49 protein-coding genes and 2 pseudogenes (2 of these 51 cut by a window edge) are annotated in these 57671 nt (G+C 64.6%); 24 read left to right on the forward strand and 27 right to left on the reverse strand.

Annotated features, from left to right (window positions below; genetic code table 11):
* The 9 genes from gph to KB879_RS11865 all read right to left on the reverse strand — a co-directional run.
* On the reverse strand, positions 1–347 hold the 5' portion of the coding sequence (gene gph / locus KB879_RS11825; protein WP_153954010.1) for a phosphoglycolate phosphatase. The gene continues 349 nt to the left of window position 1, outside the view; only the first 347 of its 696 coding nucleotides appear in the window; the start codon lies at positions 345–347; its stop codon lies off the left edge, out of view.
* Positions 347–2356 (reverse strand): transketolase, encoded by a 2010-nt coding sequence (gene tkt / locus KB879_RS11830; protein ID WP_013953004.1) that lies wholly within the window; start codon positions 2354–2356, stop codon positions 347–349. The genes gph and tkt overlap by 1 nt, the downstream gene beginning before the upstream one ends.
* A 40-nt stretch (positions 2357–2396) precedes the next feature.
* Positions 2397–3275, reverse strand: a complete 879-nt coding sequence (locus tag KB879_RS11835) for a phosphoribulokinase (RefSeq protein WP_035826731.1) — start codon at positions 3273–3275, stop codon at positions 2397–2399.
* Positions 3276–3286: 11 nt separating this feature from the next.
* Positions 3287–4381, reverse strand: a complete 1095-nt coding sequence (locus KB879_RS11840) for a class 1 fructose-bisphosphatase (protein ID WP_013953006.1) — start codon at positions 4379–4381, stop codon at positions 3287–3289.
* Positions 4382–4438: 57 nt separating this feature from the next.
* Positions 4439–5164 (reverse strand): ribulose-phosphate 3-epimerase, encoded by a 726-nt coding sequence (gene rpe / locus KB879_RS11845; RefSeq protein WP_211981392.1) that lies wholly within the window; start codon positions 5162–5164, stop codon positions 4439–4441.
* A gap of 1 nt (position 5165) precedes the next feature.
* A complete protein-coding gene (locus KB879_RS11850) occupies positions 5166–5930 on the reverse strand; it encodes an HAD family hydrolase (protein WP_153954008.1) in 765 nt (254 codons plus the stop codon).
* A 3-nt stretch (positions 5931–5933) separates the two neighbouring features.
* Positions 5934–6887, reverse strand: a complete 954-nt coding sequence (gene cbbX, locus KB879_RS11855; RefSeq protein WP_153954007.1) for a CbbX protein — start codon at positions 6885–6887, stop codon at positions 5934–5936.
* 152 nt (positions 6888–7039) lie between these two features.
* A complete protein-coding gene (locus KB879_RS11860) occupies positions 7040–7459 on the reverse strand; it encodes a ribulose bisphosphate carboxylase small subunit (protein ID WP_010809290.1) in 420 nt (139 codons plus the stop codon).
* 57 nt (positions 7460–7516) lie between these two features.
* The gene (locus tag KB879_RS11865; protein ID WP_035826739.1) at positions 7517–8977 is read right to left on the reverse strand and encodes a form I ribulose bisphosphate carboxylase large subunit; all 1461 of its coding nucleotides are present in this window, start codon (positions 8975–8977) and stop codon (positions 7517–7519) included.
* 166 nt (positions 8978–9143) lie between these two features.
* On the opposite strand from KB879_RS11865, the gene KB879_RS11870 reads away from it, so the two are divergent.
* The 6 genes and pseudogenes from KB879_RS11870 (at position 9144) to KB879_RS11890 (ending at position 14368) form a co-directional block, all read left to right on the forward strand.
* On the forward strand, positions 9144–10094 hold the full coding sequence (locus KB879_RS11870) for a LysR family transcriptional regulator (RefSeq protein WP_013953011.1): 951 nt from the start codon (positions 9144–9146) through the stop codon (positions 10092–10094).
* 218 nt (positions 10095–10312) lie between these two features.
* A complete protein-coding gene (locus KB879_RS11875; protein WP_211981395.1) occupies positions 10313–10534 on the forward strand; it encodes a DUF1484 family protein in 222 nt (73 codons plus the stop codon).
* A gap of 455 nt (positions 10535–10989) precedes the next feature.
* Positions 10990–11295 carry a hypothetical protein gene (locus tag KB879_RS11880; protein WP_018314260.1) on the forward strand — a complete coding sequence of 102 codons (306 nt, stop codon included), beginning with the start codon at positions 10990–10992 and terminating at the stop codon, positions 11293–11295.
* 438 nt (positions 11296–11733) lie between these two features.
* Complete coding sequence (locus KB879_RS11885) at positions 11734–13086, forward strand: dicarboxylate/amino acid:cation symporter (RefSeq protein ID WP_013953013.1); 1353 nt, start codon at positions 11734–11736, stop codon at positions 13084–13086.
* A gap of 201 nt (positions 13087–13287) precedes the next feature.
* Positions 13288–13470: pseudogene (locus tag KB879_RS39335) on the forward strand (aminotransferase class I/II-fold pyridoxal phosphate-dependent enzyme); the annotation flags it as partial.
* A gap of 613 nt (positions 13471–14083) precedes the next feature.
* A complete protein-coding gene (locus KB879_RS11890) occupies positions 14084–14368 on the forward strand; it encodes a septal ring lytic transglycosylase RlpA family protein (RefSeq protein WP_080569590.1) in 285 nt (94 codons plus the stop codon).
* 454 nt (positions 14369–14822) lie between these two features.
* Here KB879_RS11890 and KB879_RS11895 read toward each other — a convergent pair whose 3' ends face one another.
* A complete protein-coding gene (locus KB879_RS11895; RefSeq protein ID WP_153954006.1) occupies positions 14823–15995 on the reverse strand; it encodes an iron-containing alcohol dehydrogenase in 1173 nt (390 codons plus the stop codon).
* Between the two features lie 618 nt (positions 15996–16613).
* Between KB879_RS11895 and KB879_RS40375 the strand changes: the two genes are divergently transcribed.
* Positions 16614–16877 (forward strand): hypothetical protein, encoded by a 264-nt coding sequence (locus KB879_RS40375; protein ID WP_371827412.1) that lies wholly within the window; start codon positions 16614–16616, stop codon positions 16875–16877.
* A gap of 201 nt (positions 16878–17078) precedes the next feature.
* Positions 17079–17279 carry a hypothetical protein gene (locus KB879_RS11905; protein WP_211981398.1) on the forward strand — a complete coding sequence of 67 codons (201 nt, stop codon included), beginning with the start codon at positions 17079–17081 and terminating at the stop codon, positions 17277–17279.
* A 295-nt stretch (positions 17280–17574) separates the two neighbouring features.
* On the opposite strand, the gene KB879_RS11910 is transcribed toward KB879_RS11905, so the two are convergent.
* Positions 17575–18417 (reverse strand): universal stress protein, encoded by an 843-nt coding sequence (locus KB879_RS11910; RefSeq protein ID WP_211981400.1) that lies wholly within the window; start codon positions 18415–18417, stop codon positions 17575–17577.
* A 32-nt stretch (positions 18418–18449) separates the two neighbouring features.
* On the reverse strand, positions 18450–19286 hold the full coding sequence (locus tag KB879_RS11915) for a universal stress protein (protein WP_211981404.1): 837 nt from the start codon (positions 19284–19286) through the stop codon (positions 18450–18452).
* 306 nt (positions 19287–19592) lie between these two features.
* Here KB879_RS11915 and KB879_RS11920 point away from each other — a divergent pair, with 306 nt between their 5' ends.
* The 3 genes from KB879_RS11920 to KB879_RS11930 are packed head-to-tail and all read left to right on the forward strand — an operon-like array spanning position 19593 to position 22444.
* Complete coding sequence (locus KB879_RS11920) at positions 19593–20048, forward strand: universal stress protein (RefSeq protein ID WP_211981407.1); 456 nt, start codon at positions 19593–19595, stop codon at positions 20046–20048.
* Between the two features lie 40 nt (positions 20049–20088).
* Positions 20089–21102: a zinc-dependent alcohol dehydrogenase family protein gene (locus tag KB879_RS11925; protein WP_211981410.1), complete on the forward strand. Its 1014-nt coding sequence runs from the start codon at positions 20089–20091 to the stop codon at positions 21100–21102.
* A 19-nt stretch (positions 21103–21121) separates the two neighbouring features.
* Entirely contained in the window at positions 21122–22444 is a 1323-nt protein-coding gene (locus KB879_RS11930; protein ID WP_013953021.1) for a phosphoribosyltransferase family protein, read from the forward strand.
* Between the two features lie 463 nt (positions 22445–22907).
* On the opposite strand, the gene KB879_RS11935 is transcribed toward KB879_RS11930, so the two are convergent.
* The 8 genes and pseudogenes from KB879_RS11935 to KB879_RS11965 all read right to left on the reverse strand — a co-directional run bounded on the left by KB879_RS11935 (position 22908) and on the right by KB879_RS11965 (position 29097).
* Positions 22908–23084, reverse strand: coding sequence for a hypothetical protein (locus KB879_RS11935; protein ID WP_194946799.1), 177 nt, complete (start codon positions 23082–23084; stop codon positions 22908–22910).
* 31 nt (positions 23085–23115) lie between these two features.
* On the reverse strand, positions 23116–23922 hold the full coding sequence (locus KB879_RS11940; protein WP_013953023.1) for a hypothetical protein: 807 nt from the start codon (positions 23920–23922) through the stop codon (positions 23116–23118).
* A gap of 34 nt (positions 23923–23956) precedes the next feature.
* Positions 23957–24241, reverse strand: a complete 285-nt coding sequence (locus KB879_RS11945) for a DUF3303 domain-containing protein (RefSeq protein WP_153954002.1) — start codon at positions 24239–24241, stop codon at positions 23957–23959.
* Positions 24242–24426: 185 nt separating this feature from the next.
* Complete coding sequence (locus KB879_RS11950; protein WP_153954001.1) at positions 24427–24774, reverse strand: MTH938/NDUFAF3 family protein; 348 nt, start codon at positions 24772–24774, stop codon at positions 24427–24429.
* A 101-nt stretch (positions 24775–24875) separates the two neighbouring features.
* Complete coding sequence (locus KB879_RS11955; RefSeq protein ID WP_013953026.1) at positions 24876–25169, reverse strand: hypothetical protein; 294 nt, start codon at positions 25167–25169, stop codon at positions 24876–24878.
* Positions 25170–25733: 564 nt separating this feature from the next.
* Positions 25734–26855: a substrate-binding protein gene (locus KB879_RS11960; RefSeq protein WP_153953999.1), complete on the reverse strand. Its 1122-nt coding sequence runs from the start codon at positions 26853–26855 to the stop codon at positions 25734–25736.
* Positions 26856–27330: 475 nt separating this feature from the next.
* Positions 27331–27501, reverse strand: a pseudogene (locus KB879_RS39340) (IS110 family transposase); the annotation flags it as partial.
* Between the two features lie 573 nt (positions 27502–28074).
* Complete coding sequence (locus tag KB879_RS11965) at positions 28075–29097, reverse strand: AraC family transcriptional regulator (protein ID WP_153953998.1); 1023 nt, start codon at positions 29095–29097, stop codon at positions 28075–28077.
* 200 nt (positions 29098–29297) lie between these two features.
* On the opposite strand from KB879_RS11965, the gene KB879_RS11970 reads away from it, so the two are divergent.
* The 3 genes from KB879_RS11970 (at position 29298) to KB879_RS11980 (ending at position 31980) form a co-directional block, all read left to right on the forward strand.
* On the forward strand, positions 29298–30356 hold the full coding sequence (locus tag KB879_RS11970) for a 3-keto-5-aminohexanoate cleavage protein (protein ID WP_211981411.1): 1059 nt from the start codon (positions 29298–29300) through the stop codon (positions 30354–30356).
* A gap of 209 nt (positions 30357–30565) precedes the next feature.
* Complete coding sequence (locus KB879_RS11975) at positions 30566–31564, forward strand: tripartite tricarboxylate transporter substrate binding protein (RefSeq protein WP_211981412.1); 999 nt, start codon at positions 30566–30568, stop codon at positions 31562–31564.
* A gap of 5 nt (positions 31565–31569) precedes the next feature.
* Positions 31570–31980, forward strand: a complete 411-nt coding sequence (locus tag KB879_RS11980; protein ID WP_114130878.1) for a carboxymuconolactone decarboxylase family protein — start codon at positions 31570–31572, stop codon at positions 31978–31980.
* Positions 31981–32197: 217 nt separating this feature from the next.
* On the opposite strand, the gene KB879_RS11985 is transcribed toward KB879_RS11980, so the two are convergent.
* The 3 genes from KB879_RS11985 to KB879_RS11995 form a co-directional block, all read right to left on the reverse strand.
* The gene (locus tag KB879_RS11985) at positions 32198–33175 is read right to left on the reverse strand and encodes a tripartite tricarboxylate transporter substrate binding protein (RefSeq protein WP_153954077.1); all 978 of its coding nucleotides are present in this window, start codon (positions 33173–33175) and stop codon (positions 32198–32200) included.
* A gap of 120 nt (positions 33176–33295) precedes the next feature.
* Positions 33296–34543: a CaiB/BaiF CoA-transferase family protein gene (locus KB879_RS11990; protein ID WP_013953035.1), complete on the reverse strand. Its 1248-nt coding sequence runs from the start codon at positions 34541–34543 to the stop codon at positions 33296–33298.
* 741 nt (positions 34544–35284) lie between these two features.
* Positions 35285–35599 (reverse strand): high-potential iron-sulfur protein, encoded by a 315-nt coding sequence (locus KB879_RS11995; protein ID WP_211981414.1) that lies wholly within the window; start codon positions 35597–35599, stop codon positions 35285–35287.
* Positions 35600–35995: 396 nt separating this feature from the next.
* Here KB879_RS11995 and KB879_RS12000 point away from each other — a divergent pair, with 396 nt between their 5' ends.
* The 10 genes from KB879_RS12000 to galU all read left to right on the forward strand — a co-directional run bounded on the left by KB879_RS12000 (position 35996) and on the right by galU (position 53141).
* On the forward strand, positions 35996–37438 hold the full coding sequence (locus tag KB879_RS12000; protein WP_211981417.1) for a sialidase family protein: 1443 nt from the start codon (positions 35996–35998) through the stop codon (positions 37436–37438).
* 618 nt (positions 37439–38056) lie between these two features.
* Positions 38057–38512, forward strand: a complete 456-nt coding sequence (bcsD, locus tag KB879_RS12005) for a cellulose biosynthesis protein BcsD (RefSeq protein WP_013953037.1) — start codon at positions 38057–38059, stop codon at positions 38510–38512.
* Positions 38513–38580: 68 nt separating this feature from the next.
* Positions 38581–39192, forward strand: coding sequence for a cellulose biosynthesis protein BcsP (gene bcsP / locus KB879_RS12010; RefSeq protein WP_211981418.1), 612 nt, complete (start codon positions 38581–38583; stop codon positions 39190–39192).
* Positions 39189–39962 carry a cellulose biosynthesis protein BcsQ gene (gene bcsQ / locus KB879_RS12015; protein WP_211981421.1) on the forward strand — a complete coding sequence of 258 codons (774 nt, stop codon included), beginning with the start codon at positions 39189–39191 and terminating at the stop codon, positions 39960–39962. Before bcsP ends, bcsQ begins: the two co-directional genes overlap by 4 nt.
* Before the next feature lie 14 nt (positions 39963–39976).
* On the forward strand, positions 39977–42154 hold the full coding sequence (gene bcsA / locus KB879_RS12020; RefSeq protein WP_371827413.1) for a UDP-forming cellulose synthase catalytic subunit: 2178 nt from the start codon (positions 39977–39979) through the stop codon (positions 42152–42154).
* 79 nt (positions 42155–42233) lie between these two features.
* The gene (gene bcsB, locus KB879_RS12025) at positions 42234–44564 is read left to right on the forward strand and encodes a cellulose biosynthesis cyclic di-GMP-binding regulatory protein BcsB (protein WP_211981423.1); all 2331 of its coding nucleotides are present in this window, start codon (positions 42234–42236) and stop codon (positions 44562–44564) included.
* Complete coding sequence (gene bcsZ / locus KB879_RS12030) at positions 44561–45802, forward strand: cellulose synthase complex periplasmic endoglucanase BcsZ (RefSeq protein WP_211981431.1); 1242 nt, start codon at positions 44561–44563, stop codon at positions 45800–45802. The genes bcsB and bcsZ overlap by 4 nt, the downstream gene beginning before the upstream one ends.
* Positions 45775–50163 carry a cellulose biosynthesis protein BcsC gene (locus KB879_RS12035; protein ID WP_211981440.1) on the forward strand — a complete coding sequence of 1463 codons (4389 nt, stop codon included), beginning with the start codon at positions 45775–45777 and terminating at the stop codon, positions 50161–50163. Before bcsZ ends, KB879_RS12035 begins: the two co-directional genes overlap by 28 nt.
* A 768-nt stretch (positions 50164–50931) precedes the next feature.
* Positions 50932–51522, forward strand: a complete 591-nt coding sequence (locus tag KB879_RS12040; protein ID WP_211981443.1) for a phosphatase PAP2 family protein — start codon at positions 50932–50934, stop codon at positions 51520–51522.
* A 722-nt stretch (positions 51523–52244) separates the two neighbouring features.
* Positions 52245–53141: a UTP--glucose-1-phosphate uridylyltransferase GalU gene (gene galU, locus KB879_RS12045; protein WP_211981445.1), complete on the forward strand. Its 897-nt coding sequence runs from the start codon at positions 52245–52247 to the stop codon at positions 53139–53141.
* A 142-nt stretch (positions 53142–53283) separates the two neighbouring features.
* On the opposite strand, the gene KB879_RS12050 is transcribed toward galU, so the two are convergent.
* The 4 genes from KB879_RS12050 to KB879_RS12065 form a co-directional block, all read right to left on the reverse strand.
* Positions 53284–53535: a hypothetical protein gene (locus tag KB879_RS12050; RefSeq protein WP_211981447.1), complete on the reverse strand. Its 252-nt coding sequence runs from the start codon at positions 53533–53535 to the stop codon at positions 53284–53286.
* A 115-nt stretch (positions 53536–53650) separates the two neighbouring features.
* Positions 53651–54772 (reverse strand): hypothetical protein, encoded by a 1122-nt coding sequence (locus tag KB879_RS12055; protein ID WP_211981449.1) that lies wholly within the window; start codon positions 54770–54772, stop codon positions 53651–53653.
* Positions 54773–54939: 167 nt separating this feature from the next.
* Entirely contained in the window at positions 54940–56637 is a 1698-nt protein-coding gene (locus tag KB879_RS12060; RefSeq protein WP_211981452.1) for a hypothetical protein, read from the reverse strand.
* A gap of 294 nt (positions 56638–56931) precedes the next feature.
* Positions 56932–57671 carry the 3' portion of a transcriptional regulator gene (locus tag KB879_RS12065; protein ID WP_211982182.1) on the reverse strand. The gene runs 61 nt beyond the window's last position, so only the last 740 of its 801 coding nucleotides appear in the window; the start codon falls outside the window, past its right edge; the stop codon is at positions 56932–56934.

Here is a 57671-nt window from a genome sequence, read left to right on the forward strand (position 1 = left end):
ACGCAGGCAAGCCGGTAGCCCTGCCGCCTGAGCGCCTCCAGGCCTGCCTCCACGCCCGGGAACACCGATCCGAGGCGGCCGTTGGTCTCGGCATAGTGGCGGTGGAACATCGTCACGGCATCGGCAGCCTCAACCTGCGCCGCGAGCCCGGCGGTCTCGAGCACGCGCCGCACCAGGTTGGGCACCCCGCGGCCGATAAAGCCGGCCACGGTGTCGAACGGCAATGCCGGGCTGCCGAGGTCGGCCAGCATGCGGTTGGCGGCCTCGACAATGTCGGGCGCGCTGTCGACCAGCGTGCCGTCCAGGTCGATCAGCACCGCGGTGCAGGGCATGGATGTGGTAGCCATCACGCCTCCTCCAGCAGCACGCGCGCGGCCGCGGCGACATGCGTCGGGGTCAGGCCGAAGTGCTGGTACAGCGCCTCGGCCGGCGCAGATTCGCCGAAGCTGTCGATGCCCAGCGCCAGGCCCTGCTCGCCCACCACGCCGCGCCAGAACCAGGTGCCGCCCGCCTCCACGCTGACGCGCGGCAATCCCGGCGGCAGCACGGTGTCCCGGTACGCCACGTCCTGCGCGTAGAACAGCTCCACGCAGGGCATGGACACCACGCGTGCGGCGATGCCGGCATCGGCCAGGTCCAGTGCCGCGCGCATGGCGATTTCCACCTCGGAGCCGGTGGCGATCAGCACCACGCGCGGCGCCGGCACATCGCGCAGCACATAGCCGCCTCGCGCAATCTCCGCGCGCTGGGCCGCATTGCGCTCGAACGGCATCAGCGCCTGCCGCGACAGCACCAGGCAGCTCGGGCCATCCTCGCGCCGCAGCGCGGCCAGCCACGCATACGCGGTCTCGGCGCCGTCGCAGGGACGCCAGACCTGGTTGTTGGGGATCAACCGCAGGCTGGCGGCGTGTTCCACCGGCTGGTGGGTGGGACCGTCCTCGCCCAGCCCGATCGAGTCATGGGTCAGCACGTGGACCACGCGCAGGCGCATCAGCGCCGCCATGCGGATGGCATTGCGCGAATAGTCCGAGAAGGTCATGAAGGTGCCGCCGTAGGGGATCAGCCCCCCATGCAGCGCAATGCCGTTCATGGCGGCGGCCATGCCGAACTCACGCACGCCATAGCTCACGTAGTTGCCATGCCCGGCATGGTTGACCCAGACCGATGCCTTGACATTGGTCAGGTTGGAGCCGGTCAGGTCGGCCGAGCCGCCCAGCAGCTCGGGCAAGGCGGGCGTGAGCGCCTCCAGGCACAGCTGCGATGCCTTGCGCGTGGCGATCTTGCCTTGCAGCGGCGACGGCGCGTCCAGCAACGCCAGCAGCTCGGCATCGAAGCCTTGCGGCAGGCGGCCCTTGACGCGGCGCACGAACTCCTCGGCCAGTTCGGGGTGCGCGGCGCAATAGCTGACGAAGCGCGCCTCCCATTCGGCCTCGCGCGCGGCGCCTTGCGCGCGTGCGTCCCAGGCGTCGGCGACATCCGCCGGCACCGTGAAGGGCTCGGCTTCCCAGCCCAGCGCGGTGCGCATGGCGGCGATCTCCGGCGCGCCCAGCGGGGCGCCATGCACATCGTGGCCGCCGGCCTTGGCGGGCGCGCCCTTGCCGATCACGGTGCGGCAGCAGATCAGCGTGGGCCGGTCGCGCTCGGCCTTGGCCTCGTGCAGCGCAGCGTCGATGGCCTGCACATCGTGCCCGTCGACGGCAATCACATGCCAGCCGTAGGCGGCAAAGCGCTTCGGGGTGTCGTCGGCAAACCAGCCGGCCACCTCGCCGTCGATGGAGATGCCGTTGTCGTCGTACAGGCAGATCAGCTTGCCCAGCCTGAGCGTTCCCGCCAGCGAGCAGGCCTCGTGGCTGAGGCCTTCCATCAGGCAGCCATCGCCAAGGAAGACGTAGGTGTGATGGTCGACGATGTCGAAGCCGGGCCGGTTGAAGGTGGCGGCCAGCAGCTTCTCCGCCAGCGCCATGCCGACGGCATTGGCCAGGCCCTGCCCCAGCGGCCCGGTGGTGGTTTCCACGCCCGGCGTCACGCCAAGCTCCGGATGGCCGGGCGTGGCCGCGTGCAGCTGGCGGAACTGGCGCAGCTGCGACATCGGCAGGTCATAGCCGGTCAGGTGCAGCAGTGCGTACTGCAGCATGGATGCATGGCCGTTGGACAGCACGAAGCGGTCACGGTCGGGCCAGGCCGGGTTGGCCGGGTTGTGGCGCAGGTGGCGCCGCCACAGCACTTCGGCCATCTCGGCCATGCCCATGGGAGCGCCGGGGTGGCCGGACTTGGCCTGCTCCACCGCGTCGGCGGCCAGGAAGCGCAGCGCATTGGCACAGCGCGCTGCGGAATCGATGCGTTCTGGGGCGTTCATTCAGAAGATCCTCGCGAGTCGGCGTTTCACGGTCGGGTCCTTACAGCGCGGCGCGCTTGCGGCGCTCCATCATGCGCAGCACGAAGGGCGTGAAGATCAGCTGCATGGCCAGTTCCATCTTGCCGCCGGGCACCACGATGGTGTTGGCGCGCGACATGAAGGAGTCGTGGATCATGCTAAGCAGGTACTGGAAGTCGATCCCCTTCGGATTGGCAAAGCGGATCACCACCATGCTTTCATCGGGCGCGGGGATTTCGCGCGAGATAAAGGGGTTGGACGTATCCACGCACGGCACGCGCTGGAAGTTCACATGCGTGCGCGAGAACTGCGGGCAGATGTAGTTCACGTAGTCCGGCATGCGGCGCAGGATGGTGTCGGTCACGGCCTCGGTCGAATAGCCGCGCTGCTTCTTGTCGCGCCAGAGCTTCTGGATCCATTCCAGGTTGATGACCGGCACCACGCCGATCAGCAGGTTGGGATACTGCGCGACATTGACCGAGTCGGTGACCACGCCGCCGTGCAGGCCTTCGTAGAACAGCAGGTCGGTATCGGCCGGCAACGGCTCCCACTGGGTGAAGGTGCCGGGTTCCTGCCCGAACGGCGCGGCCTCCTCCGGGCTATGCAGGTAGTGCCGGTGCATGCCCGTGCCGGTTTCGGCATAGGAGCGGAACAGGTTCTCCAGCTCGCCGAACAGGTTGTTCTCCTCGCCGAAGTGGCTGAAGTTCATATTGCCGGTGCGCTCGGCCTCGGCCATCTTGACCTTCATCTCGGCGCGGTCGTAGCGGTGGAAGCTGTCGCCTTCGATCACCACTGACTTCACGCCCTCGCGGCGGAAAATGTTCTCGAAGGTACGGGTCACCGACGTGGTACCGGCGCCCGAGGAGCCGGTGATGGCGATAATGGGATAACGTTCTGACATGGCCAGGCACCTCAGGCAGACGCGCGGAACAGGCTGCGCTCGTTGAACAGGGGACTCGGAAGGTCGGGATCGGTCTGGTCGGTGTGGTAGCCCTCGATCCGTTCCACTTCATTGCGCGAGCCGAAGATCACGCCGATGCGCTGGTGCAGCGCGCCCGGCGCCACCGACATCAGCGTCTGGCGGCCCGTGCTGGCGCGCCCGCCGGCCTGCTCCATCAGGAAGGCGATCGGGTTGGCCTCATACAGCAGGCGCAGGCGGCCCGGCTTGGCGGGATCCTTGGAGTCGCGCGGGTACATGAAGACGCCGCCACGCATCAGAATGCGGTGCGCCTCGGCCACCATCGACGCGATCCAGCGCATATTGAAATCCTTGCCGCGCGGCCCGCTCTTGCCGGCCATGCACTCGGCGATATAGCGCTGCACCGGCGCTTCCCAGAAGCGGCTGTTCGACGCGTTGATGGCGAATTCCTGAGTATCGGCCGGCACCCGCAGGTTGGGGTGCGTCAGGAAAAATTCGCCCAGGTTGGGATCGAGCGTGAAGCCGTTGACGCCATTGCCGACGGTCAGCACCAGCATGGTGGTAGGACCGTAGAGCGCATAGCCGGCCGCCACCTGGGCGCTGCCGGCCTGCAGGAAATCCTGCTCCGTCACGGCACTTGCACCCTCCGGGGCGCGCAGCACCGAGAAGATGCTGCCCACCGAGACATTGACGTCGATGTTGGATGAGCCGTCGAGCGGATCGAACACCAGCAGGTACTTGCCACGCGGGTAATGTTCCGGGATCTGGTAAGGCGCCTCCATCTCCTCCGACGCCATGCCGGCCAGGTACCCGCCCCACTCGTTGACGCGCAGGAAGGTGGTATTGCTCAGCACGTCCAGCTTCTGCTGGATTTCGCCCTGCACGTTGACGGCCCCTGCTTCTCCAGCTTGATTGCTGGCCTTGCCGTGCAAGCCCCCCAGCGCGCCGAAGGCAACCGCGCGCGCAATTTCCTTGCAGGCCATGGCGACGTTGAGAATCAGGCCGTTGAAGCCGCCGCTGGCATCCGGATAGCGGCGGCGTTCCTCGATCAGGAACTGCGTCAGGGTCATCCTTTGGACTTCAGGCATGACAGGTCTCCTATAGATTGGCTATGTGTTCTTGAGTAGTGCCGGTGCGGGTGGCCGCTATGTGATCGTGGCGGCCTCGCGCAAGCGGCGCAGGATGCTCCAGTAGCCGCCGTCGGCATCGGGCGCGCCGAACACGGCGCTGCCGGCCACGAAGGTGTCGGCGCCCGCGCGGGCGATCCCGGCAATGTTGTCGGCCTTGACGCCGCCGTCGATCTCCAGCCAGACCGGCCGCCCGCCGGCGTCCACCTGCCGGTCGATGCGCGCGCGTGCCTGGCGCACCTTGTCCAGCACGCCCGGAATGAAGGCCTGGCCGCCGAAGCCCGGGTTCACGCTCATCAGCAGCACCAGGTCGAGCTTGTCCAGCGTATGGTCGAGCCAGCCCAGCGGCGTGGCCGGGTTGAGCACCAGGCCGGCCTTGCAGCCGTGGTCGCGGATCAGGCCGATGGTGCGGTCGACATGGCGGCTCGCCTCCGGGTGGAAGCTGATGATGTTGGCGCCGGCCTTGGCAAACAGCGGGATCAGCGCGTCGACCGGTTCCACCATCAGGTGCACGTCGATGGGGATGGAAACCAGCGGCCGGATCGCCTCGCACACCAGCGGGCCGATGGTCAGGTTGGGCACATAGTGGTTGTCCATCACATCGAAGTGCACCAGGTCTGCACCGCCGGCCTCGATCGCACACACCTCTTCGCCCAGGCGCGCGAAATCGGCCGACAGGATGGAGGGCGCCAGGCGGATGGCACGCTGGCTGCCATGGCCGGTGTTGGTTTCAGTGGCATGCATGTCAGGTCGCCTCGATCAGGGTGCCGTGGTGCCAGGCGCGCAACGCGGCAAGGTCGGCCCAGCGGTGCGCCGCGCCGGGCACGTGCTGGGGCATGGGTTCGCCGGGGTCGCCAAGATGCGGCAGCACCAGCAGCGCGCCCTCGAAGGAGTCCTGCCCGCTGAACGCGGTGGGCGTGACCACAGTGGGGATACCGGCGGCCCGGGCAGCGCGCAGGCCGTTCTCCGAGTCCTCGATCGCCAGGCAGTCACCGCCTTGCAGGCCGAGCCGCTCCAGCACGGCCAGGTAGACATCGGGCGCCGGCTTCTTGATGGCCGTGGTGCCGGCGTCGCCGATGGCGGCAAAGCGACGGCGCCAGTCCGCGCCAAGCGGCGCCTGCAGCAGCGCGTCGAGGTTGGCCGGCGTGGTGGTGGTGGCAATCGCGAGCGGGAGCCCTGCCTCGCCGGCCTCGGCGATCAGGCGGGCGATGCCCGGGCGCAGCGGCAGGCCGCCCGCCCCGACGCGCTCGGCATAGTGGCGGGTCTTGATGGCGTGCACGGCGTCGATGGTTTCCTTCACCTTGCAGCCACGGGCCTCTTCCGGGTCGACCATGCGCCAGTAATGCATCAGGCGTTCCTTGCCGCCGGCCACCTTGAGCAGGCGCGTGTAGAGCGGCGCGTCCCAGTGCCAGTCCAGGCCGACCTCGGCGAAGGCGGCATTGAAGGCCTGCAGGTGCGCGCTCTCGGTATCGGCCAGCGTGCCGTCGACATCGAAAATCAGGGCTTGCATGGCTTACTCCTTGGCCGGGGCCTGTGCGTCCGGCCCAGCCTTCGAAAACACGCGGCTGGCCAGCAAGTCAGACGCCGTGATGGTGGTCAGGGTACGGTCGTCGACAACCGTGCCGGCATCGTCCAGCAGGCGCGAGGCATGGCGCAGCCGCGCGCGGTCCAGCGCATTGCGCACGCTGCGGGCATTGGCAAAATGCGGCTGCGCCATGCGCCGGGCCAGGTAGTCGGCAAACACGGCCCGGCTCTGGTCGTCGAAGCGGTATTGCATCTCGGCCAGCATCAGGTCGGCGATCTGGCGCAGCTCGTCAAGCTGGTAATCAGGGAAATCGACATGGTGGGCAACGCGCGAGGACATGCCCGGGTTGGACTCGAAGAAGCGGTCCATGCGGTCCTTGTAGCCGGCCAGGATCACCACCAGGTCGTCGCGGTTGTTCTCCATCACCTGCAGCAGGATCTCGATGGCCTCCTGGCCGTAGTCGCGCTCGTTCTCCGGGCGGTAGAGGTAGTAGGCCTCGTCGATGAAGAGCACCCCGCCCATGGCCTTCTTCAGGATCTCCTTGGTCTTGGGTGCGGTGTGGCCGATGTACTGGCCGACCAGGTCGTCGCGGGTCACCGCCACCAGGTGGCCACGGCGCACGTAGCCCAGCTGGTGCAGGATCTGCGCCATGCGCATGGCCACGGTGGTCTTGCCGGTGCCGGGATTGCCGGTGAAGCACATATGCAGGCTGGGCGCACCGGCGCTGAAGCCGCGCGCGGCGCGCAGCTTGTCCACCAGCAGCAAGGCGGCGATATCGCGGATGCGCGCTTTCACCGGCTTCAGTCCGATCAGCTCGCGGTCAAGCTGGGCCAGCAGCTCGGTGATGCCCGAGCTGGCCAGCGACTCGGCCAGGGATCCGGGCAACGATGCGGCCGGAGCGGCTGGCGGCTGCAGCGGTGCGGTCGTTTCAGGTGCGGACATGGCAGGCTCCGTGAGGATCATTCGAGCATCCGGCTCGAAGATTCGAGGCGCAGCTCCCCCCGGTGCGCGGCCTTGCGGCAGCGCAACCGTGGGATTGCACAGTCAGGAAAAGCGCCGGCGGCAGCGCCGCGCGGCGGTTCAGCCGGCGCCGCTCAGTAGCGGCTGCCCTCGGGGCGTGCCTGCACGGCGTAGCTCTCGATCGAGTAGCGCATGGTGCGGCCGGGCTCTTCCTGGCGCACCAGGCGGAAGCCGGGCTCGTCCGCAGGACGGTTGACGATGAACGACATCACCACCGACTCTACCGTATGCGTCGAATCGAAAGCCGTGACGCGGATGTAGTGGTTGGGGAAGGTGCTGCGCGCGTTGTTGATCTCCAGCAGGATGCCGGCGGCATCGCGCAGGTCGAACATCGGCAGGCCGAACATCTCCCAGTAGGTATTGCGCGGATGCGGGTCGTCGGTGTACTCGATGCCGACCGCCCAGCCCTGGTTCAGGCAGTATTCAAGCTGGCTGGTGATCTGCGCGTCGGTGAGGTCGGGCAGGAAAGAGAAAGTGCCTTGAGTAATACGCATGATGTCCTCTCGTTCTTTGGGTTCGCTCGTCGTGCTTTGGTGGCGTCTCGCCAAGGCTCAGGCCACCGACGCGGTGGGCGCGAAGTCCGAGGTGTCGGTCGGCGTGTAGTTGAAGCTGATGTCGCCCCAGGTATCGAGCGCAGCCCGCAGCGGTCCGCACCAGCGCGCGGCATCGCGCAGGATCTCCGGCCCTTCGTTGAGGATGTCGCGACCTTCGTTGCGCGCCAGCACCATGGCTTCCAGCGCAACGCGGTTGGCGGTGGCGCCGGCCTGGATGCCCTGCGGGTGGCCGATGGTGCCGCCGCCGAACTGCAGCACCACATCGTCGCCAAAGAGGTGGATCAGCTGGTGCATCTGGCCGGCATGGATGCCGCCGGAGGCCACCGGCATCACCTTGCGCAGCGAAGCCCAGTCCTGGTCGAAGAACAGCCCGCGCGACAGGTCGGTGTGGGTGTAGGCATCACGGCAAACGTTGTAGTAGCCCTGCACGGTCAGCGGGTCGCCTTCCAGTTTGCCCACCGCGGTGCCGGTGTGCATGTGGTCGACGCCTGCCAGGCGCAGCCATTTGGCAATCACGCGGAACGACACGCCGTGGTTCTTCTGCCGGGTGTAGGTGCCATGGCCCGCCCGGTGCAGGTGCAGGATCATGTCGTTCTGGCGGCACCAGTTGCTCATGGACTGGATACAGGTCCAGCCGACGATCAGGTCGATCATGATGATGACCGAGCCCAGCGACTTGGCGAACTCGGCACGGCGGTACATCTCTTCCATGGTGCCGGCGGTCACGTTGAGATAGCTGCCTTTGACCTCGCCGGTGGCGGCCGAGGCCTTGTTGACCGCGTCCATCACGAACAGGAAGCGGTCGCGCCAGTGCATGAAGGGCTGCGAGTTGATGTTCTCGTCATCCTTCATGAAGTCCAGCCCGCCCTTCAGGCCCTCATACACCACGCGGCCGTAGTTGCGGCCCGACAGGCCCAGCTTGGGCTTGGTGGTGGCGCCCAGCAGCGGGCGGCCGAACTTGTCCAGGCGCTCGCGCTCGACGATGATGCCGGTGGACGGGCCGGCGAAGGTCTTCACATAGGCCACCGGGAAGCGCATGTCTTCCAGGCGCGCCGCCTTGATCGGCTTGAAGCTGAAGACGTTGCCGATGATCGACGCGGTCAGGTTGGCGATCGAGCCTTCCTCGAACAGCGACAGGTCATAGGCCACGTAGCAGAAGAACTGCTCGGGGTTGTTGGGCACCGGATCGACCCGGTAGGCCTTGGCGCGGTACATGTCGCAGGCGGTCAGGCGGTCGGTCCACACCACCGTCCAGGTGGCGGTGGAGGATTCGCCCGCCACCGCGGCAGCGGCCTCGACCGGATCCACACCATCCTGCGGCGTGATGCGGAACAGCGCCAGCAAGTCGGTATCCTTGGGCTCGTAGTCGCCGTCCCAGTACCCCATTTCCTTGTACTTCATGACGCCGGCGTCGTAGCGCTTGCGCGGCTTGGCTTGGACCGATTCAGGTGCGTTCATGCTTGTCTCCTTGCTTGGTTGAGCGTCGTGGCTACTGCGTTGATGCAAAGATATAAGCCCACCCACATAAGGTAAATTCAGATATTCTTAGTGCCTGTATAAGCTATCCCTTAAGTGCGACCAAAGCTGCACATCACGGGAACATCCAAAGCCGCCCCCACCGCCCATGTCCTTCCTGCGCGCCCTCACTCTTCGCCAGTTGCAGATCTTCGTCACCGTGGCCAGGCACGCCAGCTTCGTGCGCGCGGCCGAGGAGCTGCACCTGACCCAGCCAGCGGTCTCGATGCAGGTCAAGCAGCTTGAATCCGTGGTCGGCATGGCGCTGTTCGAGCGGGTCAAGGGGCAGCTCACCCTGACCGAGCCCGGCGACCGCCTGCTGCACCATGCGTCCCGGATCCTCGGCGAGGTCAAGGACGCCGAGGAAGGCTTGCAGGCGGTCAAGGACGTCGAGCAGGGTTCGATCACGATCGGGCTGATCAGCACGTCGAAGTACTTCGCGCCCAAGCTGCTGGCCGGCTTTACCGCGCTGCACCCGGGCGTGGACCTGCGCATCGCCGAAGGCAACCGCGAGACGCTGCTGCGGCTATTGCAGGACAACGCCATCGACCTCGCGCTGATGGGCCGCCCGCCGCGCGAACTGGATGCGGTGTCGGAACCCATCGCCGCGCACCCGCACGTGCTGGTGGCCTCGCCGCGGCACCCGTTACACGACGCAAAGGGGTTCGACCTGCAGGAACTGCGTCACGAGACCTTCCTGCTGCGCGAACCGGGTTCCGGCACCCGTACCGTGGCCGAGTACATGTTCCGGGACCACCTGTTCACGCCGGCCAAGGTGATCACCCTGGGCAGCAACGAGACCATCAAGCAGGCCGTGATGGCCGGCATGGGCATCAGCCTGTTGTCGCTGCACACGCTATCGCTGGAGCTGCGCACCGGCGAGATCGCGCTGCTGGACGTGACCGGCACGCCGATCGAGCGCATCTGGCATGTCGCGCATATGTCCAGCAAGCGTTTGTCACCGGCCAGCGAGAGCTGCCGCGCCTATCTGCTGGAGCACACGGCGGAGTTCTTGGGGAAGGAGTATGGCGGGCTGATGCCGGGGCGGCGCGTGGCCTGAGGTTCTCCGGTCCCGCCCGGAACCCGCTGGGCAGCGGCAGCTGGTGAAGGCCTTCCGATGACAAAGGCTAGAGAATTGCGATTCCTCTGATCGCCATGAACGTTCTCGATGGGAACACTAGAGGCATCACCGAAACAACGGTGATCGGGCGTAGCAACCTGAAGCTCGCTAACGGTGGCCGCATCATGCGGCCAAGTTCACGCGTTCAGGAGCTCGCAATGCAAAAACGAACCACATCGAAACATGAAACCGTGCTGGCCGCCAATCCAGCAGACTGCCTCGAATCGCTCGAGCACATCAGCGCCAGCCTTAGTTGCGTCCTGTCCCTGCTGGAAGTGGAAAGCGAGCGTTCCGAGGCATGCCACGGCATTCATTGCCTGGTGGTCATGATCAAGCTGCGGCTTGATCAGACTGCTGCGGAGCATTTCCCTCCGGACTGAGGCGAATGTCCGGCGCGGCCGCTACGAGGGCAGTCTTGATGGCGGTTGGTCATACTGGAGAATGAAGGATAACCGCAGCTTCGGCTGCGGTTATTCACTTTGGACGCCTGACACAACGTTGGGCTGGCTGGGCCGTTGCTTGTCGGCCATCTGCGGTCATAGACCCATGCATTCGCACGGACATTCGAACGTCGGCTGCGGGCTTTCTCGCTTTCGCGGTGTGTAGCCGTCTCGTGAAGCCATCACGCCCGGCCTCGCCCGCGAGCGGGATGGCCGACAACTAGCATTCTCAGCGGCCGGTGCTATCTTTTAGTATCGGCGCCCCGGCCAGCCACGGCGTCGGTTTGCCCACCCGCCGTGATCGACGGGCCCCTGAGCGACGACGTTAGGCGGCACGAGCGCCTGAGGCAAAAGTCTGGCCACGGCGCAGCAACGATGAAAGAGGAAGGTGAATTATGAAGATGCTACTCACAGTCGAAATCCCTCATGAGCCCTTCAACTCCCTCGTCAGAGGCGGGAAGGCGGGCGAGATAATTGGGCGTATCCTAGAAGCGATCAAACCGGAAGCGGTGTACTTTACTGAGCAAGACGGAATGCGCTGCGGGGTCTTCCTGATCAACGTCGAAAATCCATCCGACGTTCCTGCTTTTGCGGAGCCCTTCTTTCTCAACTTCCAGGCCAACTGCAAGTTCCGCATTGTGATGAGCCAGGAGGATCTGCAAAAGGCTGGTCTGGAGGAACTAGGGAAGAAGTGGGCGTGATGAGCGGTCGGCGAGATCGGTAACGAATAGCCCCCAGACGGCCCCACACTCATTTCCGTTAATGGTATCTAACATTTCCGTCACCACGGAGGCCATGCAAGCGGCACGCCGCTCGCATGGCGCCGGTTACGTCCAGTGTTGATGTTGTAGAAAATACTTGAAGTCGCATCGACGAGACCGTCCGGTTTCAGCCGGTGTGAGTGACGGCAGCGGGTCGGCAGCAGTTCCGCGCTCTGCAAAGCGGACACTCCCTGCACACCGACAGCTTTGGCCGAACACCCGCCAGCCAACGTGACCGACTGGATGGCCGTAGTACCTTGGAAGCTGCCATTGAAGTAGCCTGGACACAGCGGCCGCAGTGGGCCGGCAAGCGACGACCGGCTGCCGGACCCGGCCGGGCGTCCGGATGCCGACCGTGAACCAGCAATGGAGACGATGATGGACAAAGACGATCACCCGAAGCCGTTCTACAGATCCCTCTACTTCCAGGTCATCACCGCCATTGTCATCGGCGTCATCCTCGGCCATTTCTGGCCGCATGCCGGCGAGGCGATGAAGCCGTTGGGTGATGGCTTCATCAAGCTGATCAAGATGATCATCGCGCCGATCATCTTCTGCACGGTCGTGGTGGGCATCGCCGGCATGGAGGACATGAAGAAGGTTGGCAAGACCGGCGGGCTGGCGCTGCTGTACTTTGAGGTCGTGAGCAGCATTGCGCTGTTGGTTGGCCTGTTGATCATCAATATCGTCAAGCCCGGCGCCGGCATGAACGTCGACGTATCCACCCTCGACACGAAGGGCATCGCCGCCTATACCGAGCCCGGCAAGATGCAAGGCACGGTCGATTTCCTGCTGCACGTGATCCCGAACACGGTGGTGGATGCCTTTGCCAAGGGTGAGATCCTCCAGGTGCTGCTGTTCGCGGTGATGTTTGGTTTCGCGCTGCACAGGTTCGGCGGCCGCGGCACGTTGGTGTTCGACTTTATCGAGAAGTTCTCGCACGTGCTGTTCACCATCGTCGGCTACATCATGAAGGTCGCGCCGATTGGCGCCTTCGGCGCCATGGCCTTCACCATCGGCAAGTACGGCGTGAGCTCGCTGCTGCAGCTTGGCCAGCTGATGGCGACCTTCTACGCCACCTGCCTGCTTTTCATCTTCGTCGTGCTGGGCACCATCGCGCGGCTGCATGGCTTCTCGATCTGGAAGTTCATCAAGTACATCAAGGAGGAACTGCTGATCGTGCTGGGCACGTCGTCGTCGGAATCCGTGTTGCCTCGGATGATGGCCAAGCTGGAGAACCTGGGCGCCCGCAAGTCCGTCGTCGGACTGGTGATCCCGACTGGCTACTCCTTCAATCTGGATGGCACCTCCATCTACCTGACCATGGCGGCGGTGTTCATCGCCCAGGCGACCAACACCGACATGACCCTGATGCAGCAACTCACCCTGCTCGCCGTGCTGCTACTGACCTCCAAGGGCGCCGCCGGTGTCACCGGGAGTGGCTTCATCGTGCTGGCGGCCACGCTTTCGGCGGTGGGGCATGTTCCTGTGGCGGGGCTGGCCCTGATCCTCGGCATTGACCGCTTCATGTCGGAGGCTCGCGCCCTGACCAACCTGATCGGCAACGGCGTGGCCACAGTGGTGGTGGCAAAATGGACCGGCGACCTCGATGTCGAGCGGATGCACCGCAGGCTTGATGACGAGTCGGACATTGAGGCCGACGAGCCGGAAGTGGTGCTCGACCAGGTCGCGACCCATATGCCGGCCGCCGACACCACGGTAACCCAGTGAGCGGCACCGCGCAAGCACACATCACCACCGCGGGCTGTGGCAACTATGGCTCCCGGGCACTACGGAAGGCTTCGACCGCGGCAGGCGCACCGGCTTACGTTGCGCCATGAAGCCCGACCTTCCCTGATGGACAGACCGAGGCGTGGCCGGTCGTCAACCAGATCGAACGCCTCTACAATCACCAGCGCAGGCACGATTTCGAAATGGCTGCTTGAGTCGATTCAGCCTCACGAACTGCTGTTCCGCCTGGCCGAGGAGGCGGGCGTGGTACTGCTGCCTGGCAAGGGATTCGGTACGCGCCCCCCGTCGGGGCGGGTCTCGCTGGCCAACCTCAATGAAGAAGACTATGTGAAGATTGGTCGCTGCGTGCGCAACGAGTATCTCGAACCTGTCGCTGGAGCTGCGCACCGGCGAGATCGCGCTGCTGGACGTAACCGGCGCGCCGATCGAGCGCATCTGGAATGTCGCGCATATGTCCAGCAAGCGTTTGCCACCGGCCAGCGAGAGCTGCCGCGCCTATCTGCTGGAGCACACGGCGGAGTTCTTGGGGAAGGAGTATGGCGGGCTGATGCCGGGCGGCGGGTGGCCTGAGGTTCTCCCGTCCCGTGGCGCTGACTGCCTTCAGGCTTTCCACAATGCGGGAATAGAGTGGTCAACTCAACGGCGTCGCGTCAAATGCTCCGGGAAAAATGCGAAGCCTTTGGACCACATTCGACCGATAGTCCAGAAACCAGCCTGTCGTTGGGTCGGACCTTCAGGGGCGTCGCTTGTCACCTAAAATATTGTCAAGGTGTTACGTAACCCGGTCACGCCGCCAACGTGAACTTTTGGAGACCGCTAGAACCACGTCTCAATAACTGACTGGTGGTCTATGGTGCTATCACTTCGCTATTTGGGATTCTTGGGAATCTGCGCTTTGTTCACTGCTTGCGGACAGATTCCGTCCAAGCATTCTGCGTGCAGAGCTGATTCCTGTCGCCCTCGGCACGAGCACGAGATGTTGCAATCCGGCGAGGCGTCATGGTATTCGGCAACGCTCCAGGGGCATCTGACCGCAAACGGAGAACGCTACGATGGCGGCGCCTTGACTGCCGCCCATCGAACGTTACCGCTCGGCAGCTATGTGCGCGTCAGATCGTTGGCTACCGGAAAGTCTGTTGTCGTTCGCATCAACGATCGCGGACCATACGTCAAAGGCCGGATTATCGATCTCTCTTACGCTGCGGCGGCGGCCTTGGGTTTGCCAGACGCGCGGTCGATGCACGTGCAGATTGAACGTTGATCGATTGCGGCTGCGGTTTTGACCGTTCTGCGCCACCGCGGATTTACGCACCTTGTGCCACTTAGCGTCTTTGTCGCCGTGATCGCGACCGCGGAGATTTCCTCTTGATAGGGCGGCACGGAAAGAACCTCCAAACAGCGGACCTTCGCGGCGGGACGCCACGACACCAGGCAATGTTATGTGGTGAAGGGCGTAAGGCCGCCCGCCTAGCCCGCGACTGTTTCATCGGCAATGGCCGAACTCCGTCCCCCAAGCGCATCGACGAGCGGCCGTTGTACCTTGAAAGCCGCCATAGATGTCACGCTGGGTCGACAGGCCGCAATGGGTCGGTCGGAGAAGGCCGCAGCCTAGCTGTAGGCGGCCGGCCGAGTCCGGCCACAAAGGGACCTTCGCAATGCTCCCTAAATGTCCGCAGTCTGCCCGCCCCACCCCTTCGCAGCAGGGGGCATACGCATTACATCGCCGCAGCGAAGATTGCCATGACTTGCGCCAGCGTGGCCTTGCGCGGATTCGTCAGCATGCAAGCATCCTTTTGCGCATTGCTTGCCATCACTTCATGGTCGTCCGCCTTGACGCCCAGGCCCGCCAGACCCGCCGGAATGCCAATCGACGCGGAAAGGGTCCGGATCGCCGAGACGGCAGCTTTGGCGGCGTCATGCGCGCTCAAGCCCCCAATGTTCTCGCCTAGCAGTTCGGCGATTCTCGCGTAGCGCTCCGGCGCGGCAATGAGGTTGAATTCCGACACGTGCGGCAGCAGGATCGCGTTGCACACGCCGTGGGGCAAATTGTAGAAGCCGCCGAGTTGATGGGCCATCGCGTGCACGTAACCGAGTGATGCGTTGTTGAAGGCCATGCCGGCAAGGTATTGGGCGTAGCACATGGCCGCGCGTGCTTCCATCGAGTCCCCGTTCGCGACAGCTTTGGGCAGCCATTCGGCGATCAGCGCGATCGCCTTCTCCGCACAGGCATCGGTAATTGGCGTGGCGGCGGTGGAAACGTATGCCTCGATGGCGTGAGTCAACGCGTCCATGCCGGTCGCCGCCGTCAAGGCGGGCGGCATCGCGACCATCAGGCTCGGATCGTCGATGGCGATTAATGGCGTGCAACGCCAGTCGACGATTGCCATCTTCACATGATTGCTCGAATTAGTGATGATGCAAAAGCGTGTCATTTCCGCAGCAGTGCCAGCGGTCGTGTTGATCGAAATCAGCGGCGTCATTGGCACCGTTGATTTGTCGATGCCTTCGTAGTCGCGGATATGTCCGCCTCCGGCGGTAACGAGGCCGATGCCTTTCGCGCAGTCGTGCGATGAGCCGCCGCCGAGCGAAACGATGAAGTCGCATTCTTCCCGCTCGAACAACTTGACGCCGTCGTGAACGTTAACGTCGGTGGGATTGGGCTCGGCACCCGGAAAGATGACGGCCTGGAGCCCGGCTTCGCGAATGTGCCCCGCGACGACTTCGGAGAGCCCCATCTTGTGCAAGCCTGCATCCGTGACGATGAGAGCCTTCCTGGCCCCGAGTGATCTGGCGCGAGCGCCCGTTTCGCGCGCGCAGCCCGGACCGAAGAGGGTCACGCAGGGAATGAAGAAGCTGTCGACGCGATTAGCGATGTTCAGGTGGGTCATGTCGTCTCCAAGGTTGTAATGAATATGAGGTCTCCTGTCCTCGCAAGCCTTGACGCACGAACCGTACCTGTGTCTGGCGAGGTCTTTTTCAGACGCTGTCCATCAGATGCACCTCGTGGAGTGTTGTAATTTGAATCGATGTGTTCAGTTTTGGAGCGACTGGGCGTATCCGACAACGGCTGGATCGGCCGAACTTCAGTCGTTCTCAGAGCAGTGTGCGAATGACCGTGAGGGGTCGGGAAGAGACAACTGGCTTGCGACTGGCAGAGGCCAGGCGCTCGGCCCTCGATTCAGGTCACCGACAGCAATGCCGCATCAAGAAGATCGGTCCCGAATTGTCAATCGCACAGAGCCGATTGCCCTCTGGCCTCTTCCCGAAGACGTACGTCGCACGTCTGCTCGATGCGACGGCAACACCCGCTGCATCGAGCGAGTTGAGCACCGCGTCTCCAGTGCCGCAGAAGCTTGGGATTAACGGACTCACGATAAAAGGCCGCGTTTCGAGCGATATACGTCTGGTGTGGAACCCATTTGTCGGCCGAATGCACGTTGAAAGGCGTCGACTGACTGAAAGCCGCTTTCCCGTGCGATCTTCTCCTGCGGCCAATAATCGTCGCGATCTGCTCCGGCGCGCTGGTCGTCGGCAAGGCCGGCTTGCTCGATGGTCGCCGGTTCGCGGGACACTGGTATGACAGGAACAAGCTACGGGAACGGCATCCCAGCGCCACCCATGTTCCCAATCGCCGCTACATTGCCGACCGCGGCGTCGTGTCGACCACGGGCGTAACCGCGTCGGTGCCCGTCAGCGTGGCAATCGTCGAAGCGATTGCCGGGCCAGCTCGTGCGGCTGCGGTGGCGCAATCGATCGGCTTACGCACATAGGGGACCACGCATGACAGTGCCCCATTCCGGATCGACGCCAGTCGAGTCCTGGCGCTGGTCGTCAATAGCGTCGCATTCTGGCGGCGCGAGACCATCGCCATTCCGGTAAGCGATGGCGTCGATGACATCCAGCTCGCGCTGACGGCGGATGCCTGGTCTCGCACCTACCGATCACATGCCCTGGCCGAAGCGAGCCGCGCAGTGAAGATGCGCAGCGGCCTGACGCTGGTGCCGACATCCCCTTTGTCCGGCAATGGCACATACCGGGTTTCCCTGCCGGCGGACAGGCTGCCCGTCATGCAACTGCATGAGACACTTGCCGATATTGGCAGGCGCTATGGCGTCGCCACGCGCGAACTGGTCAAACTGGAGCTGGAGTACGGCACCCAAGATGGGTTCTGATTCCTCTCGCGCGCTCACTGCCGTGCTATCCGACGCGTCCCAAAGCCCCCTGAGGGCATAACCTGACCGCGCCGAACCGGATTTTCCCCTATTGCTGCCGCGCCTATCTGCCGGAGCACACGGCGGAGTTTTTGGGGAGGGAATATGGCGGGCTGATGCCGGGGCGACGCGTGGCTTGAGGTCCAGGAGGGTTGGCCGGGATTCGAAAATGCTTTGCCACATTCCGGTCGGAACCCTCCGGGCGGCGGCGAGGCCGCTCGCGCGCCGCCAGTGCCCGATCGGCGGTGGTCACACCTCAGTGCGACATGAAGACTGGCAAGTCTGACTGGCGCAGCAGGGCGCGGGTGGTGCCACCCAGCACAAGCTCTCTCAGCCGGGAGCGGCCATAGCCGCCGGCGACCAGTAGGTCGGCCTGAACCTTGGCCGCAAGTTGTGGCAGCACGTGGTCGGGATCGCCCTCCCCGACCAGCAGACTGGCGCGGATGCCATGGCTGAGCAGCCATGCTGTCAGCCGATCCGCGCTGTCTCGATAGGCCGCTTTCTCACCGGCAGTGCTGTGCTTGCCAGCGCTGACCACCAGGACGGTAACGGCGCTGGCATGCACAAGCCACGGCAGTGCGTCCGCGACCGCCCGCGCGGCCTCCCGGCCGCCGTTCCATGCGATGGCAACATGGCCACCAATTCTCGGGACGGATGCGCCCGGCACCAGCAGGATGGGCCGGCCTGCATTGAGCATCGCATACTCAGCGGCCCCGGCCAGCAAAGCCGGCACTTCGGCCTGCGCCGAGGGCGATGCGGGCAGGATGAGGTCGGCGAAGCGGCCCTCGTCGGCAAGCGCCCAGCCGGACTCGGCGTCGACAACGATGTGCCGGGTGGGAATGGCCGGTGACACTTGCCTGGTCAGCGTGTCGAGTGCGTTCTTGTGAGCGGCAGCCAGTTTGTGCAAATGGCTCGCGGCAAGCACAGCGTATTGCCCGGCTTCTTCGCCCGCCCCACGAAACGGCTCCAGGTGCGTTCCTGTTGCCGTCAGGCCGACCACGCTGCCGCCGGACCTTCCGGCAAGCCGTGCCGCCGTTTCAATGCGCGCGGACCGTGCAGCATCTTCGCTGAGGTCGACAAGGATGGTTCTGAAGTCCATGAGGTGATTCCACTCTTTGGTTTAAGTTCGCATCATCGTGAAAACAGCACCGGTGCCGTCATCGAGTCAAGCAGCGTATGCGTGACACCGCCCAGCACCAGTTCCCGCATGCGACCGTGTCCGTAGGCACCCATCACGATCAGGTCGGCATCGAAATCCGCCGCGCGCGAAAGGATGAGTTCGCCGATGGTCAGGTCAGCCCCACCGGGACCGTGTTCGATTTCCACGGCGACGCCGTGGCGTTCCAGCACGCGTGCGGCGTGGCCGACCGGGGTGGCGTCTGCTCTTGCCTCCTTGGCCGCAGTCTGTGCGCAAAGAATGCGCGCCTGCGCGCCGGCCATCAGCGGCACGGCGTCGTGAAGCGCCCGCGCCGCCTCGCGGCTGCCATTCCACGCCACGATAACGCGCGTACCCAGCGTTGGAAACGTGCCCGTGCACGGCACCACGAGCGTCGGTCGGCCGGTCTCCAGCAGCAGCGATTCCAGCAGTTGTCGGGCCACCGGACCTTCGGTATTGCCGGGGTCGTACTGGCCGGCAACGACCAGGCCGGCCTCGCGGGCCTCGCGCAGCACTGATGCCACGGCCCCCAGCTCCGCAGCGCGCCACTCCGCGCGCACTGGCATGGCCTGGGTTGCAGCCAGAAACTGCGCCCGGACGTCTTCCCTGACCTGCTTGCGCCGGGCCAGGTCGTCCGCAACATATTGCTGCGCGCCGTCCATGAGGTAGAACCAGGCAGGATCGGGAATGAAACCGGCGTACATGCCGATCAGCCGGCACTCGCTGGCCGCCGCAACGCGCCCCGCCACTTCAAGCCGCTGCCGTGCCTGCGGATTGCTGTCCAGATGAACCAGGATGCTGTCGTAAGCCATGATCGCCCTCTCGCTCGACTACAGACCAGTCTAGGCAGCAAGGCCGACCGGCGCTTGACCCGGATCAACGGGCCTGCCCTGCGGCGAAATCGCTCACGCATCGCCCTGATGTGCGGTGGAGGCTACTGCGGGCAAACGTATGCGGAGACGTCAAGCCGTCCGGCCATCACTTCTGTTTGCGGTCAATTACTCGCCGCGCCTGCCTCTTCGGGTTGACATATATCAAGCGCGTATCGAGGCCGGCGCCTACGCTGAATGCAGCGAATCGCAACATTGAGCACACCCTTGCCCCTCAGGAGACCCATCATGTACCAGCGCATCCTGCTCGCTGTCGACGGCAGCCGTTCTTCCGACCTTGCACTGAGCCAGGCCACCATCATCGCCAAGGCAACCGGGGCCGAGGTCAAGGCGTTGTTCGTGGTAGACGACAGCGATGTGTTCTTCGAGGCTAGTTACTTCAACCCCAAGGAACTGATCGACAACATCACCGCGCACGGCCGCAAGGCGCTGGATGCCGCCTCGGCCAGGCTCAGCGAAGCAGGCGTGCGCAACTCGGTGAAACTGGATGAAAAGCCGGTTGCGCCCGGCCGGATCTCGCTGACCATTGTCACCGAGGCCGATGCGTGGAATGCCGACCTGATCGTGCTTGGCACCCACGGCCGCCGCGGCGTCCGGCGCCTGCTGATGGGCAGCGTGTCGGAAGGCGTGCTTGCCAAGACCAGCAAGCCCGTGCTCCTGGTCCGCAGCGAAGTCGAAGGTTAGGCGCGTCACGGCGCCACGGGCGGCGTAGGAGTGCCAGGCCATGCCCCGCCAAACCATGCGTGCGATGGTCTTCGAGGGCGCGGGCCTGCCGCTGCGCCTTCACAACTTGCCGGTTCCCGACCCGGGGCCTGGCGAAGTTCGCATTGCCGTGGGGGCTTGCGGGGTGTGCCGGACCGACCTGCATATCGCCGACGGCGACCTGCGCCATCCCAAGCCGGTGCTCATCCCAGGGCATGAAATCGTCGGACAGGTGGATTCGTGCGGCGCCGGCGTCACCGCCTTCAAGCCGGGCGACCGCGTGGGTGTGCCCTGGCTCGGACATACCTGTGGCCGTTGTCACTACTGCCTGCGTCATCACGAGAATCTTTGCGACGCGCCGCTGTTCACTGGCTATACCCGCGATGGCGGCTATGCGGAGTACGTTATTGCCGACAGCGGCTATTGCTTCCAGATTCCGCCTGGCTACGATGACGAACACGCCGCACCACTACTCTGCGCCGGCCTGATCGGCTACCGGACGCTGCGCATGGCGGGCGCAGCCAGCCATGCACACCGCATCGGCATCTACGGCTTCGGCGCCGCCGCCCACCTGGTGACGCAGATCGCGGTGGCGCAAGGCCGCGAAGTCTACGCCTTCACCCGCGCGGGCGACGCAGGCGCGCAGCAACTCGCATACCAGTCCGGCGCGTGCTGGGCCGGCTCGAGCGACCTCCAGTCGCCCGTGCCGCTGGACGCCGCGCTGATTTTCGCCCCGGTGGGCGCGCTGGTTCCCAAGGCGCTGCGCGCTGTGGACAAGGGTGGCATCGTGGTCTGTGGCGGAATTCATATGAGCGATATCCCAAGCATGCCTTACCAGCTGCTTTGGGAAGAAAGGCGCCTGTGTTCCGTAGCCAACCTCACGCGTGCCGACGGCATCGCCCTGATGGATATCGCCGCCCGGACTCCGCTGCATACGCACACCACCGCGTATCCGTTGGAGCAGGCCAACGAAGCGCTGGCCGACCTGCGCGAGGGCCGGCTTACCGGCGCCGCCGTCCTGAAACTCCGTCAATAGATTCCTGGCAGATAGATCGATGAGCCGTTACCAGACACGTTTTCAGGCGCGTGAGCATGCGGGCTCGGAACTGGCCTGGGCGTTGCGCGCGTATCGGGGAACCGGTGCCCTGGTCCTGGCGATTCCGCGCGGCGGCGTGCCGGTCGGGCGCGTTGTGGCCGACGCACTGGGCGCTGACTTCGACCTGGTGATGGCGCGCAGGATCGCTCCTGGCGTAGCACTGGACGACTCTGGCGCGACATGGTGCACGGACGCAATGAACGCAAATGGCGGCGCCAGCAGCCAGCGTGATGCCCAGTTCGACCAGCTTCGCAGGCAGCGCGCCGTGTATACGCCGGTTCGCAAGCTGGCGGATCCGGGCGGTCGCGTGGTGATCGTCGTGGATGACGGCCTGGTGAGCGGCGCAACGATGTATGCGGCCCTCGCAAGCCTGCGCAAGCGGCACCCTGCCCGGCTCATATGCGCGCTCCCGATCGCCACCGCAGCCGGCCTGGACCGGGTCCGCGCGTTGGCCGACGAAGTCATCTGCCTGGATACACCGGACCGCATCGAAAACCTCGCGCACTTCTATCATGAGTTCCAGCTGGTCAGCGACGACCGCGTCCGGCAGTTGACTGGTATACCGCCAGCGCAACCCCAGACCCGCGCCCGGCCAAGTGCGGTGGCGGGCGTGCCGTCGTTGAGCAAGGCGATGCTGATTCCGTATCAGACGACTCGGCTCCGGGCCATGCTCGAATCGGCGCCGAACCCGATCGGCGTCGCGGTGATGGTGCATGCCGGTGGCGCGCAACGCCGCGCAGCCCGCAGCCATTACCTGGCACGCAAGCTACGCGCGAAAGGATTCGCCACCTTGCTCGTAGACCTGCAGCCTGACAGCCGCGTCGACGACGCACCGGAATCGGACGTCGATGAGCTGGTGGCAAGACTGGACCAGACCTTGAGCTTCCTGCGTACTGGGACGCCCTGCGCAAGCTTGCCTGTGGGCCTGCTCAGTACCGGCACCGCAGCGGCGGCAGCCCTGCGCTCGGCCGCCTGCAGCGCGACGCAACTCAGCGCTGTAGCCTGTGTTGCGGGGCGGCTGGATCTCGCGGGAAGCGCAACCCTGCAGCAGCTCGAAATCCCTGCCTTGCTGATATGTGCCAGCGGCAATCCGAAAGACATTCAGATCAACAATCTTGCATTCGAACAGATGCATTGTCCGCGGCAACTGAGGCTCATCCCGACCAGCGGCCGCGGATTTGAAGACCCCAGGGCCCTGGAAGACATCGCGGCACTCACGATAGGCTGGTTCGAGCGGCACCTTGCGGCCCCATCTCCTCTCGGCCTGGGTTACGGCGGATGACAATACCTGGCGGGTTACGCTCCGCAGCAGTCTTATCAAGCTGCAGCTTGCATTTCCCCTCGGACTGAGCCGGATGTCTGGCGCGGCCGCTACGAGCGGTAGTCTTGGTGGCGGTTCGTCATACTGGAGAATGAGGAATAACCGCAGCTTCGGCTGCGGTTATTCACTTTGGACGCCTGACACAACGTTGGGCTGGCTGGACCGTCGCTTGCCGGCTGGGGATTCAACCGGTCGACATCGAGGGGTAGTTGGTCGACGATTCAAGACACTACCAGCACCGCTGCCCGTCAATGCCGATCGAGTGTCCTGGCTTGCGCGGAGGCAGCGAATACGCTTCGGCGGACATCAGGTCGGCAGGGTAGAGTTGGAGGAACGACCGCGTTTCATCCGCCCTCGCGCCGGACAGGCCAATTCACGTCAAGCCACCTTCTGAAGCTCGACGCCATACAAGGGTTGCAGGTGCCTACTTGCCGCCGACGCCGACCTTGCCGCGCCCGACCTTTCGATGCGGCACACAGGGGCGCAGCCTCTTCCTGGAGCCAGCCGTCAACGTGACGTGCTCCGCAGGGTAGCGGGTCGTCCTGTGCGGCGCGGCCTGATAGGCGGAATGGCCTGGATTGATGCGCTTGATAGCTGACATGACTGACACCTCCTCGTCTTGTTAGCGGCACTTAGCCCGGATTACCGCCCTGCGGTGGAGACGTAGCAGCGCCCTGCTCGAGGAATCGACGCCCGCCTCGCAGCTCACGGCCGGCTTGCCGCAGCGGAAGCGATGAGACCGCATGGCTTAGCGACTGATAGCTCTGGTGCAGCATCGATTGGATGATTGCCCAGTCCGCGTCCGTCATGTCGCCCGCTTCTGCGCGAGCATCGCGAAGCAGCATCGCTTGCGCGCGCAGCCGCCCGTGTTCGCGCGTGGCATTCGCGGGCACCATATACAGCGAGGCCGCCGCTTCCGCGCAAGTGTTGGTCAACGCATCGGGCCCATAACGATCATGCTCCCGATGCACGATCCACCATTCCAGTTCCAGCCTGGTGGTTCGGGCGATGTCGAAGTTGCGGTCCCCCGTGTAGTGGATCAGGGTGAAATAGGACTGCAGCGCGGGCATCGCCTTTTCGTAGTCGCTGCGCTGCTTCCCCTCTTTGAAGGTGAAGGCGGCGGAGGCGCCATAATAGGCGCCGACGTACGACCTCAGCCACGGAAACCGATACTGCGTGCGCAGGGTCTGCGCCAGTTCAAGGAAGAGCGAGACGGGTCGGCGATCGTAGTACGAGCGCCACATCCTCGTTTCCAGCGTGCCGGTCGCGATCGGATCGAAGCGGCTCAGGTCGCGGTGCCATGGCCAGAAGAGATCGGCTGCGGCATAGCCGATTAGTAACAAAAGCGCGACCAGGATCGTCCGTCTCGAACGTCCTGGCCGGGCAGCAGTCGGATAGCGCCTCAGGCCGCGAAGGGGGGCGTGCCGGGTTGTGTGCATGTCGAATCGCGTTGCTACGCAACAAGCGCCTGGTCTATTTCTTGGCTACCCGCCCGAGGACGGCGGCCAGCTCGGCATCTTCCAGGACCGGCATGATCTCCAGCTCCATCAGATCGCTCCACTGATAGGCGAACTCGGTGAGCTTGGCCGCATCGTCGGTTTCGAGCAGATCGAAGCCCGACCCGAGAGAGGCGCTGGTCCACCTGCCCAGCAACTGGATGCCCTCCGGCGGTAGCCCGCCGGTTCGCAGAAAGCGATCGATCGCTTCGGCGCGCTGCTCCTTATCCGGAGCCCAATGGAAGGTCATCATGAATTTCATGGCGGCATCTCCTGATGGTGGTGTCTCACCTCCTCCTACTTCTATATACGTTCCGACGCGCCATGCGGATGCGATCGAGCGCGCGCGTCTCCGCGCGTGGCGAAATGGGGGAGTTTGTGACCTGTCGGGATGCCCGGAACGGACGCCGCCCGACGCCTGTCACCCGACGCGGACGGCTGGCGGCGCTAGCAGGTGAGGTGCAGGATCGCGTTGGCGCCTTTGGGGTTCGACGCGAGCGTCTTGATGGCGTCGGCTGTCGGCTGGATGACCAGCTCGACATGGCGCCGTTTTGCCTCGCGCTTCACCTCGTCCATCACCGGCAACGCGCCGGTTCCGGTGCCGACCACGAGTTTGCTGCAGTTCCAGGGGATGTCTTCCTGGATCGACAGCGGCGTGTGGCCGAAAGCTTCGCGGAATGGCTTGGAGGGGCCCTTCCGGCGTTTGTGGACCTTGCCGTGGTCGATGACTACGTCGTGGTTGTATGTGACGCCGTCGATACTGATGGTGCCGAAGGAGAATGATTCAAACCGCATTTAGAGCTCCTCTGCGATTTGGGTGCGCGTTTGCTGTGCGCGGTGGCTGGCCTTTGCGTGCGCCCGCTGTGGTCGTCAGACGGGCTGGCGAGGTGGTGCGGTCATCCGGCACGTTGCGCGGGGTGCTGCAGGCTGGCCTTCAGTTCCTCGCGTTCGGTGAAGGTCGGGTTGGCCTGCCAGCCGACTAGTTCGTCGTGCCAGCTCTCCCACACGTTCTCGTCGAACTCGAAGTCCTCATCCAGCCGCCCGCCGTCGCGCAAATAAGCGCCGATCACCTGCGTGCCATCCCAGTAGGCAACGGCCACGTCGGAGAAATCGGCAGTGGTTCCGATCGGCATGTCGCGGAGCAACATTGCCAGGTTTGCCTTGAACGCTCGGAATTCTTGGGAGGTCATGGCGGGCTCCGGTGCGGAGGCGGAAGATGATGGAAGGTTGCACCTGATCTTTCGGCGCGTCAATTTGGAGCGTTGACCGGCACACTTTGGGCCGCCGTGAAAGTCGACAAGAGCCGACCGGCCCACAACTGGCGGAGGTCGCTTGCCGGCCAGTTTGAGCCACTCGAAGGCTCCCATCGGATGACCGCATCGGCCGATGATCCGCCGTTGGCCGGCACGGCGGCGGACCGCTCTTCCCGGCTGAGGAACTGCCGTTCCCTGAGGCAGCTTCGAACGGCCGACCTCGGAAAACTAAGGGAAGAAGCTCAATGCCTGCTTAAAGGCGGAGACACCTCAGGACAGAAGCAAGTCCGCAATACTTCAAAATGCAAACAGTAACGCTCGGCATCAGCGACGGCGCCTTAGCGCCGTCCGCAGCATGGCGTTGTCAGGTGCTGGTGCGTCCTGTTTCATGGCGCAGGCCGGCTGAAATGCAAGACTTTCGCGTTCATCCGGATGGGGCAGATACAGCCGTTACGCGTCACACTGGATGCACAGCGCGCAAAGCCGTGGAATCCTGGTCGCTTACTTCATTCCTTGCATACACTCCTTCGGATCCATGGGCCCCAGGTTCTTGACGATTTCGAATTTCATGCCCTTCACCTGGGCGATATACATGTTCAGCCGGACGTGATGCTGACTGGGCACCATTTCAGCCGGCCCCCCTGGCCCCTGTGCGATCTTCGCGTGGTCCAGTGCTTTGATCACATCATCCTGGTTTAGCGAGCCGGCTTCTTTTACCGCAGCCTCCCAGAGTTTCAGACCACGGTACAAGCCGGTGGCTGCGCTGCCAGCGGTGAATTTGGCTTCGCCTGGATAGAGCTTGTCATACTTCGCCAACAGTTCCTTGCTAAAAGGATCGCTGACGTTCTGGTAGTAGTCGAGGCAACTATATAGGCCCTCCACTTGTTCCGGCGGAAAGAAGCCAAGGAAGTTCTCCTCGAAGTACGTGCACACGAGGTGGCCGCCGCGCTTCATGAAGCCGGACTGATGGAGTTGTTCGAGGAACGACCCCAGGCCGGGCGGAACTATCGTGTTGAATACCACCTCGGCTCCGCTGGAGATAATTTTTTCGATTGTCGCTTTATAGTCGGTATGGTCGAGCGGAAAGTACTCCTCGCCGACGATCGAGCCGCCATGGGCGGTTGCAACCTCACGTAGCTTCCTGTTCATCGTGTGCGGCCAGATGTAATTAGCCGATGGACAGTAGAACTTCTTTGCTCCGGTTTTCTGCATCAGCCATGGAATCGTAGATTCAACCTGCTGAGCAGGCACTGGGCCGGTGCAAAAGATCAGCGGGTGGCATTCCTCTCCCTCGTATTGTTCCGGATAGATGTAGAGCTTCTTGCCCTGCGAGACAGCAGGACCCTTGATGGCTTGCCTCATGGAGCTGTAAATGCCGCCGAAAACAACGTCGACCTGATCTTGCTGGACGAGCTTCCGCGCCTTGGCTTCCCCAACGCTATCGGTCGTTGCACTGTCCTCGAGGTACAGCTCGATCTTCCGTCCCAACAAGCCCCCCCTTGCGTTGATCTCATTGATCACCATTTTGGCCACATTTGCATTGGCGATGCCCAAGAACGAGAGGGGACCTGTAATGTCGGTGATGACGCCCACCTTGATGGATCCACTTGTTGATTCACTCATCGGTTCTTCTCCCTCAAACGGCCACGTTAAGCAGCGGAAGGCACGGCCGCCGGCTTGCCCGGTAGCTGGGCGATATTGTCAAGACTAGTTCATTGGGGCATTTCTTCTGTCCACTACCTCATTAGCGATGCCCCGTTCAAGTTAAGAGTTAAGACGGCCAATGGCAGCCACAGGTTGTGGGGCAAGCGGCACATGATCGAAGTGCAATTGGCTACTTAGGCCGATGAAGCGACGATCGCCAACCTTGAGAGCCGCTAGCCATCCTTCACCGGCCGTCCGGCGAGCGGAGGCTGGATGGCGGCACATCGGCCAACTCAACCCTTCCGCACTGAGCAGTCGAATGACTCAGTCACGCCCTGAGGTGGTCAGTCAAGTTTTTTTCAGAGCAAAGTTGGTTTCCCGCACGAGCCTTTAAGCCGGCAATCCTGTCCGTCTTCGTACCTGGGCGAACTTCGTCACCGCCGACCGAAACGGATTACCTTGGAAGCGCTAGGTTCCCGAGGAGTGGCGAACCGCGCTTCCTCAAGGCGTTGAGGTAGCTGCTCTCGTCGTACCGAGCTCCTGTCTGCCAACAACGGTAGAGGATCCGTATCCACTTGAACGCCAATGCGCGAACCGCAGCCTGGTACGAGCTGCCCTTCGCTCGATACAGTCAAACTCGCGCCTGCCCTCACCGGCCGGCTGCAGGCAGATGTCATGTTTAGTGTCGGCCCAATCGATGCCGACGAAGGCCTTGAATTGCTGATTCAACAGAGGTGCCATGTGAACCTCCACAAGTGATAGATTACTTGGCAGGGACATGCATGCTTGCGTTCAGCGAAGGCAATATAGTGAGCCGGTGCGACGGCGAGCCCTGAGTATTCGTTTGAGCGCAAGCGCACCTGTGGACTCGGAGCTAACTGAGCAATCGTCCTGGCGTTTGGGTCGGGATATTCGTAGCCCACAGGTGCATGTCCCGCCTTCACTGGCAGCTTCGCTGCCAGTCCCAAGGTATCGATGAAAGCGGGACGGACTATCTATAAAGGGTCGGGAAGCGCCGGTCGGCACCCTACCCTCACTTGACCCAGATCGGCGACGAATCGACCGGTCAGTGGCGGCTACCTCGAAGGAGACCGCCCAAATCGGGGGCTGATTAAGCGGCAGGCGGCGGGGTTCTCCTCCGGAGACCGCGGCTAACTTCGTCGTTGCCCCCGCTTTGGCACGCTGTCTCCAACAACGGCTATTTGTCGCACCTTCCCCTGTCTGCTGGTTTAGTGTTGCGCCACCGCGTCGGCGTCATCCCGAACTGCGCCGTGAACCAACGGACAAACGAGCCATAAGAGGAGTATCCGAGCGACTCGGCAATGCGGCCCAGCGAGAGGCTTCCGTTGTCCATATAGTGGATGACAAGATCGCGCCGTACGCTATTGACCATGTCGGAGAAGACCGCTCCGGTGCTTTCGAGCTGGCGCTGCAGCGTGCGCACGTTCATTCCCACGCCTTGAGCAACTTGCTCGATGGTAGCGCGCCCTATCGGAAGCATCAGATAGATCGCCTTGCGCACCTTGAGCACAACTGACGGCTCGTTAGCCCCCGGCAACCCTTCAAGCAAGCGTTGGGCATGGCGTGCCATGACGGGGTCGGCAATGGGGTTGGGAATCTCCAGGTCGGCAGCTCGGCAAACCAGACCGTTGAACGAGCTTGCGAACTCCAGCTTCCCCCCGAAGATGCGGCGGTGCAGCCGCAGATCAGGTGGGGCGTCATGGGTGAAATTGACGCTAAGAGGGTGCCAGGAGGTGCCCAGAAGCGTGCTACACATGCGTGACAGTGTGCCCAGTGCCAGCTCAACTGACTGTATGGATGGGCCGGCGTCATCCGCGACGACGTCCTCCCGGACGAAAACCTTCTTGCCGACCTCCTCGATCCGGATGACCAGGAACTCATTCATCAGGTGCCGAAACTGAATCAACGTTCCGACAGCGTCGCGCAGGGTCCTTTGATGCGTGAGCAAAACGCTGACGACACCGAGGTCAGACAGTTGCCACAGGTCGGCCATACGCAGCCCGAATGTCGGACATTGTGTGATCCGCGCAGACTCTTCAAGCAAGGTAACGGCACCACTCCCGGAAATCCAGTGGTCCGGGTCCGCAAGCATCTCTCTGCTCAACCTCAATTTCCGTAGCAACGGCTGCGGTTCCAGGCCCAATTGCTGCGCAACCTTGAAGTAGTTCCTGAGCACGCCAGTACGAATCAATGTGGCCATCGTTTCTCCGTTACTCGGGAAGTAACCCAGATCCGTCCGTTCAGGGGAAACCCGGGTATTCCGAATATTCTGTCATGAAATGAGACATGAATGTCATGAAATGAGAGAAAGCGACCGCCCCGGGATTACTAGACTAATCCCGGTTCGAGCTCAACAGTTCGTTGCGGCGCCGATAGCTACCCCCCATTAAGGAGAACGAAATGCAATTTCTGGATGATTCGCTGCACCCGGAGAATATGGACAAGGTCGTGATCACGGTGGCCCCCTACGGTCCGGAGTGGATGCCGGAAGATTTTCCCGAAGACATCCCTGTGACCATGGAAGCGCAAATCCAGAAGGCAGTCGATTGCTATGAGGCCGGCGCCAGCGTGCTGCACCTGCATGTGCGCGAACCGGATGGCAAGGGCTCCAAGCGCCTGTCCATGTTCAACGAACTGATCGCCGGCCTGCGCAAGGCGGTGCCGGACATGATCATTCAGGTCGGCGGCTCGATTTCGTTTGCACCGGAAGACGATGGCCAGGCTGCCAAGTGGCTGTCGGACGACACCCGACACGCACTGGCCGAACTGGACCCGAAACCGGACCAGGTGACGGTAGCGCTCAACACCATCCAGATGAATATCATGGAGTTGATCTATCCGGAATTCTACGAAGGCACGTCCCTCGCCAATCCGGCTACGTACGATGCCTACCGTGAAATGATCGTTCCGGCAGGCCCGACCTGGGCGGAAGAACACTTGCGCCGCCTGCAGAATGCCGGCATCCAGCCGCACTTTCAGTTGGTTGGCATGCACGCGCTCGAAACGCTGGACCGCATGGTGCGCAAGGGGGTCTACAAGGGCCCGCTGAATCTGACCTGCATCGGCATCGGTGGCGGCCACCATGGACCGCATCCGTACAACCTGTTCGACTTCATCCAACGTGCACCGGATGGCTGCACCGTTACCGCAGAGTCGTTGTTCAAGAACGTACTTCCGTGGAACACGATGGCGTTGGCGATGGGTATGCATGTGCGCTGCGGCATTGAGGACACCCTCATCGATCAGCATGGCAAGCGCTTCACCTCGGTGCAGCAGGTGCAGCAGCTCGTGCGAATCGCCAAGGAGTTGGGCCGCGAGATCGCCGATGGCAAGGAAGCGCGGGAAATCTACCGTATTGGCACCTGGTACGACGATGTCGATGAAACCCTGGCCGCCAACGGCATGACCCCGAACCGCAAGCCTGGTGTCAAGAACGTGCCGCTGCGCCGCGCAGCCTGAGTCGACTACGGCACAGACGAGAAGTCGGTCCAGTTGATATGCACTCCAGCCTGAATTGCGACAACTGGATCGATCTGCTTTGTCTTGTTCGCTCCTGCTGACGTCAGTCATGAGGAGCAAGTCTGAGCGCCCCTGCTCATGCCAGACACACCTGTCATTCGCACAACCACCGCATACGACGCCGTAACAACACATACGCAAAGGGCCAAATGACCTCGAACATCATCCGGCTTGTACGCCGTACCTGCCTTGCAACACTGTTGTCCGCCCTGCCCCTCTCCAGCGCACTGGCGGAAGGGGATTGGCCCAATCGCCCCATCCGCATCCTCGTTCCAGCTCCGGCGGGGGGCGCATCCGACATGATCGCACGTACGATTGCGGAGAGCATGCGCCAGAACCTCAGACAATCCGTGGTGGTTGAAAACAAGCCCGGCGCGGGCGGCATCATTGCCACGGACGCAATGCTCGGCGCGCCACGCGATGGCTACACATTCGTGCTGTCTCCCAACTCACTAGTGACGGAGAACCCGTACAGCTACAAATTCCGCTTCGATCCCTTCAAGGATGTGGTACCGGTCGCTGAAGTGGCCAGCGTGCCGCTGGTGCTGGTTGCCGACCCTCGTCTGCCGGTCACCAATCTCAGCGAGATGGTGGCCTACGTGAAGGCACATCCGGGAAAGGTCTCCTACGCGTCCTACAGCTCGGGTACGATTTCTCACATCAAAGGCATGCAGTTCAACAAGGCGGCCGGGCTGGACATGGAGCACGTCGGCTACAAGGGCTCGCCCCCTGCGCTCACCGACCTGATGGGCGGCCAGATTCAGTTCATGTTTGACGGCATGGGCACCGCGCTTGCGCTCGTGAAACCCGGCAAGGTCCGGGCGCTGGCGGTGACATCGGCCGAGCGTTCGCCGTTCCTGCCCGATGTGCCGACAATGGCGGAAGCGGGCTATCCAAATCTCAGCCAGATCATGGGCACCAGCGTCTGGTCCACGCCAGACGTGCCGGCTGCCATCCGCAGCAGGCTGCAGAGGGAGCTACTCAAGGCCGTCTCATCCCCTTCGGTGAAGAGCCAGCTTGCGGCACTTGGAATGAACCCAGGGAGTCTCACGCAGACGACGGCCGATTTGGAGAAGACGCTCAAGCGGGAGAACGAGCGGACGGGTCAGGCACTACGTGCCATCAACTACAAGCCCTCCTTGAACTGACCGCCATGCACGACGACAAGTACACCGGTACAAGCACCCTGCCAGCCACGCCCATCAGCGACAGCTTGCGCGCGAGCGGCTATTGGAATCCGGAGTGGAACAGCTTCACCGAGCTAGACCCCATCTGGACCGAGAAATTCCTCGACATGGCCATGCATCCTATGACCAAGGGGCTGATAGAGCCAAAGGTCTGGGAGTTCATCTCCATAGCCGTCGATGTATCCTGCACGCACATGTACGGTCCTGGTACGCGGCGCCATATCCGCCGGGCGCTCGAGCTCGGCGCCACCAAGGAAGAGATCGCCGCTGTCCTTCAAGGCGTCAGTGTTCTAGGCTTGCACGCGAACAGCATGGGTGCGCCGATGCTGCTCGAAGAAGTCGCGCGCTTTGACGCGCATTCTCAAAGCAAGAAGTGAATCTCTTCCATCCAAGGCAAAGCATGCCAGTCAGCCTCATGTGCTGACTGGCATGCTTTCGGGTCTTCAGCGTTTTCCGGGAAAGGGTCTCATCTCGTTTTCAGCAACAACACCAGTCAAGGCGGCAGGCGCCATGTCAGGCTGTAATAAACACAGCAGTCCGCCCTCGCCAACTGGCACCGGGCACGCCATTGCAGCGTGCCCGGCTTGCAGACGCTTACTCGACCGCGATGCCTTTGTCGCGGATCACCTTGCCCCACTTGGCATAGTCCTGCTGGATGCGCTGGGCCATCTGTGCCGGCGCCTGGTAGTTGGCAATGGCACCGGCCTTCAGCAATTTGTCCTGGACATCCTTGTCGGCCAGGATCTTGCCGACCTCGCCCGAAACGCGGTCCACCACCTCTTTGGGCGTTCCCGGCGGCGCCAGCAGGCCGCCCCAGGAAACGGCGTCGTAGCCCTTGAAGCCTTGCTCGGCAATGGTCTTGACGTCGGGCAGCATGCTCACGCGCTGCGGCGAGCCGACCGCGATGGCGCGCAGCTTGCCCGCCTGGATGTGCGGCAGCGCGGCGACGAGGTCGGCGTACATGATCGGGACCTGGCCACCGAGGGTGTCGCTGATCGCGGGCACGCCGCCCTTGTAGGGCACGTGCTGCATCTCGAAGCCGCCCATCTGCTTGAGCAGTTCCATGCTCAGGTGGCCGAAGCTGCCCGCGCCGGAGCTGGTGTAGTTGAGCTTGCCCGGCTGTGCCTTGGCCTGTGCGATCAGCTTGGGCAGGTCCGTCACGCTGGGCAGCAGCGTCGGGTTGACCACCACCACGATCGGCAGGTCATAGACGGTGGCGACGGGCGTGAAGTCCCTGGTCGTGTCGTAGCCCGCCTTCTTGTACAGGTGCGGCGCCAGCAGCGTGGGCGTGGCCAGCATCATCAGCGTGTAGCCGTCGGGCGCGCTCTTGGCCACCTGGGCGGCAGCGATGGAACCCGATGCACCGGCGCGGTTCTCCACCACCACCGGCTGCTTGAGGCGCTCGGCCAGCTTCTGGCCGACGATACGCGACGCCGTATCCGTGGGCCCGCCCGGCGGGAACGGCACGACGAGCTTGATCGGCTTGTTCGGCCAGGATTGCGCGAAAGCGCTGCCGACCAGCAGCGGCACCGCGGCCAGGGCCAGGATGGCACGACGCCGGGAGTGGACCATACGGGTGAAATTTCGAGTACGCACGATTGTTGTTCCAGTTGAATCAGTGCAAGGGAACCCAAGCCCCCTTGCCGGGCAGGGCTGCGCGGACGTTCATGTGCGTCCGCGCGGCACGAATGCTCAGGCCTGCTGTGGTGTCTCGGGCAGCGTCAGCACGCCGCGGGCCTGCAGTGCCTGCAGCTGGTCATCGCTCATCTGCAGCAGGTTCTGCAGAACTGCCCGCGTGCCCTCGCCCAGCGTCGGGGGCGCGTTGCGGATCGGCAGGCGCTGGCCATCCAGGCGGTAAGGGGGCGCGAACACGTGCGTGCTGCCTGCCACGGGATGGGGCATCTCGCGCAGCAGGCCGCCCTCGCGGGTCCGCTCGCTGGTCAATGCCTCATGCAGTCCCGCCACCTTACCGCAAGGAATGCCGCAGGCCGTCATGCGCTCCAGCAGCAGGTCGCGCGCAAAGCCGCGGATCAGGCCCGTGATCATGGGGGTCAAGGTCTCGCGGTTTTTGGCGCGCTCCACATTGGTGGCATAGCGCGGGTCCTCGACGATGTCCGGACGCTCGATGACCTGGCGGCAGAACTTGTCGAACTGGCTGTTGTTGCCCACGGCGATGATCAGCGGGCCATCGGCGGACTCGAACATGCCATAGGGCACGATGGACGGATGGGCATTGCCATAGCGTGCGGGGTCGCGCCCGAGCAGCATGGCGTCCAGGCCGTAATAGCCGGTAACCATCAGCCCGCAGTCGTACAGCGCCATCTCGATCAGCTGGCCCTTGCCCTTGCGCTCGCGGCGGAACAAGGCCGCCAGCACCGCCTGCGCGGCATACATGCCGGTCATCAGGTCCACCACGGCTACGCCGAACTTCAGCGGCGGCGTGTCGGCTTCGCCGTTGAGCGCCATGAGCCCGGCCTCACCCTGGATCACCAGGTCGTAACCGGGACGCTTGGCCTCGGGGCCGCTGGTGTTGTAGCCGGAAACCGCGCAGTAAATCAGCTCGGGCTTGATGGCCTTGAGCTGTTCGTAGCCGAGGCCAAGCTTCTCAGCCCCGCCGGTCTTGAAATTGTGGATGACCACGTCGAACTGCGGCAGCAGGTCGTAGACAATCTGCACGCCTTCCTTGCTCTGCAGATCCAGCGTGATGGACCGCTTGTTGCGGTTCATGCTGTTGTAGTAGGTGGTCTCGGTCTTGCCGATGCGCATGCCCCAGTCGCGCGTGTCGTCGCCGCGGCCGGGGTGTTCCACCTTGACCACCTCAGCGCCGAAATCGGCCAGGACCTGGCCACACAGCGGTCCCGCAAACACTCGCGACAGGTCGAGTACGCGCACGCCCTCAAGCGGGAAGTCGATGCCTTGGGATTGGTCAGGCGTCTGCATTGTTTGTCTCCATGGGCTGTTTCGAGGCACGAGCCGTCTGTGAATAATCGTAGCTTATGTCGGGCTGGCGTCACGCGATGCCGGCAGGGCTGCCGCAGCGCAGCACTCTGGATGCGGTGCCGGAATCGCGATTGTCCGTGCCGGCGATGAAGACTGCAGTGCATCGCCGACGACGGTGGCGACAGAAGGAAGCGGAAGCTTCCTCGGGCGTGGGCGGGTCCCCATCGCGGTCAGCCTAGCATTCTTGCTTGGATAACACCGCTATACAATCCCGATTCAAATTGACAAAATGTTCAATAAAATTTGACAGTGAATCGGGCCGCTGAGGCACCCTCCGTCGGCGACCTTGACTCGAGGTTGTGCTTCTTGAGCAAGAAGGCGGTTCTGATTGCACCGCCCCTGTCCTCCGCAGGTCAGGGCTGGCCCTTTGGGGCCGACGCGGGGTGGCTACGCGTGGCCGCTGCCGAGGCGCCTTGGCCGCCTGCACGCCCCATATATCGCCGTGAGCTGCGCTCTTGTCCTTTTTGGCGCTCTCGCCGGAGGCACCGCTGGCAGCCTGCCCAGACGGCTCCGCGCGCCTGCCAGTGTCAGTCCCTGGTGTTGGAGGGGAGCCGTAGCGGCCGCCCTGGGCCCAAGCCGCAACAGCCGTAAGCGAAAGGGCGGCGAGGAAGGCTAGCTTTTTCATTGCTGTCTCCGTTCATGTGAGATAGCGCGCTTAGAAATAGAGGCGTATTAGATTTTTCAAACCTTCTTCACGTAAGAGTTGCACCAACCGTTTGCTGCGACCTGCTTATTACTGAAAATGGGACAGGGTCCCCACGCGTCGCCGGCTTTTCCTTGAAACAATTGGCAGTTGCTGCACTTCTGGCTTGCCTCGTGCCTTGGAAATTTGGCCTTATCGACCTTCGTTGTTTCGTGCTTGTATCCTAGTGAGACGGCTTGTGGATCGTTCTCGTCAAGCTTCCCCGCTTGTGCATTTGCCGGGGACTCGATGCCACCCACTGCGGCCGCAACAACGCTCGATATACCCCTCAAAAATGTTCGTCGAGTAGTCATCGCAGCACCTCCAGTCAAGACATTGTTGGTCAGCTTGTATTCGCCTCCCTTCCTTTCACGCTAGACGTTCGAGCGGCAAACACAAGCCATGAGGCCCGCTTTGCTTCGAACCGAAAAGTGCAGCACAAGACGCTGCGACCGGCGTAACCCAGCGCCGCCCCCTGGGGACAGCGCCGCGGCGGCAAACTGCATTGCATGAACGCCGGGCCGCGCGGGTGGCATCCGCTCCATCCCTTGCCATCGCCCTGCCCCAGCCGAAACATGGTTCAGGAAAGCACCGCTTGTAAGCCGGAGGTCAAAAAGCCAGGTCTCATACAGAATTAACAATTCGTCATCTTGCCAACGAGACAAGTTGCCTAAGCTGAGGCGAGCCGTCTGCAATTGGAGGAGGTCCTCATGCATTGCAATAACAAGCTTATCCCGTTGCTAGCCGGAACCGCGCTCTGCGCAGCCTTGACGGTCAGCCCTCCCAGCCAGGCGGCCACGCTGGTTTCCGGCCCCAGCCCATTTGCCGGATGCACCGTTGGCGGCGGCACCGGCATAAATTATTTGAATGCAGAGGTCGAACCTTATCTGGCCATCAATCCCGCCAACCCCACCAATTTCATTGGCGTGTGGCAGCAGGACCGCTGGTCGGATGGCGGCGCACGTGGTCTGGTTGCCGGTTCCTCCTTCGATGGCGGCAAGACCTGGACGCAGACGGCCCTGCCGTTCAGTGCCTGCGCCGGCGGGCTCGGTTACGAGCGCGCCTCCGACCCGTGGGTGTCGATCGGGCCCGACGGCACCGCCTATGCGATCTCGATTTCGTTCAACCGCTCCAACAACAGCAACGCGGTCGGCGCCGCGGTCTCGCGCGATGGCGGCAAGAGTTGGCAAAACCTAAGTGTCATCATTGCGGATAACGAACCCTCTTCGCAGTTCTTCAACGACAAGGAATCGGTGACGGCCAATCCGGTCACCCCTGGCGTTGCCTACGCCGTATGGGACCGTCTCGAGCAGCCGAATGCCAATCCGTATGCCAATTTGCACACCGCCGCCTTCCGCGGACCCGCGCTGTTCTCCAAGACTGTCGACGGCGGCCTGACCTGGAGCCCGCCGAAAGTGATCGTGAACACCCCGTCGCGGCAGCAGACCATTGGAAACCAGATCGTGGTCAACTCGCAGACCGGCACGCTCTACAACTTCTTCAACCTCATCAGGCCGCCCTTCAATATCACCGCGTCCAAGCTCGCGTTCGTCATGTCGACCGACGATGGCGCCACCTGGAGCAAGCCTAACGTCATCGCCGACATGCGCACGGTGGGGGTGACGGATCCCAATACCGGCGAAGCAGTGCGCACCGGGGACATCATTCCCGAGCCGGCCATCGACCCGGCAACCGGGCAACTCTACGTGGTGTGGCAGGATTCGCGCTTCAATGGCGGGCTGTACGATGAGATCGCCATGTCGACATCACGCGACGGCGGCCAGACCTGGAGCACTCCGATTCGCGTCAATACGCCTACCGGACGTCCCGCATTCACGCCGTCCGTGCGAGTCAATTCTGCCGGAATCGTTGCTGTTACCTACTACGATTTCCGCAACCTGGCCACCGGCAACACCACCACGCTGCCTACGGACTACTGGCTCACCACCTCGGGCAACGGGGGCGTTTCGTTCGGCGGCGAAGTCCATCTGGCCGGTCCCTTCGATATGAAGACGGCGCCGGCGGCATCGGGCTTCTTTGTCGGCGACTATGAAGGGTTGGCGACAATGGGAAATGCCTTTGTGCCCTTCTTTGTCCAGGCGAACTCAGGCAATACGGCGAATCGCACAGATGTGTTCGTGGTTGCTCCGTAACAGTAACCTGCATCATCGCTCCCTGCCTCTCCTGGCCGACGCCAGGTTAGGAGGAGGCGTGGTTGCAAGGATGGCTAGAAAGCTGGCGCTGTCAACTTGCTGGCAGTGCGCGGAATCTGAGGCAGGCTGGTACCACTGCACAGAAATCAGGGGCGCGAAGTACCGATCCCCATTTCTTCGAAGAGCTCGCGTCCCTTCACGATGCACTGCTGCTTAGCATCTTTAGATTTTTTGTACGCCCTTCTGCCGTCTTATGTCCCGTCAATCCACTGAAAGCTGTGCTTGCGCCTGCTGGCGGCTCCGGTTCACGCCGTTCTCCTGATTGCCATCATCGTATCGACGTCAATGACGCAAAAGTCGCGCTGGACCAATGCGCATACTCCTCACGGATATCGGAGCGATAAGGGCCCGGCGGCGAATCAGAATTCCCCATGTTTGCAAATTGCGTTTCCCCGCTTTAGCAGGGGGAGGCTTCCCACCGCGGAGGGAAGCTGTCAGGCTCGCCGATTGCGGCCCGCGCAATGCGGATTTGCGAACGCCGGAGCCGCCGATTGGGCTTGCGCGCCTTAGCACGGGTGCGGCTGCGCCAGGTTTTCATAGGACAGGATTTTTTTAGGGATGAATCAAGCGATCTTGCAATACCTGACCGAGCGCCACTGCTCCTCGCAATGGCGTGACGTGCTGACGGCGTTGGCCGAGGAACTCTCGGGGGTGATGGACCCGCCCAGCCTGCGCGCCTTCATGTGGCGCGTTGGCGTGCGGTTTGCCCAGCGGTTTGATCCGGGCAACTGCGCCACGCTGGCCGAACTCGAGCGGGCGCTTGCGCAGATCTGGCTGGACGTGGACTGGGGATGGGCCAGCATCGAGGATGCTGGCGGCGCGCTGGTGATCCGCCACTACTGCGCGCCGCTGCAGGCAGCGCTCGGCGAGTCATCCGGCAGCTGGTCGCCGGCATTCCTGGAAGGGGCCTACCAGCACTGGTTTCGCATGCTGGGTTCGTCCGACACCCTGAAGGTCAGCCAAAGTACGCCGATCGATGCTGCCGGGTGCCTGGAATTCCGGTTTGGCCGTTGAGGCGACGCGGGCCCGCCCTGCCGGGCCGGCCTCCCCAGCAACAGCACTCCTCTCCGTGAGTCAGAACCATGAGCCAGTTAGACGACCTGTCCCAGCTGTTCCAGCGCTTTGGCGGCAAGCCGGAAGCCTATAAAGAGATCGTGCGCGAGGACGCCGCGGCGCAAGCGCGCGAGCGTTGGCCGCTGCTGTCGGCGGTGCGGGTGGACGGCGCCGGCCTCGTGCCGCCGGTGCATAGCGCTGGACAGCCTGCGGCGGCACCCGTTGCGCCCGTAGCGTCGCCGGCCATGACGGCCGCGGGAAAGCCGATGGCAAACCCGGTCGAGGCGCCCGCGATGGCGCCGCGCTTTCGCACGCCCGAAGGCATGCTGCCGGCGCCGCAGACGCTGGCCCAGGCTGTCCCGGCGGTGCCGCCCGCTTCAGGTCCCGCATCTGGCCACGCATCCGGTCTCACTCCTGCTGCCGAGCCTGCAGCATCCTCCTGCCCCGCCGCCATCTGGACGCCCACACCCGAGCCCGCCGAGCCGGAGCGGGCAAGCCCGATCCAGCCTGCCCAGCCGGTCGCTGCCGGCACCGAACTGTCGCGCGTATTCGCGCGGCTCGAAGGCCGCCCGCAGCCGGCTCCGGCCAGCGAGCGAGTGCCCGCCCGCCGTTCCTTCCTCGATCGGCTGAATCGCTCGTGAAAATCATTGCAGTCGTCTCGGCCAAGGGCGGTGTGGGCAAGACCACGCTGTCGGCCAACCTCGCCGAAGCCCTGACCATGGCCGGCGAGCACGTCCTCGCCGTCGACCTTGACCCGCAGAATGCACTGCGCCTGCATTTCGGCATGCCGCCGCACGAGGTGTCGGGCCACGCGCGCGCCACGCTGGCAGGCGAGGCCTGGCAGCAGAGCATGTACCGCGGCCGCTCTCGCGTGGTGCTGATGCCGTTCGGCGCGCTCAACGAAGCGGACCGCTCCGCCTTCGAGGCCCATCTCGTCACCCATCCTGGCTGGCTGCGCACGCAGCTCGGCACGCTGGGCCTGGGGCGCGACGACGTTGTGGTCATCGATACGCCGCCGGGCCCTTCGCCCTACATGCGGCAGGCGCTGTCATGCGCGCAGCTTTGCGTGATGGTCTCGCTGCCGGACGCCGCCTCGTACGCCACCATGCCCCTGATGGAAGACCTGATCCGCACCTATTGCGAAGGCCGTCCCGATTACCTAGGCCACGTGCTGGTCATCAACCAGGTGGACGTGAGCCGCCAGCTTGGCAAGGACGTGGTGCAAGTGCTGCGCGCCCAGCTCGGCGAGCGCGTGCTGGGGGTGATCCACCAGGACCAGGCCGTGGCCGAGGCGCTTGCCTACGACCGCAGCGTGCTCGAGTACAACCCACATAGCCAGGCCACGCACGACCTGCAGCGCTGCGCCGCGTGGCTGCGCCGCGTCATGGCGGCCCATGGAGAAGCCGCGTGAAGCCAGACCAGTCCATGCGCTCCCCCAACGCGTTGTCGGCGGCCTTGCAGCGGTTCGGCAATGGCTTCGTGGAACTGCCGCTGTGGAACCGCAGGCCGGTACGCACCCTGGCGCTGGTGCTGGCGCTGTTCATGTTTGCGCTGGTGGTCACGGTGCCGCTGGAATTCTGGCAGCAAGTCGGCTTTGTCACGGCCTGCATCGTGCTGGCCATGTGGCTGAACCGGGTCAAGGGCCATCTCGCCACCCTGATGATGGTGGTGCTGTCGGTCGCGGTGTCCAGCCGCTATATGTACTGGCGGCTGACGGAGACGATAAGCCTGGGCAATTGGGTCGACGCGGCGTTCGGCATCGGCCTGGTGCTGGCCGAGCTGTATGCCTTCGTGGTCCTCCTGCTCGGCTACTTCCAGACGGCCTGGCCGTTGAAGCGCCGTCCGGTGCCGATGCCCGCGGACAGCGCCACCTGGCCCACCGTCGACATCTTCATCCCCACCTACAACGAGCCGCTGTCGGTGGTGAAGCCCACGGTGTTCGCCGCCATGTCGATGGACTGGCCGCGCGACAAGATCAACGTCTACGTGCTCGACGATGGCCGCCGCGAGGAGTTCCGCGCGTTCTGCGAGAAGGTGGGCGTCACCCACGTGACGCGCAACCACAACCGCCACGCCAAGGCCGGCAATATCAACGAGGCGCTCAAGAACACCCACGGCGAGTACGTGGCGATCTTCGACTGCGACCACATTCCCACGCGCTCTTTCCTGCAGATCTGCATGGGCTGGTTCATCAAGGACCGCAAGCTGGCCATGCTGCAGACGCCGCACTATTTCTTCTCGCCCGATCCGTTCGAGAAAAACCTGCGCACTTTCCAGGAGGTGCCCAACGAGGGCGAGCTGTTCTACGGCCTGGTGCAGGACGGCAACGACCTGTGGGACGCCACCTTCTTCTGCGGCTCGTGCGCCATCATCCGCCGCGCGCCGCTGCTCGAAGTGGGCGGCATTGCGGTGGAGACCGTGACCGAGGACGCCCACACCGCGCTCAAGCTGCACCGCAAGGGCTACGGCACGGCCTACCTGGCGATTCCGCAGGCGGCCGGGCTGGCCACCGAAAGCCTGTCCGGCCACGTCGGCCAGCGCATCCGCTGGGCGCGCGGCATGGCGCAGATCTGCCGGGTGGACAACCCTTTGCTAGGCCCGGGCCTGTCGCTGCCGCAGAGGCTGTGCTACCTCAACGCCATGCTGCACTTCTTCTACGGGCTGCCGCGGCTGGTGTTCCTGACCGCGCCGCTGGCCTACCTGCTGTTCGGCGCGCACGTGATCCAGGCCTCGGCGCTGACCATCGCCATCTTCGCGCTGCCGCACATGCTGCACGCGAACATGACCAACTCGCGCATCCAGGGCAAGTTCCGCCATTCCTTCTGGAACGAGGTCTACGAATCGGTGCTGGCGTGGTACATCATGCGCCCGGTGCTGGTGGCCTTCGTCAACCCGGCGGCCGGCAAGTTCAACGTGACGCCCAAGGGCGGCGTGATCGAGGAAGCGTACTTCGACTGGGTCATCTCGCGCCCCTACCTGGTGCTGCTGCTGTTCAACCTGCTGGGCGTGGTGGTGGGCCTGCTGCGGCTGTTCGTGTGGCACCAGGAGGCCACTACGGTGGTGCTCAACCTGGCCTGGACCTTCTACAACCTCATCATCCTGGGCGCGTCCATTGCCGCGGCCAGCGAGACGCGCCAGATCCGCGAGGCGCACCGCGTGGCGATGAAGCTGCCGGCCACGCTGCACTTCGGCGACGGCCGCGCCGTGGTATGCGAAACCATCGACTTTGCCGAAGGCGGCATCGGCATCCGGCTGCCGCATGGCGTCGAGGCCCAGGTGGGCGAGCCAGTGCGGATCTCGCTGTACCTGCAACACGACGAGCACATGTTCCCCGCCAGGGTGGTGTTCCAGGGCGAGTCGCACACCGGGCTGGTGCTGGGGGAGATGAGCCCGCGCGAGGAGATGGCCTTCATCCAGTGCACCTTCGCCCGCGCCGACGCCTGGATCGATTCGTGGGGCCGCAAGCGCCCGGACGCGCCCGGCATGGCGGCCGGCCAGATCCTGCGCATCGGCCTGCTCGGCTTCCATAACGTGATGTTCCACCTGAGCCGCGAGATGCGCCGGCTGCTGCGCCGGCCCGAGCCCGGCGCTTCCGCCAATTGACCAGCCAGAGCCGTTCACGCGCCGCGTCCCGTCCGGCTGCGGCGCACCACATGCAACGGACCACTGGCACAAGAAGAGAATGCGTTTGAACCAGACACCACGCCTGCCCGCACTCACCCGCATGGGCACCCTGTTCGCGCTCGCCATGCTGGCGGTGCACCCCGCCGGCGCACAGCGCCCCGCCCAGTCGGATATCTTGCGCGACACGGTTGCCGCGCAGGCTGCCGGTGCCGGTCTTGCGGCCGCACCCGCCGCGCCGCGCAGCGGCAGCCGCACCGTGCAAATCCCCCTCAAGCAACTCGGCGCCGACGCCCCGTTCCAGTTGCGCGGGGTGGACGCCATCAACGGCGTGCCATTCTCGATCCGGGCCGACGAAGTGGTGACCGCGGCCAGGCTCAAGCTGCGCTATACGTACTCGCCCGCGCTGATCCCGTCGCTCTCGCACATCAACGTCATGGTCAATGGCGAGGTCGCTGCCACCGTGCCGGTGCCCAGGGAAACCGCGGGCACCAGCCTGGAGCGCGACCTCACCATCTCGCCGCGCCTGATCACCGAGTTCAACCGGCTCAACCTGCAGCTGATCGGCCACTACACCACTGAGTGCGAGGACCCATTCCACTCCAGCCTGTGGGCCACTGTGGGCAACAGCAGCATGCTGGAGCTGACGCTCGCGCCAGTGGCACTGGCCAATGAACTCTCGCTGCTGCCGCTGCCGTTCTTCGACCGCCGCGACGTGGGCCGCCTCAGGCTGCCCTTCGTGTTCGCGGGCCAGCCCTCGGCCGCCACGCTGGAAGCCGCCGGCGCGGTGTCGTCGTGGTTCGGCGCGCTGGCCGGCTATCGCGGGGCGTCGTTTGCCGCCGCCCTCAACCAGGTGCCCGCCAGCGGCAACGCAGTGGTGTTTGTCACCAACGACGAAAAGCCGGCCGGCGTGGCGGTGCCGGCCATCAACGGCCCGGCGCTCGCGGTGGTGCCCAATCCCGGCGATGCCAACGCCAAGTTGCTGCTGGTGATGGGCCGCGACAGCGCCGAGCTCAAGACCGCCGCGCGCGCACTTACGCTGGGCGCACGCGCACTCTCCGGCCAGAGCGCCACCATCAGCAAGCTCGACGAGGGCGCGCCGCGCGTGCCCTATGACGCGCCCAACTGGATCCGCAGCGACCGCCCGGTTCGTTTCGGTGAACTCGTCGAGGTGCGCGACCTCAACGTCTCGGGCTACAGCCCCGACCTGGTGCGCGTGAACTTCCGCCTGCCGCCGGACCTATTCGGCTGGCGCAGCAAGGGCATCCCGATCGAACTGAAGTACCGCTACACACCGCGCCCGGCGCTGGACAAGTCCACGCTCAACATCAACGTCAACCAGCAGTTCCTGCGCGCCTACGCCCTGCGCCCGGTCAAGAACCCGGACGGCCGCGCCAGCCAGCTGCTGGCCAAGGTGTTGCCGGACGGCTCGGTGCCGGTGGATGAGCGTATCGAGCTGCCACTGTTCATGCTGCCCGCGCAGTCGCAGCTGCAGTTCCATTTCTACTACGACTATCTCAAGCAAGGCGCCTGCAAGGACGTGCTGATCGACAACGTCAAGGGCGCCATCGATCCCGACTCCACCATCGACGTCTCCGGCCTGCCGCACTTTATCGCGCTGCCGGATCTGGCGGTGTTCGGCAACAGCGGCTTCCCCTTCACGCGCCTGGCCGACCTCGCCGAGACCGCGGTGATCCTTCCGGACAAGCCCGGCGCCGAGGACTACTCCGCCTATCTCACGCTGATGGGCCGCATGGGCGAATCCACCGGCCACCCCGCCACCGGCGTGGCGGTGGCCGGCGCGGCCCAGGTCGGGAAGATGGCCGCGCGCGACCTGCTGGTGATCGGCACCACGCAGAACCAGCCGCTCTTCACCCAGTGGGCCGCGCGCATGCCGGTCTCGCTGGCGGGCAATGAAAAACACTTTGCGCTGACCGACATCGTCTCCACCGTGATGGGCTGGTGGAACGGCGCCGACGGTACGCGCAACCGTCCCGTGGAGACGCGCCTGTCGCTCACCAGCGTCAGCACGGACGCCGTGCTCAGCGGCTTCGAGTCGCCGCTGGCGCCCGGGCGCAGCGTGGTGGCGCTGGCCAGCAATGCGCCCCAGGGCCTGCTGGCGATGACCGAGGTGCTGCTTGATCCCGAGCAGGTGAAGCGCGTGCAGGGCAGCCTGGCGCTGGTGCACGGCAAGGAGGTCGAGAGCCTGGCGGCGCAGCAGAACTACCATGTGGGCAAGCTGCCGCCGTGGACCTATGCGCAGTGGTGGCTGTCGCGGCGGTCGCTGACCATGGTGCCGATGATCGGCGGCGCCGCGCTGTTGCTGGCGGCCTTGCTGTTCGTCTCGTTGCGCGCGCGTGCCAACCGGCGCAAGCGGGGAGAACCCACGTGAACGTCAACCAGCCGCGCCGCCGCTGGCTGGCGCGCCTGCCGGGGCTTGGCGCGATGGCCCGGCTCGCACCGCTGGCCGCCCTGCCGGCGCTGGGAGGCTGGCCGACGCTGGCGGGCGCCGCTGCGCCCTCCTCCTGCCCCTGGCCGCTGTACCAGCACTTCCTGTCGTCCTTCGTGCAGGCCGACGGCCGCGTGCTGGACCCGTCCACGCGCGAGCAGCACAGCACCTCCGAGGGCCAGTCCTACGGCATGGTGTTCGCGCTGATCGCCAATGACCGCGCCACATTCGACCGCCTCTGGCAATGGAGCATCGCCAACCTCGGCGCGGGCAGCCTGCAGGACAAGCTGCCGGCCTGGCAATGGGGCCATCGCACCGACGGTTCGTGGGGCGTGATCGACGCCAACTCCGCCTCGGACGCCGATCTGTGGTTTGCCTTCGCGCTGTTCGAGGCGGCCCGCGTGTGGCGCCAGCCGCGCTATGCCGGGCAGGCGCGCGCACTGCTGAAGCTGGTGGCGCGCGAGGAAGTGGTGTCGCTGCCGGGCTTCGGTGCCATGTTGCTGCCGGGGCCGCAGGGCTTTGCCGAAGGCAAGGAAGACGGCGCGCGCCAGTGGCGCCTCAACGCCAGCTACCTGCCGGTGCCGTTGCTGCGCCGGTTGGCCGGCGGCGATCCGTCCGGGCCGTGGGGCACGCTTGCCACGCAGGCCGGGCGCCTGGTCGAGGCAGTGGCGAGACAGGGCATCGTGCCCGACTGGTCGGCATACCGCACCGACCAGGGCGGCATGGGTTTCCTTACCGACCCCGTCAACGGCGACGTGAGCAGCTATGACGCGATCCGGGTCTACCTGTGGGCCGGCATGACGCCGCGTGGCGATGCCGCCGGGCGTGTGCTGATGAAGGTGATGGCGCCGCAGGCGCAGCGCATGGTGGGGCGCGCCGCCCCGCCCGAGCGCATGCACGCCGGCAGCGGCGCGCTCGAGGGCGAAGGCCCGGCCGGCTTTTCCGCCGCGCTGGTGCCCTTCCTGCAGGCGGCCGGATCGCCGGCCGCCGCGGCGCAGCGCGCGCGCGCCGAGGCCATGCTCGGCGCGGCAGCCGCGGGCAAGCCCGCCGCCACGTATTACGACACCGTATTGGGACTATTCGGCCTCGGCTTTGCCGAAGGCCGCTACCGGTTCGCCCTTTCGGGGCAACTCGAGCTGGAGTGGGAGAAAGAATGCCGAACCGCAAGCGCCCGGCCATGAACGGACGCGCGACCATTTCCCTGCGGGCGCCACGCGCCAGGCAACTGCGCGCGAAAACGCTCGTGCTGAGCCTGCTGACCGCATTCACCGCAGCCGCCGCCGCCCAGGAGGACCCGGTCAAACTGCTGGTGGACCAGGGCAAGTACTGGCAGCAACGCGGCCGCAGCGACCGCGCCGCCGAAGCGTGGCAGAAAATCCTGCGCCTCAATCCCAACCAGCCCGAGGCGCTGTACGGAATGGGCGTGGCCGAGGCCGAGTCGGGCCGTGCCGATGCGGCGCGCTCCTACCTCGAGCGGCTCCAGAAAGCCCAGCCCGGCTCGTCTCAGGTGGCGCGTCTGACGCAGCTTATCACCAGCGGCGGCACCGGCCAGCAGCTCGAGCAGGCGCGCCAGCTCGCACGCAGCGGCCAGAGCGAGGAAGCGGTCAAGCGCTACCAGCAGGCCGCCGGCGGCGCCGCGCCGCAAGGCAACCTCGCGCTCGAGTATTACCAGACCCTGGGCGGCACCGCGCAAGGCTGGGAAGAGGCCCGCAAGGGCCTGGAGCAGCTCGCGCGCGCCAATCCGTCCGACCACCGCGCCCAGCTCGCCCTGGCCCAGCACCTGACCTACCGCGAATCCACCCGGCGCGAAGGCATCCGCGGGCTCGAAGCGCTCAGCAAGAGCCCCGACGTGGCGGGTCAGGCGCGCGAGAACTGGCGCCGCGCGTTGACCTGGTTGGGCGGGCGCCCGGCCGATGCGCCGCTGTACCAGGCGTGGCTGGCCAGCCATCCCGACGATGCCACCATCCGCGCGAAGCTCGATGCCGTCAGGATCCAGCCGCAGCCACAGCAGGATGGCGCGCGCGTGTCCGGCGCCAGCGTGAGCCCGGTGCGCCAGCTTGTGCAGCAGGGCTTCGACGCCCTCGACGCGGGCAATCTCGAACGCGCCGGCGAGCGCTTCCAGAGCGCCCTGGCGCAACACGCCGACGATGCCGACGCGCTCGGCGGCATGGGCGTGCTGCGGCTCAAGCAGGAGAAGTTCGCCGAGGCGGTGGACTATTTCGAGCAGGCCACCAGGCGCGGCGCGGGCGGCCGCTACCGTGCAGCGCAGAACAGCGCCACCTACTGGTTGCTCTCCGAGCAGGCCAGCGCAGCGCGCAACACCGGCAACCGCGCCGAAGCGCGCCGCCTGCTCGAACGTGCCATCAAGCTGGACGCGCGCGAGCCCTCCGCTCAGGTCGCCCTGGCCGACCTGATGGCCGAGGAAGGCCAGTACGCGCAGGCCGAGGCCGTCTACCGCCGCGTGCTCAAACAGCATCCGGACAATCCCGACGCCACGCGCGGGCTGGTGGGCGTGCTGTCGGCGCAGAACAAGAGCGCAGAAGCGCTGGCCATGGTGCAGAACCTCACGCCGGCCCAGCAGGAGAAGGTCGGCTCGCTCGGCAAGCTGCGCGCCGACGAAGCGCGTGCCCAGGCGCGTGCCGCCCTGAAGCGTGGCGACACCGCCGGCGCGCGCCGCGCGCTCGAAGACGCCATGGCAGCCGATCCCACCAACCCGTGGGTACGCCTGGACGCGGCGCGCGCCTTTGCCTCGGTGGGCCAGAAGGAGCAGGCGCGCGGCATCATGGACGGCCTGCTGCTGTCCAACCCCGACATGCCGGACGCACTCTACGCCAGCGCCCTGCTGTCGGCCGAGACCGGCGACTGGCAAGGCGGGCTCGATGCGCTCGAACGGATCCCGCCGCAGAACCGCACGCGCGACATGGGCACGCTGCAGCGTCGCCTGTGGGTGCACGCCGAGGCCGCGCGCGCCGGCGAGTTGGCCGCGGCCGGCCAGCAGCGCGCCGCGCTGGCCGTGCTGCAGGAGGCTGAGCGCTATGCCCAGCAGGATGCCGACCAGCTTGGCGCGCTGGCACTGGCCTACGCCGATGCCGGCGACGAGGTGCGCGCGCTGTCGCTGATGCGCAGCGTGATGAGCCGCACGCCGCGCGCGGACGTCGGCATGCAGCTGCAGTACGCCGCCATCCTGCTCAAGACCAGGCAGGACGTAGAGCTGGCCGGCGTGCTGCGCCAGCTGGCGGGCGCCAGCATGAGCCAGCCCCAGCGGCGCGACTACGACGATGTGCGCGTGGCCTATATCGTGCGCCAGGCCGATGCGCTGACCGAAGCCGGCGACCTGGTCGCGGCCTACGACACGCTGGCCCCGGCGCTGTCCGAGCGCCCCGGCAACGGCGCCGTGCGCGCGAGCCTGGCGCGCATGTACGCGCAGGCCGGCGAGAACAAGAAGGCGCTCGCGCTGTATGAAAGCGTGCTGGAGAAAGACCCGCGCAACCTGGACCTGATGCTGGCCGCAATCGGTACCGCCGCCGCCGCCAAGGAGTTCAGCTGGGCCGAAGGCACCTTGCAGATGGCGCTGGCGCAGGCGCCTAAGTCGCCCAAAGTGCTGACCGCCGCCGGCCGCCTCTACCGCGCGCAGGGCAAGACGTCGCGCGCGGCCGACTATTTCCGCGCCGCGGTGGCGGCAGAGAGCGCCGCCGGGGCCGCGCCCGGCGCCCGCCCTGACGCCTCTGGCTTCGACCGCGTCCCTGCCAACCCCTTTGTCGGCCTGCCGGGCCAACGCGGCAGTTCGCAACTGCCGCCCCCGGGCTCGCCGGCACCCTACGTGGCCGTGCCGGCGCCGACCGCAGCAGCAGCCCTGCCCCCGCCGGTGATGATGCATACCAGCGCGCAGGCCTACGGCCAGCCGTATATCCCCGCGCCCCTCGGCACGGCGCCGGCCGCGGGCGCATTGGCCATCCAGCCGCAGGCCTACTACCCGCAGCCGGCCAGCGCATCGCCGCGCGCGCCGGCCGCCAGCAGTGCCACGCGCGGCAAGAGCACGAAGGTCGTGGCGGCTGCGCCTGCCTATCCTGTTGCGCAGGCGCAGCAGCCGGCCGGGCAGTATCCGGCGCCGTTTCCGAATGCGGCGCCGTACCAGGCGCCACCATACCCGGCACCGCAATACCCCGCTGCCCAGACAGTGGCCGCAGCCGACGGCTACGGCGCCGCATCCGCCGTGCCGGCCCGCCAGCCGCTCGGCGCCCAGTCGCGCGCGCCGTGGTTGGCCGACACCGATTCGCAGGCCAACCCGACCGGTCCCAGGACAGCCCAGCAGGAACTTCAGGAAATCGAGTCCCAGCGTACCGCCACGCTCGCGGGCGGCCCCATGCTGCGCGGGCGCAACGGCGATTCCGGCATGAGCCAGCTCACCGAGTTGCAGGTCACGGCGGAGGCCAAGATGGCGGCGGGCAACGGCAAGCTGGTGGCACGCGTGACGCCGGTGGCGCTGGATGCCGGTTCGGTCGGCGGCGACTTCAACAACGCCTCGCGCTTTGGCGGCGGTCCGCTGGCTTATGGCGTGAACGGCGCGGCGGTCAACCTGAACGGCAGCCCGCTGAAATCCGCTTCGGCGGGCACGCAGAACGCCTTTGGGGTGGCGCTCGGCGTAGCCTACGAATCCGACCGTTTCAATGCCGACCTGGGCAGCACGCCGCTGGGCTTTCGCTACACCGACGTCAACGCCGGTGCGCGCCTGAACCTGCCGCTGACCCAGCGCACCACGCTGTCGCTCGGTGCTTCGCGCCGGCCAGTGACAGACAGCCTGTTGTCCTACGCAGGCGTGCGCGACGAGCGCACGGGCCAGCAATGGGGCGGCGTGATGAACAGCAGCGCGCGCGCGGACGTCGGCTGGGACGACGGACTCTTCGGCATCTACGGCTACGGCGGCTATGGCCTGCTGACCGGCCACGACGTCAAGCGCAACACGCGCTGGGAAGGCGGCGGCGGCTTCTACCTGCGCGTGATCGACACCCCAGACCAGCGCCTGATGAGCGGTGTGAACTTTACCTCGATGGGGTATGCGGAGAACTTGCGCTACTTCACCTTCGGCCAGGGCGGGTACTTCAGCCCGCAGACCTACTTCGCGGTCACGGTGCCGCTCTCGCTGTCGGGCCGCACCGGGCGGCTGGCCTACAACGTGCGCGGCGCGCTCGGGGTGCAGGCGTTCAGCGAGGATGACTCCAACTACTTCCCGACTGACGCGGCGGCCCAGTCGGCGGCCAATGCCGCGGTGGCCACCGCCAACAGCAAGGGCCTGACCAACGCGACCAGCGCAGTCTACCCGGGCCAGTCCAAGACCGGCCTGGCCTACAACCTGGTCGGCTCGATCGAATACCAGGCGGCGCAGCAACTCTATGTGGGCGGCCTGGTGGGCATCGACAACGCACGAGACTATCGCCAATGGTATGCCGGCGTCTACGTACGTTATGCGCTGCAGCGCCAGACCGGACTGATCGCGTTCCCGCCGGTGCCGCCGCAATCCGCGGTGGGCCCGCTGCCGTTCTGATTGCGCCGCGTGGCCGGCGCGGCGTCAATGATCGGAAAGCAGGCGCAGCCGGACAGACGGCTGCGGCGGGTGCTCAGGCCTCGGGATGGCCGCGGTGGGGAGCCATTCGAGTCCGGGGCAATCACCTGGAATCCCCTACTTCGAAGGGATCGACATAGCCGACGAGTCGGTAGAATCAGGTTGCAGCGCACAATAAACGCTTGCGGTTCGAGCGTGGGCCGCTCAAGACAAGGCCTGTGCGCACACATTCACGAGCGGAGGTTGCAGATGAAATTTCCATCCCTCTTGATATTCGTGCTGGTTGCCGGGGGCGCCAATGCCGGCCAGCGTCTGGGTGTGGCCAGCTACGGCCAGACTGGTGGCACGCAGTACGGTGGTGCCAGCTACGGCTCTGGCCAAATGCAAAGCTACTCCGCGGGTGGCGTGAACGCCGATATTGGGAGGCGCTATAGCGGCACAACAGGCGGTTCCCAGTTTGGAGACACATCGTCTGAAAGAAGCGGAATGACAAATTCCCAGCCGCGTTCACCATCTCTGTACCCGTCCACGGGCAGTTCAACACTCCAGCAGCCAAAGGCTCCGAAATGAAGAGGCCGCCCGGCGACTCCGGCCCCGATCTGCCTTGACCTCCTGCGCTTCATCGCGGCATATGCCGTCGTGCTGTATCAGCTTGCCCCAGCCGCCACCGCAGCAGCCTCCCCCGATTACCTTGAATGCAGTTTCTTTTGGCTGCGCTAAGCTGCGGCAGCTTCTCTCCCCAAAGAGACCATGTGGAACGCAATCAGCGATGTCGGCGATGCCGCATTGACGCTACCAGTCGCCATTTCATGCGCAGTCTGGCTGGGAGTATCAGCTCCCGGCCTGGCCATCCGCTGGATACTGCTTCTGTCGGCCGGCATGGCACTCACCGGCATCACTAAAGTCCTGTACGCCGGATGCGGGTTCGAGATTTCCTCGATCGGATTTCGCATGATCAGCGGGCATACGACCTTGTCGACTGCGGTCTGGACCGTCGCCATTGCACTCCTTTCCCGGGGCATGGGAGGCAACGCGGGCATCGGCGCCATCGCCGGCTTGCTTGTCGGCCTGCTGACTGCTGTCGCCAGGGTCTTCGATCACGCGCACACGGTTCCCGAAGTCATCGCGGGCTGGCTTTTGGGCGCTGCAATTGGCGCGCTCTTTGTTCGCGCTTTCACGCGCTCTGAATTCAGACCATTTCGACCGGTTGCCGCCGCGGCTGCGCTCATCCTCGTCACCACCGCGGCGTATGGAAACCACGCGCCCTTCCAGACCATGATCGAGGCACATTCACGAGGTCTATGCGCACGTTCATTCTCCGCAGTTTCGGCCGCACGCTAACGTCAAGTGGGGAGGGACTCGAGGTCGAACCCATTCGCTTGCAGTCCCTTACTCAGGGGGGATCGGCCCAGCTGACGAGTAGGTAGAATCAAGTTGCAGCGCACAATAAACCAGGAATGCGCTTCGCTCAGGGTCAATCTCACCGGTAAGCCGCGATGCTCTATTTGCTAGCGTTCGTCGCCTTCGAGGCGGCATGGTTCGTTCCATTCCGCATCGTGTTCAGGTCTGCGCGATTCAGCGCGCTATATGCCTATCTTTCCTTGATCCCGATTCTTGGGCCGCTGATCTGTATCTGGATACTCGCCGCGCGACCATGGCCGCTCAAGAGCAAGGTTGTGCGCACGTATTCTTGAAAGGGAAAGCCCCCCGAAGGCCTTGGCGAAGGGGAAGCCGCTGGTGCGGAGAACCTGGACTTCAGCGCCAGGAAGAAGGCGCCGGGATAGGCCAGCCCAAATCGTGCCCGCATGCTTTCGAGCCTGCCTTATGCAAAATTCCGACAACTGCTCGATGCGAAATGCCACCGGGCTGGCATCGAACTGCTACGTCGCGCGACGGGGCTGGAGCGTGCATGCTGCCGCATCGGTCGTAACTGCGCGCCGCAGGCAGAAGTTGTTGGCTGAGCCAGCGTAACGACGGATCAGGGTGATGGCAAAGCCGATCATTGATAACGAGTTGTGGAAGCAGCTGATTGAACCACTAAACATTCAGAAGGAACACAGGATATGGACAACCGCGTTACCAAAGCCGTCTTCCCCGTCGCGGGACTGGGCACCCGCTTCCTCCCCGCCACCAAGGCGAGTCCCAAGGAAATGCTGCCTGTCGTCGACAAGCCACTGATCCAGTACGCCGTGGAAGAAGCCATGGCCGCCGGCATTACCGAGATGATCTTTGTCACGGGCCGCTCCAAGCGCGCCATCGAGGACCATTTCGACAAGGCCTACGAACTGGAAGTGGAGCTCGAGGCCAAGAACAAGCAGGCGCTGCTGGACGCGGTCCGTTCTATCAAGCCGGCCAACGTCGAGTGCTTCTATGTGCGCCAGCCCGAAGCACTGGGCCTGGGCCACGCGGTGCTGTGCGCAGCCAAACTTGTCGGCGACGCGCCTTTTGCCATCATGCTGGCCGATGACCTGATCGACGGCAATCCGCCGGTGATGAAGCAGATGGTCGACATCTACAACCACTACAACTGCTCGGTGCTGGGGGTGGAAGAGATCGCGTCGGAGCAGAGCCGCTCCTATGGCGTAGTCGACGGACGCGAATGGGACGAGGGCGTCATCAAGATGTCCGGCATCGTGGAAAAGCCCGCGCCGGAAGATGCTCCCTCCAACCTGGGCGTGGTCGGCCGCTATATCCTGACGCCGCGCATCTTCGACCACCTGCGGCAGCTCAAGCCGGGCGCCGGAGGCGAGTTCCAGCTCACCGACGCCATCCAGTCACTGCTCGGCCAGGAGCAGGTGCTGGCCTACCGTTACCAGGGCACGCGCTACGACTGCGGCAACAAGCTTGGCTACTTGAAGGCCACTGTCGAGTACGCGCTGAAGCACCCGGAAGTCGGCCCCGACTTCCGCCGCTACCTGGGGCGGGGTGACCATCATCAGGCTGACAGTGTGGTTGCCTGACGAAGCTGCCTGCCATTGAGTTTGGTGAGGGGGCCCCCCCTCACCCCTCTCACCACCGTCCGTGCGGCTCCGCATACGGCGGTTCACAAACAAGACTGCAAGCGTCGCTGTGTATCCAGCGGCGATGCCAGCCCCCTTACAGTCACGATTCGATACAAAGGGCGCGCGGATCCCGGTCTGCTTCTGCAGCGTCTTCGGAAACACGGCGACTCTTCAGGCGGCTGTGCATAGCCTCGCATTGCTTCAACATCGTTGCCCTGTGCGCCTCTGCTGGGCTGGCAATGCCGGCCTCGGTGGCAACGCGCAGATATGCTTGCCGGAAGACTACGGCCACGGTCACGATGAGCGTACCGATGCCCAAGGCTCGAACTGCAAGCCAGGTGTATTGCGACATAGCGAAATTGGCTTGGTGACAAACAGGAATCAACACTACTACTTGGCCACGCTACTCGCGCCTCCCAGCCATCCTATGTCTGTTGAAAGAGAAGGACCCAGTCTGGATCTCGATTTCAGAACCCGGAGAAGCGAATGCCGATCGAGCCGTAGCCGTAGTACCGGTCCAGCTTGCCCGCGGTCGTGGCGTTATAGAGGAACGGGATGGTGCCGACGAAGTTGTACAGCGACGCCTGGCCGCGCAGGAACACCTCCACGTTCTTCACTACCGCATACGATAGCTCCAGCCCCAGCGTATGGTTCGAGCGAATCGGCGAGTAGCCATAGGTTTTCGCGCGGTCATCGACATTGCTACGCAGCAGGTATTGGAACTGGTAGCCCAGCCGCGCGGCGAAGTTCTCGTACTTCCAGCGCCATGAGCCGCCCAGGTTCAGGTAGCCGGCCGTGTAGTTGAAATCGTCGTTGAAATTGATCCCGAACTGGCTGGCGTCGACTGCGAACGAGGCCGACTGGAGGGTGGCATTGCCAGCGCGGCACGGTGCGGCCAGCGCGCCGTTGGCGATATTGTCAGAGCCGATGGCGACGTTGAAATTGCAATTGCCCCGCTGCAGCCCGGCATTGAGGTTCCCGATGGTCACACGGCTGATCCCGAGCCCGACGAAACCCGTGAGCTGGTTGCGCTCGGTCAGCTCGCCCGAGAAGATGACGTCGGCCTGGCCCTGGACGTCATTCGCGTTGTTCACCGTCAGGCTGTTGAAGGTCGTGTTGCGAACCGTGACCGGCGTCGAGCGGTTCAGGCTGCCGGAGTGGTCTCCCCATAGCGAGAAGCGCACCATGATGCGATCGCGCGCGCCAGGCTCTGCCAGCGGGTCGTAGTGCATGGCCAACATCCAGCTGTCGATCTGGTTATGGTCTTGTCCGTAATCGATACCGCGGCGCCAGTAGGTGGCCGACCCCGACCAGTACGGCGAGAACTTGTAGCCCAGCATCAGCTTGCCACCGCGATAGTCGCCGGCGTTGTCCGACACGGGGCCCTGCTGCCCGCGCAGGTTGAAGACATCCACGGTGCGATTGACCATGTCGTAGCTGGCCTCCACCCGCACCGAGGTGAACTCGCCCGTGGCGGGCTCGGCCTGCATGAATACATCGTCCGGCGCGGCGCTGGCCGCGCCCGCGCACGACAGGCCCAGCACCAGCGCGCAGGCTTGATCCAGCCGGCGCTTGCGAAACAGCTGCATAGAAAACTCCGAGGCTGCGGGGCAAGCCTCATTCGTGGTGCATCCACAGGGACTCGATGCAGACACAAAAAGAACCCGGCCACCCATGGCATTGCCCTGAGGCATGCGTCCGGATGACCGGGGGCATGGCCTTCCCCATCCTGGCGGAAGGCAGCACTACGCGCCGGTCACTGGTTGAGCGTAACCGTAGTCTTGAGGCCGTCGCCGGTCACCTTGGCCGCGTCAGTCCTCACCGACGCCGTCTTGGCGTTCTCCACGCTGCCGTCCACCAGCGCACCCAGCTTCACGTCCTTGCCGCTAATACCTGTCAGCGCAAACGTCACGGGGAACGTGCTGGGCGACTTCGGCGTGAGGGCGTCAACCTGCGCCTGGCTCAGCGCGCCGGCAGACTTGAGCTTGCCAAGGAACACCGTGAACGGGAGGTTCAGCGAACCGCCGTTGGCGCTGTCGAACAGGTTGTCCGCGACGCCATTGGTCAGGCTTGCGGCAGCCGACACGTTGCCGCTGATCTCGAACGAATAAGTCGTGTTGGCCGGCACCACCACATCCACCAGTTGCGACCCGTTGAACGTCAGCGTCACGTTCTCGATGATGACGTCGACCTGGTTGCCGCCGTAGGTATAGCTCAGGCCAGCGCGCACTTGCGACGGGCCGCCATTAAAGGCATCACCATTCTGCGTCAGCGCGACCTTGATCGAGCTCAGCGTGCCGCCCGTGACCGAGATCGAGTCGGTGATCGGGTAAGCCTGGCCGTTGATCGTCAGGTTGGACAGCAGGACGTAGTTGGTCAGCTTGACTGCGTTCGCCACCTCGTTGATCGCGGTGCTGTTCACCGCGCTGCCCAGGTCCGCGGATGCCTGCTGGATCTCGGTGGTATTGCCGGTCGACACGGCGTCGCCGAGTGCGGCCAGCTTAGTCGCGTTCGACGCATCGGTCAGCGCGGCCGGCGTTATAGCCTTGACCAGCGCCGTGGTCGTCGTGGTCTGTGCGCTCTCGGTCACGACGTTGATCGACCCGCTCGCCTTCAGCTTCGACAACGTTTCGGCCGGGCTGCTGCTCAGCGCGATGTCGTCCAGCGCTGTGCTCACGCTCGACACCTGGCTCGTGATCAGCGGGGCGGTCAGTGCGGCCACGTTGGCTGCCACGGCGGCAATGTTCGACTGCAGGCTCGCGGGCAGGCCGCTCTGGGCGTTCTGCACAGCGCCCGACACCACGCTCGTCACCAGCCCGCTGCTGGCCAGGTCAGCCGTGCCCGACGCGCCGGCCACGGCGGTGGCGACCGCCTTGGCAGCCGCTGCGGCCGCAGCCTCGGCGGTCAGCGTGCCACCCGTGGCCAGGCCCGTCAGCGTCTTGGCGACCTGGTCGACCAGTTGCTGTACCACGACCGCCGCCCTGAGCGTGGCTGCGTCCTGCATCGGGTCCAGCGTGGCCAGGTCCTTGCCTGCCAGGCCGAGCTTCGCCGCCAGTGCAGCTGCCTGAGTCGGGCCGAGTTGCGCAACCAGCGTGGTCAGCGGCGAGATCACCGGTGTCACGCCCTCCTTGTATGTCACCGCCGGTGCCTGCAGCACCCCGGTGAACGGCTGGTTAGTACCGATATCGGTGCCGCCGGTCACCTTAAGCGCGCTCGTGGTGCAACCTGCAGGGAAGGTGAAGTCGCCGGTTGCATTCGTCGTCGTGGTCTTGTTGCTGCAATCGAGGAAGGTGACCGTCGCGCCAGACAGGTAGAAGTCCACCGCCTTGCCGCTCACGGTGACAGAAGGCTGGGACGGCGTCGGCGAATCGTCGCCGCCACCGCAAGCAACAAGCGTTGCCGCGGCGGCAGCCATGATGCCGAGGGTGAAGATGTTCCGGGTTTTGGTTTGCACGCTTCTCTCTCCTGAGATCGATACTTCGGTACGTCGATACATGGTGGGTAATCCTGCGACGGAATACTGCCGCACACAGTCTCCGGCGCCCTACGCTGCCCTGTCGTGCCACGCTTCGGCTCGCAAGCGGTTTTTTGCTGCAGCAGCTTGCAGATCGCGCCAGCACACAGATAAACAAATCCCCTAATCGGTGTCACCCCTACTTGGCGGGGGATAGCCTGTCCTTGCGCGCAGCCTCGTAAGCCGCACTGCAGCATCGCCGACGCACGCCCGCCGTGACTCACTACGGCCTCGCTAACAGGCGTCTGCACCAGAGCAGAGCGCAGGAAAATCGCCCGGTCCCAGCCAGCCGGCAATGTATTGCCCCATTGCGTCAAGCAACACGTCAGACGTCAGTCCCGCTGCGCCGGCCAGTGCCGGGCAGATGATCCACGTGGTGCCGTCGTGCTCCAGCACGCGCAGGGTCTTGGGCAAGTCAGCGGGCTGCAGGATATGGTCGGCGCCGCGCACATTCCCGAGCGCGAACGCCTGCACGAAATCGTCGGTGTGGCGCTCGCCCAGGCATACCACCACCTTTGGCTTCCAGAGCCTGCGGATCCTGTCAATGAAGGCGAAGCGCTGACCATCGCGGCAAAGCTCGAGGTAACGCTGCCTGGGCACAAGCTCCGGCTGGCCGCGGAATGCCGTCGACCACGGTGTCTGGTTAATCAGCCGCGCTGGCAGCGGAAACAGGCTGAGCTTGAACTCCGCGCCGTGCGGCGCGTACAGATGACGGTCGAAGTAATGCTTCCAGTCCCGCTCGCCCAGGGGCGTGTTGAAGAAATGCGCGCGCGCTGCGGCCATGATCCTGGCAATCTTCTGGTGCGACTGCCAGCGCTCCATGTGGGCGCGGTGCTTGTGGCGGTACGCAGCGTCCCACGCACTGGCTTGCGCGTGCGGAACCAGCGGCGCCACCATCGACTCCGCTCTCGGATGCGGTGAACTGTCACAAAACCATACTGCCGCATCCGGATTTCCCCCTTCCATCCCTACAT

It is taken from the genome of Cupriavidus sp. KK10 (genome assembly GCF_018223725.1).
Lineage (GTDB): Bacteria > Pseudomonadota > Gammaproteobacteria > Burkholderiales > Burkholderiaceae > Cupriavidus > Cupriavidus necator.

Excerpts from the sequence above, each read along its gene's own strand:
- bcsB (WP_211981423.1), top strand. The coding sequence starts at position 42,234 with ATGCGTTTGAACCAGACACCACGCCTGCCCGCACTCACCCGCATGGGC.
- bcsA (WP_371827413.1), top strand. The coding sequence starts at position 39,977 with ATGCGCTCCCCCAACGCGTTGTCGGCGGCCTTGCAGCGGTTCGGCAAT.
- KB879_RS11995 (WP_211981414.1), bottom strand. The coding sequence starts at position 35,599 with ATGACTACTCGACGAACATTTTTGAGGGGTATATCGAGCGTTGTTGCG.
- KB879_RS11975 (WP_211981412.1), top strand. The coding sequence starts at position 30,566 with ATGACCTCGAACATCATCCGGCTTGTACGCCGTACCTGCCTTGCAACA.
- KB879_RS11955 (WP_013953026.1), bottom strand. The coding sequence starts at position 25,169 with ATGACCTCCCAAGAATTCCGAGCGTTCAAGGCAAACCTGGCAATGTTG.
- cbbX (WP_153954007.1), bottom strand. The coding sequence starts at position 6,887 with ATGTCCGCACCTGAAACGACCGCACCGCTGCAGCCGCCAGCCGCTCCG.
- KB879_RS11870 (WP_013953011.1), top strand. The coding sequence starts at position 9,144 with ATGTCCTTCCTGCGCGCCCTCACTCTTCGCCAGTTGCAGATCTTCGTC.
- KB879_RS12000 (WP_211981417.1), top strand. The coding sequence starts at position 35,996 with ATGCATTGCAATAACAAGCTTATCCCGTTGCTAGCCGGAACCGCGCTC.
- KB879_RS11990 (WP_013953035.1), bottom strand. The coding sequence starts at position 34,543 with ATGCAGACGCCTGACCAATCCCAAGGCATCGACTTCCCGCTTGAGGGC.
- KB879_RS11860 (WP_010809290.1), bottom strand. The coding sequence starts at position 7,459 with ATGCGTATTACTCAAGGCACTTTCTCTTTCCTGCCCGACCTCACCGAC.
- KB879_RS11965 (WP_153953998.1), bottom strand. The coding sequence starts at position 29,097 with ATGGCCACATTGATTCGTACTGGCGTGCTCAGGAACTACTTCAAGGTT.
- KB879_RS12055 (WP_211981449.1), bottom strand. The coding sequence starts at position 54,772 with ATGCAGCTGTTTCGCAAGCGCCGGCTGGATCAAGCCTGCGCGCTGGTG.
- KB879_RS11925 (WP_211981410.1), top strand. The coding sequence starts at position 20,089 with ATGCCCCGCCAAACCATGCGTGCGATGGTCTTCGAGGGCGCGGGCCTG.
- KB879_RS12040 (WP_211981443.1), top strand. The coding sequence starts at position 50,932 with ATGTGGAACGCAATCAGCGATGTCGGCGATGCCGCATTGACGCTACCA.
- rpe (WP_211981392.1), bottom strand. The coding sequence starts at position 5,164 with ATGCATGCCACTGAAACCAACACCGGCCATGGCAGCCAGCGTGCCATC.
- KB879_RS11910 (WP_211981400.1), bottom strand. The coding sequence starts at position 18,417 with ATGGACTTCAGAACCATCCTTGTCGACCTCAGCGAAGATGCTGCACGG.
- KB879_RS11875 (WP_211981395.1), top strand. The coding sequence starts at position 10,313 with ATGCAAAAACGAACCACATCGAAACATGAAACCGTGCTGGCCGCCAAT.
- KB879_RS11940 (WP_013953023.1), bottom strand. The coding sequence starts at position 23,922 with ATGCACACAACCCGGCACGCCCCCCTTCGCGGCCTGAGGCGCTATCCG.
- KB879_RS11970 (WP_211981411.1), top strand. The coding sequence starts at position 29,298 with ATGCAATTTCTGGATGATTCGCTGCACCCGGAGAATATGGACAAGGTC.
- KB879_RS11935 (WP_194946799.1), bottom strand. The coding sequence starts at position 23,084 with ATGTCAGCTATCAAGCGCATCAATCCAGGCCATTCCGCCTATCAGGCC.
- KB879_RS12035 (WP_211981440.1), top strand. The coding sequence starts at position 45,775 with ATGCCGAACCGCAAGCGCCCGGCCATGAACGGACGCGCGACCATTTCC.
- KB879_RS11895 (WP_153954006.1), bottom strand. The coding sequence starts at position 15,995 with ATGACCCACCTGAACATCGCTAATCGCGTCGACAGCTTCTTCATTCCC.
- KB879_RS11880 (WP_018314260.1), top strand. The coding sequence starts at position 10,990 with ATGAAGATGCTACTCACAGTCGAAATCCCTCATGAGCCCTTCAACTCC.
- KB879_RS11850 (WP_153954008.1), bottom strand. The coding sequence starts at position 5,930 with ATGCAAGCCCTGATTTTCGATGTCGACGGCACGCTGGCCGATACCGAG.
- tkt (WP_013953004.1), bottom strand. The coding sequence starts at position 2,356 with ATGAACGCCCCAGAACGCATCGATTCCGCAGCGCGCTGTGCCAATGCG.
- galU (WP_211981445.1), top strand. The coding sequence starts at position 52,245 with ATGGACAACCGCGTTACCAAAGCCGTCTTCCCCGTCGCGGGACTGGGC.
- KB879_RS11885 (WP_013953013.1), top strand. The coding sequence starts at position 11,734 with ATGGACAAAGACGATCACCCGAAGCCGTTCTACAGATCCCTCTACTTC.
- KB879_RS11980 (WP_114130878.1), top strand. The coding sequence starts at position 31,570 with ATGCACGACGACAAGTACACCGGTACAAGCACCCTGCCAGCCACGCCC.
- KB879_RS11865 (WP_035826739.1), bottom strand. The coding sequence starts at position 8,977 with ATGAACGCACCTGAATCGGTCCAAGCCAAGCCGCGCAAGCGCTACGAC.
- KB879_RS11945 (WP_153954002.1), bottom strand. The coding sequence starts at position 24,241 with ATGAAATTCATGATGACCTTCCATTGGGCTCCGGATAAGGAGCAGCGC.
- KB879_RS11985 (WP_153954077.1), bottom strand. The coding sequence starts at position 33,175 with ATGGTCCACTCCCGGCGTCGTGCCATCCTGGCCCTGGCCGCGGTGCCG.
- KB879_RS11920 (WP_211981407.1), top strand. The coding sequence starts at position 19,593 with ATGTACCAGCGCATCCTGCTCGCTGTCGACGGCAGCCGTTCTTCCGAC.
- KB879_RS11840 (WP_013953006.1), bottom strand. The coding sequence starts at position 4,381 with ATGCCTGAAGTCCAAAGGATGACCCTGACGCAGTTCCTGATCGAGGAA.
- KB879_RS11960 (WP_153953999.1), bottom strand. The coding sequence starts at position 26,855 with ATGAGTGAATCAACAAGTGGATCCATCAAGGTGGGCGTCATCACCGAC.
- bcsD (WP_013953037.1), top strand. The coding sequence starts at position 38,057 with ATGAATCAAGCGATCTTGCAATACCTGACCGAGCGCCACTGCTCCTCG.
- bcsP (WP_211981418.1), top strand. The coding sequence starts at position 38,581 with ATGAGCCAGTTAGACGACCTGTCCCAGCTGTTCCAGCGCTTTGGCGGC.
- KB879_RS12050 (WP_211981447.1), bottom strand. The coding sequence starts at position 53,535 with ATGTCGCAATACACCTGGCTTGCAGTTCGAGCCTTGGGCATCGGTACG.
- KB879_RS11835 (WP_035826731.1), bottom strand. The coding sequence starts at position 3,275 with ATGTCAGAACGTTATCCCATTATCGCCATCACCGGCTCCTCGGGCGCC.
- KB879_RS11930 (WP_013953021.1), top strand. The coding sequence starts at position 21,122 with ATGAGCCGTTACCAGACACGTTTTCAGGCGCGTGAGCATGCGGGCTCG.
- KB879_RS11890 (WP_080569590.1), top strand. The coding sequence starts at position 14,084 with ATGTTGCAATCCGGCGAGGCGTCATGGTATTCGGCAACGCTCCAGGGG.
- KB879_RS11915 (WP_211981404.1), bottom strand. The coding sequence starts at position 19,286 with ATGGCTTACGACAGCATCCTGGTTCATCTGGACAGCAATCCGCAGGCA.
- KB879_RS11950 (WP_153954001.1), bottom strand. The coding sequence starts at position 24,774 with ATGCGGTTTGAATCATTCTCCTTCGGCACCATCAGTATCGACGGCGTC.